This is a genomic window from Methylobacterium sp. CM6257 (assembly GCF_054611515.1).
In genome coordinates this window covers 6,645,001-6,702,474 of sequence record NZ_CM137735.1, presented here as the reverse complement: position 1 = coordinate 6,702,474, position 57,474 = coordinate 6,645,001, and the positions used below count along the sequence as shown (strand labels likewise).

The following is a 57,474-nucleotide window of genomic DNA, read 5'->3' as shown; positions in this document are numbered from 1 at the left end:
GCCCATTGGATCCTCGACGCCGCGTCCCTGGTGGCGCTGGGCCGTCGGCCGGAGGGGGCGGCGCGCGTGCTCGCCCTCGGCGCGCCGGGCGACGGGTCCGCCGAGCGGGCGCAGCGGGCCGGGCTCGCGGACGAGGTTCTGCGCTGGCCGGTGATCCAGGCGGATTGGCAGCCCGTCCTCGCCGCCCTCGCGGCGGGCCGGACCTTCGCGCCGCCCGCCGGGCGCGCGGATCCGGCCGAGCTGCTGCCGCGCTTCCCGCAAGCGCGCGTGCTCGTGGCGGACGACAGCGCGGTCAACCGCGAGGTCGCCCGCGAGGCCCTGGCGCGCTGCGGGGTCACGGAGGTCGTGGCGGTCGAGGACGGGGCCGCGGCGGTGGCGGAAGCGGCCGCGCAGCGTTTCGACCTGGTCCTGATGGACGGCAGCATGCCGGTCCTCGACGGCTTCGCCGCGGCCCGGGCCATCCGGGAGCGCGAGGCCGCCACCGGCCGCCCGCGGACCCCGATCATCGCCCTGACCGCCCATGTCCTCGGCGAGGCCGCGGAGACCGCGGAAGCGGCCGGCATGGACGGGATGCTCCTGAAGCCCTTCACGCTGAAGCAGCTTGCCGCCCTCTTGGAGCGTCACACCCCCGCGCACCGGGAGGCGGCCCCGGCGCCGGTCGAACCGGCGGGGCAGGACCGGCCCGAGGTGGAGGCGCCAGACCACGGCGCTCTGCTCGATGGGGAGGTGCTGGACGGGCTGCTCGGTCTCGGAGACGGCGCCTTCCTGGACCGCATCCTCGACCTCTACCGCCGACAGGCTCCTCTGGCGCTGTCCGCCCTGCGGTCGGCCCTGGCGGCCTCGGATCAGCCGGGCATCGCCAAGGCCGCGCACAGCCTCAAATCTATGAGCGCCAATATCGGCGCGCGGGCGCTGGCCGAACGGCTGGGAACCATCGAGCAGGAGGCCCGGAACACGGCCTATGCCGGATCGCCGGCCGAATGCGACGCCCTGGAGACTCTGCTCGGTGCGACGATGCGGGGGCTCGAAGCGCGGACCCAGGTCCGGAGGACAGCGGCCTAGGGCCATTCCCGGTCCCCTTGGGGACCGACCGGACGGCAGCGGAGGCGCTGCCGCAGGCTGTGGCGCGGGTCCCCTCTCCCGGAGGGACACATTGAGGGCTGTGTCCTCTCCGGACAGTTCTCGGCCTGCTCCCGCACAGCGCTCTGACCCGGCGATGCATCAACCCGCAGCGCCGCAGGTCCGGCGCGCCGTCTCTGCACGGCGGCCTTTTGCACATGTGTACAAATCTGTCCTTGTGGGCTCGTACGATATCTACACCTCGGACGACCATGGTGGGCGGATAGACGCGCCGATCACCGCAACGGATTCGCAAGGTCTGGTCGTCTAGATCCTCCGGCAGCCACGCTGCACACGGACGAAGTGGACCGGCCTTGAAACCATGGGGGAGATGAGCCGCGCAATGCTTGCGGGACCATCCGGCAGCGCCCCCCTTCGGAGGCTCTGCGGACCGCGAGCCTTTTCCTGCAGCCGCAGCGGCGCCGCAGCGGTCGAATTCGCCCTGGTGGCGATGCCTTTCCTGGCCCTCGTCGGCGCCACCCTTGAGGCCGGCGTCACCTATTTCGCGCAAGAGATCCTTCAGCAGGCGGTGACGGATGCGGGCCGCCAGATCTACACGGGCCAGTTCCAGGCGGCCAATGCCAGCGTCACCGACACCGCGACGCTGCTCAACAATTTCCGCACCGCCATGTGCTACCCCGGTGGCAAGGCGCGTATCACGGTCTTCCCCTGCGCCAGCGTCCGGGTCAGCATCACGAAGGCGGCGAGCTTCGGCTCCGCCACACCGGTGCAGGCGACAGCGACGAACCCGAAGACCGGGGTCTCGGACTGGAACGCGGGCTTTGGATCGTACGCGTGCGCGCGCGCGAGCGACGTGATGGTCGTTCAAGCCGCGGTCGATCTGCCGGTCTATTTCCCCCTGCTCGGTGCCGCCTACGCCACGCTGCCCAATCGACGGCGCGTCATCCAGGCGGCCACCGTCTTCCAGGTCGAGCCGTTCAACTCGACCGCCGTTTGCCCGTCCGGCTCGTGAGCGGGTCCGCCGTGCCATACCCCGCCGGGCTCTGGGCGCGCTTCCGGAGCGACGCGCACGGGCTAGCAGCCATCGAGTTCGCGATGGTCCTGCCCCTGCTGATCGCGCTCTATTTCGGGCTGACGGAGCTCGTGCGCGCCGTCGACACCAGCCGCAAGACGACAATCTATGCGCGCACGATCGCCGACCTCTCGGGACGCGCCACCAATGGCAGCCCGACGGCGGACGACATGGCCGCCATCCTCAGCGCGGCCGGCGCGATCCTGCGGCCGTACCCGACGACGAACCTCCAGGTCGCCGTGCATGCCATGGGCATCGAGAGCGTCTCCGGGTCCCTCGTCGGCGGCGTCTGTTCCAGTTATCCGCAGAACGCCCGCCCTGTCCTGACCCTCAACGGCAACAGCGGCCTCCCGCCGACACCCGCGACCTTCCAGTACGACGGCGCCCGCTACATCCTGGTCGAGGTCTCGCTCTCCTACGCGCCGATCATCGGCCCGGCGCTCTTCCAATCCATCTTCGGCACGAGGGGGCTGGTGTTCAGCCGGCAGGTGTCCTGGGCGCAGCGCCTCGACAAGGGCGAGGTGGTCATGCCGGGAGGCTCGAAGTGCCCGACGTTCTGATCCGCCTGCGAACTTGGCTCGGCACGGGCGCGCGGCCGGAGGCAACCGGTCCCCTCGCCCGCTTCGCGCGCGCGCGGCGCGGCCAGGTGGCGATCCTCTTCGCGCTCCTGGCCGTCCCGATGCTGTTCGCCGCCGGGGCGGCCATCGATTACGGTCGGCGCAACGCCGCCAAGGCGCAGCTCGATGTGGCGGTCGACGCCGCGCTCCTGGGCGTGATCACCCAGAAGACCAACACGATCACCGACGACATGCTCGCCCGCGCGGATGCGCAGTTCAGGGCGGACGCGGCGAAGGTTCCGGGGGTCACGATCACCTCGTTCAAACTGATCCCGGCGCCGGGCGTCACGCAGGTCGGCCTCACCGCCAGCTACACCGCCACCGTGCAGACGACGCTGAGCGGCATGATGAACGTCGTGACGATGAACATCGCCGGCCAGTCGGGCAGCGTCCGCAACGTCGCGCAGTACATCGACTTCTACCTGCTCCTGGACAACTCGCCGTCGATGGGGCTCGCCGCCACCGCCGCCGACATCTCCAACATGCAGCGCGTCACATCGCCGGCCTGCGCCTTCGCCTGCCATCTCCTGAACAGCAACGGCACCGAGAACATCAACGACAACTACAACATCGCCAAGCGCAACAACATCAAGCTCCGGATCCAGGTCCTGCGCGACGCCGTAACGAACCTGGTCTCATCCGCCAAGGCGAGCATGAGCCTGACGCAGCAGTTCCGAATGGAGATGTGGACGTTCAGCGACATACAAACGAGGCTGATACAGTTGACGCCGTCGCTCGATCAGGTCAGTTCCGCGGCGAGCAAGATCGACCTAGCGTATTCCTATCAGGATCAGCGCGACAACCAGACCGCCTACGAGCGGGCCATGGCGAAGATGACCAGCACGATCCCGGCCAGCGGCAACGGCGTGACCGCCACCGCCCCGATCCGATTCCTGTTCTTCGTCACCGACGGCGTCCAAGACACGCCCATCGACGGCAAGATGAGCAATCAGAGCTCCGGCTTCAAGATCAACAGCAACCGGTTCATCAGCCCCATCAGCCCCTCGACCTGCCAGGCGATGAAGGACAACAATATCAGGATCGGCATCATCTACACGCAATATCTGCCATTGTATAGCAACAGTTTCTATAACTCCTATGTAAAACCTTTCGAAAACAACATCGGCCCGCTGCTGAAGAGCTGCGCGACGGACGGCCTCTACTTCCCCGTGTCGACCGATGGCGACATCAATCAAGCGATGCAGCAGTTGTTCAGCGCGGCGCTCGCCTCGGTGCGCATCACCAATTGATGCGCGCGAGAGAGGCGGCCCGCTTCCCGGTGCGCGCTTCGCCGATCATCCGCCGACGGCCGACAGGTTCCGCAGAGCGCCGCCCTTCGCCGGCGGGCCGCCTTACGGCTCTAGCCTCCGGGCGCCGGAAGGCGGCCCGCCGATCAGGAGGCCCGGACCAGGTGCAGCGCGCCCTTCTGCACCAGCGCCGGCCCGGTCTGCGGGTTGGCGCTGCGGGTCTGATTGCGGCCGCCGTTCTTGGCCGCGTAGAGGGCGTCGTCGGCCAGGCGATACAGGTCCGGCTGAGGGCCGGCCCGCCGCCCGCCCGGCACCGCGCAGGCGAGCCCGATGCTCACCGTGACGGCGCCCGCCTCGATCCCCGCCGATCCGGTCGCCAGCATCGAGACCTCGGCGTGGACCCGCTCGGCGATGCGCAGGGCGCCGGCTTCGTCGGTATCGGGGAGGAGGATGGCGAATTCCTCGCTGCCGATGCGGCTGACGAGATCCTCGGGACGGTGCACGCTCGCGCAGAGGCGGCGCGCCAGCCCCTTCAGGACCTCGTCGCCCACGAGGTTCCCGTAGCGGTCGTTGTAGCGCTTGAAATGGTCCGCATCGACGATGAGGAGCGCCGGCGGATGGGCCTTGCGCCGCCTCCAGGGCAACCCCGAACCTGTCCTCGAAGCAGCGCCGGTTCGGCAGGCCGGTCAGGACGTCCGTCCGCGACAGCGCGGCGGGTTCGGCCTGCACCGCCTCGCGGCGGCGCAGTTCCCGTCGAACAGCAGCGACAGCGCGATCGTGAGACCGTAGAGCACCAGCACGACGGCGCCGATGACGCGGGCCTTGGCGCGCCACTCCCGTTCCACCTCCGTGGTGGACAGGGCCACGTTCAGGATCAGCGGCAGGGATCCGATGCGTGTGAAGGTGTAGTATCGCTCGACTCCGCCGCTTGCGCGCCGACCCGGTGGAGTCGGAACCGTTCGCTGGCAGACGGGCAGCCGGCGTGGTCAGCCGAGGATCTCGGTCAGGGCGAGCACCAGTTCCCGCGCCACGAACGGCTCACATGAGGAGTCGATGTGCAAGGGATCTCATCCGGTCATGAGTGATCTCCTGGCGTGTTCCAGATCGCAGGTCCGAGCCCGATGGGTGAAGCGGCCGCAGCGGACGCGCTCAAGCTCACATGCGGTCGCCGATCGATCTCGGCTGCACCATGATCCCGCATCCGGCGGGCCGAGCTCAGGAGGACGAGACCATTCTTAACTGCGGCGGCTGAGGCCATACCGTTCGTCGGTTCGTCCACCTGGATCCGCCAAGGCTTCTCGTGCCTCGGTGGATTGAGAGGGATTGCAGTCGCTCTCGGTCAGACGCTCTTCATCGCAGCGCCCTCGATGACCACACCTGCCGTCACATACTTCCAGAGCGCGACGAGAAGCTTGCGGGCGAGAGCCACGATGGCGATCTTTTTCATGCGCCCGCCGGTGCGCTTGACCCGGTCGTGGTACCAGCGCGACAGGGCCGAACCTGGCTGATGGCGGAGCCAGAGCCAGGCCAGTTCGACAAGTGTCGCGCGCAGGCGTGGATTGCCGGCCTTCGACACGCCTTGCTCGTGATCAATCGAGCCACTCTGCCAAGGCGTTGGCGCCAAGCCCGCGTAGGCGGCAAGCTGGCGACGATTCTCAAAGCGCCGGAACAACCCTTCAGACCAGAGCACACCGGCAAAGCCGGGACCGACACCTTTCAAGTCGAGAAGCATGGCCGCTGCCGCACGCTGTGGTGTGGCCGCACGCTCGGCCGCCACGAGTGCGTCGCGCGCGGCGCGCACGTCATCGATCTGCTCGATCAGCAGCTCGATAAGACCGAGTTCGCGTTCGATCATCGCCTTGAGGTACCGCGGGAGCGGCCGGCCATCGCCGGTCCGCAACGCCTCAAGCCGTTCGCGCCTGTCCGACCGACGGGGATCGTAGTCGGTGATACCCTGCGCAAACAGCACGCCTCGGAGCCGGTTGACGTGCCGGACACGCTCGCTGATGAGCGTTCGAAGTTCGCGGCACAGCCGGCGGCGATCCTCCTCCTCAGGCGTGGGCGCCCGGACCATCGCGCACACGCGCGGCTCTCCGCGCTTGTAGGCCAGCAGCGTACGGACCAGGGCTTCGCCATCGATCCGGTCGGTCTTGGCCCGTCGCCTGCGCCTTGAGGTGGCGACGGAGGCGGCGTCAACAACGTGGCTCTCGATGCCCTTGCCCTCGAGCACGCGGTGCAGCCAGAAGCCGTCGAGCCCGGCCTCCTGGATCACCACGACGGGGAACAGCTTGCCGGTGCGCGCCCGAGCTCGCGCCCGTAGGTCAGCCAGTCGGCTGAGCAGGCCCGCGGCATCACCACCGCGCACCACGTGCCGGGACATCTTCTGGCCGGCTCCAGGAGAGAGCGACGTCACCAACCACGTTGCGCGGCTGAGTTCGAGCGAGACGAAGATCGCCGCGAGATCGACCCGGATAGGCTCGGGCGCACCGCCAACATCAGGAGAAAGGCTCACGTTCACCTCCATGAAGAGCGTCAGGCCGTCCATCCTGCTGAAGCGCCGCCTGATCGCCACCTCCTCATGGGATCTTCTCCAGCCGCGGCCGGTTCCGGTAGATCGAGGTGTCGGCGAGCTTCACGTCGCCCGTGGCGAACAGGTACGGCACGCCCAGCACGCCGAGCTTGTCGGCTACCGGGTAGGCGTCATCGCCCTCGCCCAGATTGACGTCGAGCACCGCCGCGTCGGGGCGGAGCGCCTCGATCAGGTCGAGGGCCTGATCAGCGCTCGGCACCGGGCCGAGCACCTCGGAGCCGGCCGCCAGCAGCCAGCGCTTCACCTCGCTGGCGATCAGGTACTCGTCCTCGACAACCAGGATCCGGCGGCCGGTGAGAGGAGCATCAGCGCGGGACATCGGCCCTCCGGACGTCATCGACCAGGATACGGCATGTTAACCGGGCCACGCGGCTCCGCGTTCAACCAGGTCAGGAGACCGGCATCTCGATCCGGCAGCGCACGCCGTCCTCGCCCAGCGTGTACTCGACCTCGGCCCGCAGCGCGTAGGCCAGGGCTTCCTGGATCAGCTCGGTGCCGTAGCCGCGCCGCGGCGTCTCGGCGACGCGCAGGTCGACGCCGCTCTCGATCCAGTCCAGGGCGAGCCGGCGGTGCCCGCGCCGGTCGAGCAGCACCTCCCAGGTGATGGCCAGCCGGCCGGAATCGCCGTTGAGCGCCCCGTACTTCACCGCGTTGGTGGTCAGCTCGTGCAGGGCCAGCGCGAAGTTCTGCACCTGCCGCGCCCTGAGATCCGTTGCCGGCCCCGCGATCGTAATGCGGGACGTCGTGTCGTCCGCGTAGGCGGCGAGTTCGGCCCGCACCAGGGTCCCGACCTCGACGGTGTCGTTGTTGCCCTGGCTGAGCAGCCCCTGCGCCCGGCTGAGCGCCTGCAACCGCTCCTCGAAAGCCTCGACCGATCCGCCCCGCTTCACCGTCCGGTCCGCCACCGCGGAGACGACGCCGAGCAGGTTGCGCGCCCGGTGCTGCAACTCGTTGACCAGAACCTCCTGCCGGGCCTGGAGCTGGCGGATCGCGTCGATGTCGGTGGAGGTGCCGAGCCACTCCACGGTCCGGCCCGAAGCATCCCGCACCGGCAGCGACCGGCTGTGATGCCAGAGCCAAGCCCCGTCCGAGGCGCGCCGCACCCGGTACTCGACGTTGAGGATGCCATCGAGCCCCGCCCGCTCCCAGGCTTGCGTCGCCGCCTCGCGATCCTCCGGGTGGACAGCGTCGAGCCAGCCCAGTCCGGTGCACTCCTGCTGGGTCTGGCCGGTGTAGGACAGCCATTGCGGGCTTCCCCACGCCCATCGCCCCCCGTCGGCCGAACGCCAGACGAGCTGCGGGATGCCCTCGATCAGCGCCCTCTGGCGCGTCTCGCTCACCCGCAGGGCCTCGTCGGCCCTCCGTCGGTTCGTTGTGTTCTGGCCGATCTTCAGGAACCCGCGCAGGGACCCGTCGGCGTGGTGCAGGGCCCGGGTGGTGCCCTCGATGAACACCCGCGAGCCGTCCTTGCGCATATGCCAGCGCACGTTCGGCGCCGAGCCGCTTCGGCGGGCCTCCTCCAGCTCCTTCTCGTCCTCGCGGCTCCTCTGGTCCTCCGGCGTGTACAGGATGCTGCCCGGCTGCCCGATCACCTCGTCGGCGGTCCAGCCGAACACGGCCTCCGCGCTGGGATACCAATCGGTGATCCGGTTCTCGGGATCGAGGGTGAAGATCGCGTGGTCCCGGGCGTTCTCGACGACGAGCCGGAACCGCTCCTGGCTCTCCCGCAGGTCCGTCTCGGTCCGCTTGCGCGCGGTGATGTCGACGAAGGTGATGACCACTCCGGCGATGAAGTTGTCGACGCTGCGGTAGGGCAGGACCCGCACGAGGTAGTGCGCGTCGGCGGCGCTCTCGATCTCCCGCTCGGCGGCCGCCAGGGTCCGCAGCACCCGCCGGGCATCGGCCTGAAGATCCTCGTAGGCGATGCGCGACTTGATGTGGCCGATCGGCCGGCCGACATCGGTCTCGACGAGATGGAAGATCTCGGTGACCGCCGGGGTGAAGTTCGTCACCCGCAGCTCGTTGTCGAGGAAGACCGTGGCGATCTGCGTGCTCTCGAGGAAGTTCTTCAGGTCGCTGTTGGTCCGCCCGAGTTCCTGCACCCGCAGGCTGAGCTCGCCGTTGACGGTGGTCAGCTCCTCGTTGAGCGACTGCAGCTCCTCCTTGGAGGTCTGAAGCTCCTCGTTGGCGGATTGCAGCTCCTCATTGAGGGACTGGTACTCCTCGTTGGAGGCCTTCAGCTCCTCGCCGGTGGCCTCCGCCTCCTCGGCGGTCGCCTGGAGCCGCTCCCGGGTGTCGCGCAGCTCCGCCTCGATCTGCTGGATGTAGGCCTGCTGGTCGGAGGATATGGTCCTGGCGGCGATCTGCCCCCGTTCCGGCGCCGCGCGGCCATCCTTGAACAGAACGACGTAGTTCCGGACGGTCCCGGACGCCGTCCCGACGGGTTCGACGACGAGGTCGACGACGAGGTTCTGTCCGTCCTGCCCGATGCGCCTGTCGTCGAGCTCGACGGTCTCGCCGCTCTCGTCCGCGCGCGTCAGGGCCTCGCGCACGTCGAGGCGCAGGTCGGGATGGATGAGCTGCAGCAGGTTCAGCGTCGCCGCCCCGCCCACCGGATCGAGGTAGCGGCCCGTCCGGGCGGAGAAATGCAGGACGTTGTACCCGTCGTCGACGATGACGTAGGCCGGCGCGTAGCGCTCCGCGAAGCGCTCGGCGCGCTGAGCCAGGGACGGCTCGATCGTGCCGATCTGCGGCGCGCTGGGAACCGGCGGCTTCTCGACCGGGGAGGCCACCGTGAACGGGAAGTTGGGCAGTGCCCGGCCGGGTGAATCCAGGCGGCGGAACACCCGCGAGCGGGCTTCAACCGGCGCGAACAGGTTCGTGTGGCGGGAGACGTTCTCGGAATTGCCCAGAAACAGCACGCCGCCCGGCCTCAGAGAGAAGTGGAACAGCGGGATCACCTGGTTCTGCAGCTCGGCGTCGAGATAGATCAGCAGGTTGCGGCAGGAGACGAGGTCGAGGCGCGAGAACGGGGCGTCCTTGATGATGCTGTGCTGCGAGAAGATGCACATCTCCCGCAACTCCTTGACCACGCAATAGGTGTTGCCCTCCTTCACGAACCAGCGCGCCAGCCGCTCGGGCGCCATGTCGCCCGCGATGGTGGCGGCGTAGCGTGCGGCGCGCGCGGACGCGAGCGCCCGGCCGTCGAGGTCGGTGGCGAAGATCTGCACCATCGGCACCTCGTCGAGGGTGGCCATGTGCTCGCGCATCAGAATGCCCAGTGAGTAGGCTTCCTCGCCGGTGGAGCAGCCGATCACCCAGACGCGGATCCGGTCATTCCGGCTCCGGCCCGCGAACAGCTCGGGGATCACCTCGCGGGCGAGCAGCTCGAACTCGCGCGGGTCGCGGAAGAACTGGGTGACGCCGATCAGGAGGTCGTTGAAGAGGTCCTGCGCCTCCTCGGGCCGCTCGCGCAGCAGGTCCAGGTAGGCGGCCATGGTGTTCGCCTGGACGACCTGCATGCGCCGCTGGATCCGGCGCAGGAACGTGCCGGGCTTGTAGCCGTGGAAGTCGTGGCCGGTCCGCTTGCGCAGCACCGCCGCGATGCTCGCCAGTGTCGCCGCGGTGTCGGCGGCATCGGGACGGGGCGGGCCGGCGGACAGGATCTGGCGGACCCCGTCCCGGATCCGCTCCGCGAGCCGGTCGATGGGCAGCACGGCGTCGGCCAGCGCGGCGGGATGGTTGCCGTATGAGAGCTCGCCGGAGCCGGTCTCCTCGGTCTCCTCCGCGAAGGCGAGCCCGCCCGCCTCCTTCACCGCCTTGACGCCCAGGGTCCCGTCGGCGCCCGTCCCCCCAGGATCACCGCGATGCTGTGGCCGTCCTCGTCACCGGCCAGCGCCACGAGGAAGCTGTCGATGGTGCCGCGGGCGCCGGGCCGCTGCTCCGCGGGCTGGATCCGGAACCGCCCGTGCTCCAGGCTCACGATCACGTCGGGATCGGGCAGGTAGATCTTCCCAGCCGTCAGCGGAGCGTCATGCGCGACGGCGCCCGGCTCGTGTCCGGCTTCGCGCAGGGCCCGCAGGAACGCCTCCGTGTCCAGCGCCTCGCGGTGCTGCAGCACGATGACCAGCGCCGTGTCGGGTTGCGGCGTGATCTGCCGCAGAAGGTTCAGGAGCGCCTGCGGGCTCGCGGCCGACGCGCAGAGGGCGACCACGGCGGCCCTGCCGTCGTGTGATGCCGCATCGGTCGAGGACCTCACCATCTCTGCGTCTTTCCCGGGCTCATGAACGCGGCCGGCTCCCATGCCGGAAGAGCGGGGCGGTCCTTACGTCACGCCTCCTGCGCACCCTCATTACCCGAGAGCTCCGACGGGGGCAGGGAGAGAAGGACGGCTTTCCGGATCGTTTCGGCATGTGCGCGGTACTCGGCCGCACGCATCTCGTACATATCCGCCAGGGCGGGCCGCCCGGCCTTGCGCCCGTCCTCGGCCATGCGCCGGACGAGCTCGGCCCGCTCCTCGACGATGCGGAGCGCGACCCGCAGGGCCTCGTCCACTGCGTTCTCCTGCTCCTTGGCCACCACCTCGGCCGTGAAGGCGTGGCCGACCTGGCAGCGGAAGCGGAGCGAGCTGGTGCCCTGCATCGTCGAGAGGACGCCGCCGCATTGCGGGCAGGACAGTGCAACGGGAGTGCCGATGCGGCGGATCACGTCGCTGCCGACCCGCGCCCCCGCCGCAATGTCGACCTCCAGGCGGATCTCCGGCGGCACCGGCCTCGGCGGCCCCGCGGGATCGCGCACGAGGTCCGAGAGCACGTCCCCGATGCGGGTGGCCGACAGGGTGAGGTCCACCTCCAGCGCCGAGAGCGCGCTGCGCGGCATCTCGTCGGCGATCGCGTCCACCGGGTCCTGCACGAGGGCGAGGCCGCCGCAGCGCTTGATCGCCTCTAGGCCGGCGGTCCCGTCGTTGAGGAGGCCGCTCAGGAGCACGCCGATCACCCGGGGACCGTAGGCCACGGCCGCCGAGCGGAACAGCGGGTCGATGGAGGGCCGGGCCATGTTCTCGCGGGGACCATGACCGAGCTTGATCCGCCCGTCCGCCAGGATGAGATGCGAATCCGGCACGCCCAGGTAGATGTTGCCCGGGCTGACCGTCATGCCGTCCGCCGCCGGGTGGACCGGCAGGTGGGCTGCCGCGGACGTCACGGTCGCGAGCAGGCCCAGGCTGCGGGCCGGGATGTGGACCACGACGAACACCGCCGCGGGCAGATCCTTCGGCAGGGCGTTCAGGATCGTCTTGAGGGGCGCTGTTGAGCCGGAGGATCCGCCGATGACGATGATGTCGCGATTGGTCATGCTGCGTCGCTCTCCGCCCCCAGGTGGAACGCCGCAACAGGCACCTTGGATCTCGGAACCGGGCTTAGCGGGTCTCGGATTTGCCGGACGGCCGCGTCTGCGCCGCTGGAGCGCGGACCAGGGGCTTGGTCTGTTCCAACAGCTCGCGCGAGCGCTGGAGAGCCTCCCGGGACGTCTCGATGAGCCATCGATCGTAGCCGGCCGGCGGCCGGCTTCTGGAGGAAAGATCTGTCACGGCGGCACTCCTCGCACGGCAGGCGGGAGCACGCGTCTCTCTCAGCTACCAACGCCCAGACATGCAACGGCCGGTAGTATCGACAGCATGCGCCTCGCTGACAGGAAAGTCCAATGCCGATGCGGAAGCCGCTTCGGCGGGCGTCCTAGGCCGATTTCAGCCGGCGGATGGCGCGCAGGATCTCCTGACGGTGCGCATGCCACTGCGCGAGCGTCGCCTGCAGGGTGGCGAGGAGGTCCTCGGCGCGGCGCGTGTCGCGGCCCTTGAGCCGCATCGCGTGGATCCGCAGCTCCTGCGCGCTGACCCGCTGCTGGCCGGCGGCGATGTCCTGCTCGGCCTTGACGAGGAGCGCCTGTTCTTGGTCGAGCGTGAGCATGGGACGGCAAGCCCCGCGGAACCGACACTCTACCCGCGTTGGCGCGCTGCAACAATCCGCGGGCCTCCGGGTGCAAGCACAGATTTCGGCGGAGAGCGTTCTAGGCGGCGACCGGGGCCGCGTCCTGCTTAGGCTCGGGCAAGCGCATGTGGCGGTAGGCGTGGCGGGTGAGGACGCGGCCGCGGGGGGTGCGCTGCACGAAGCCGCGCTGGATGAGATAGGGCTCGATGATGTCCTCGATCGCATCCCGCGGCTCCGACAAGGCCGCCCCGATCGTCTCGATCCCCACCGGTCCGCCCCCGAACGCGGTCGCGATCAGGCTCAGGTACTTGCGGTCCATCACGTCCAGACCCGCCCCGTCCACGTCGAGCAGCTGCAGCGCCCGGTCGGCGATCGCCCGCGTCACCGTCTCGGCCTCGGCCACCACGGCAAAGTCCCGCACCCGCCGCAGCAGACGCCCGGCGATCCGCGGCGTGCCGCGCGCGCGCCGGGCGATCTCGTTGGCGCCCTCCGCCGACATGCCCAGGCCCAGCACCCGCGCCCCGCGCGCCACGATCTGCTCCAGCTCGTCGATCTCGTAGAATTCCAGCCGGATCGGAATGCCGAACCGGTCGCGCAACGGCGTGGTCAGCAGCCCCGCCCGGGTGGTGGCGCCCACCAGCGTGAACTTGGGCAGCTCGATCTTGACCGAGCGCGCCGCCGGCCCTTCGCCGATGATCAGGTCGAGCTGGTAATCCTCCATGGCCGGGTAGAGGATCTCCTCGACCGCCGGGTTGAGCCGGTGGATCTCGTCGATGAACAGCACGTCGCGCTCTTCCAGGTTGGTGAGCTGCGCGGCCAGATCCCCGGCCTTGGCAATCACCGGCCCGGAGGTCGAGCGGAAGTTCACCCCAAGCTCGCGCGCCACAATCTGGGCGAGCGTGGTCTTGCCCAGACCCGGCGGGCCGACAAACAGCACGTGGTCCAGCGCCTGCCCGGTCTTCTTCGCCGCCTCGATGAAGATCTGCATGTTGGCCCGCGCCGCACGCTGCCCGATAAACTCGGACAGGCTCAGCGGACGGATCGTCTGATCCACGTCCTCGGCGCCCGCGTCGGCCTTCGACGGAGCTAAGGGCAGCTGCCGGAGCGACTTCATCTGCGCCTCCCTCAGGCCGCCGCCTTCACCCGGTCCATCGCCGGCTCGAAGGGCTGCACGAGGACGCGCCGCCCGGTCAGGTCGTGCACGCTGACGCGCCACTCGGACCAGTCGGACCGGTTCGCCAGCGAGAGCCGCACGTCGGCCGCAACCTGACGCGCCCGCGCGATCAGGCGCGACGTCGCGCGAACCTCCGTGCCGCGCGCGTCGAACACGCATTCGAGACCGTTGGTGCAGTGGAACCGGTAGCGTGCCATCCGCCATTCCTCCTTTCGCCGCTCGGTGCGGCGCTCACCTCTGTTCACTATATGTTCTGTTTTTCGGGGGATCCAGCCCCGGCGAAGCGTCGCAGCCCGTGCCGCCGTCACGCCGCCTCCTCGATGAGGGCGGCCGCGCTCCCGGAAACCCCGGACGGGGCTTCCGGATTGATTGCCGCGTGTCGCGGCGGGTGCCGTGCGACGCGCTGAGGATGAGAGACGGACGATGGAACGCTCGCTTGGTTTCGGTGTCGCCCTCCTGACAGCCGGCGCGCTCGCGGGGGCCGCTCCCGCGGCTCGGGCCGAGGGTGCCCTCGTCGTGGCCCAGACCCAGCTCCACAATCCGCCGGATTCGCACGAGCCGCAGAGAGCCCAGGTGGAGTTGCGGAACACCGGGCCGGCTCCGGCGGCGAACGTGACCGTCCACTGCACCTTCACGGGCGCCGGCGGTTCGGTCCTCGACACGCAGACGGTCACGGTGGCGACCATCGCGGGCGGAGCCGACGCCCACGCCGAGGCGATCTATTACGGCTGGCCCAGAGCGACCGGCGCGGCCTGCCGGCTCGCCGAATCACATTAGCCGTTCCTGCCGCGGAGATCGTCCATCCAAAGCCCGCGCGCGTGTCGGGGCAACCGGCACCGGAGCCGCATCGAAAGCGCCATTTTTGCCGCACGCCCCAGAAATCGCGAGCTGACAACAAGTATCCACGCCGTAAGCACTCCTCCGGCCGGCCGCGGGCATTGACCAGCCGGCGCCGCTCTCGAACGATGGTGGTGACCCCGTGTGGCCTGTGCTGGCGTTGCCGAGGTGGGGATTGCCCGTGATTCGTTCGCTCCTCGTCACGCTCGCCCTCCTCGCCGCGACGGCCGCCCAGGCCCAGGTCGGCGCCGGCAATGGGATCGGTAATTCCGGAGCCGGCAACGGCAACGGCAACGGCAACGGTAGCAACAACACGCTCGCCGCCGCCGCCGCGGCCGGCTCGTCGAGTTCGGTGAGCATCGGGGGCAGCGGCAGCGGCCGGAACACGCCGGGCGTGTGGGCGCCGGGGCTCGCGGCGGCGGGCATCGAGAGCTGCCTCGGCAGCGCGAGCGTCGGCGGGGCCGGTCCGGGCATCGGCGTCACCATCGGCGGCACCCTGACCGACAAGGGCTGCAACCTGCGCCTCTATGCCCGGACCCTGTACAGCCTCGGCCACAGGGTCGCGGCCACGCAGATCCTGTGCAACGATCCCGACGTCGCCCTGGCGCTCGCCGTCGAGGGGGTGCGCTGCCTCGCTGGTCCTGGGGCCGAGACGCAGCGGGCCGTGGGGTTTTCCCCGACCGAGGGCTACGCGACGGCGGCGGAGAGCGAACCTGACCTCCGGTCCGAGCCCGTCGATCTCCTGCCCCGCGCCGTTCCAGCGAAGCGGCGCCGGCGCCCCCATGCGGAGAGCGGCCGCCGGCCGGCTCCGGCCGCTACCGCGCGGGCCGGGACGTCAGGGCGCGCGGGGGCCGTGCAGGGACCGGCGTCGCCAGGCGGGGCGTGAGCAGCATCGCGATCTGGGTCCTGTTGTGGAGCCCGAACTTGCGCATGATGTTGCCGATATGCGTCTTCACCGTATTGGTCGAGATGCCCATCTCGTAGGCGATGCTGTCGTTCTGCGCGCCCTGCGCGATGTGCAGGATGATCTCCTGCTCCCGCGCGGTCAGGGTGACGCGGGTGTCGGCGAGAGCAAGTCGCGCGCACGTCTGGACCATCGTTACCTCCTTCTGCGCCGGAGCATGCCCGACGGGACCAATCATTCCATCTTGAGGGCTTCGACCGGATCGAGCCGGGAGGCTCTGTGGGCCGGGTAGTAACCGAAGAACAGGCCGACGAGCGCCGAGAACCCCACTGACAGGAAGATCGCCTGCGCGTCGATGATCGTCGCCCAGCCCGCCGACCGGGCGACGGTCAGCGAGACGGCGGTGCCGACGAGGACGCCGATGAGGCCGCCCAGCAGGCAGAGCACCAGGGCTTCGGCCAGGAACTGCAGGCGGATGTCCCGGCCTCGCGCGCCGACCGCGCGCCGGATGCCGATCTCGCGGGTTCGCTCGGTGACGGTGACGGTCATGATGTTCATGATGCTGATGCCGCCCACCAGCAGTGAGACGCCGGCCACCGAGGTGAGCAGCAGCGCGATGGTGCGGGTGGCGCCGCGCTGGGCATCCATGGCGGCGGCGGGATCGGAGACCTTGAAGTCGTCCTCCTGGCCCTCGGCGATGCGGTGGCGCTGGCGCAGGAGCCCTTCGATCTCCGTGCGCGCCCGGCCCATCGCCTCGTCGGAGACGGCTTTGGCGATGATGTAGGCGACGGCGTCGCGGTTGACCCCGCTGGCGCTGCCCAGGAAGCGCAGCTTGGCCGTCTCCAGCGGCACGAACACGACGTCGTCCTGGTCCGGCCCCTTGGGATCGAGCACGCCCACCACCTCGAAGGGCACGCTCATGATCCGCACCTCCGCCCCGACCGGGTTGTCGCGCCCGAACAGCTCCTTGGCCACGACGCTGCCGAGGATGGCGACCTTGGCGGCGGTGGTCTGCTCGGTGCCGTTGAAGCTGCGGCCGCGCGCCAGCAGCCAGTCGCGCACGAGGAAGTGCCCGTTGGTGGTGCCGTTGACGGTGGTGTTCCAGTTCCGGTTCTCGCGCACGATCTGGGCCGTGCCCGACAGCGATCCGGCCGCGGCGCGCACCTGCGGCACCTGCGCGAGGATGGCCTCGACATCGCCCTCGGTGAGCGTCAGCCGGGTCCCCGCCTTGAGCCGGACGCCGTCCTTCCGGGCGGTGCCGGGATTGATCATCAGGACGTTGGCGCCGACCGCGCGGATCTGGTCGGCGACCCGCCCCTGCGCGCCGCTGCCGATGGCCAGGACCGTCACCACCGAGGCCACGCCGATGACAATGCCCAGCATCGTCAGAAAGCTGCGCATCGGGTTCAGACGCAGGGAACGCAGGGCGACGAGGAGGGACTGGGACAGGTTCATGCGGCCTCCGCCCGCCCGAAGCCCTGGCGCACGTCGTCGATGACCCGGCCGTCGCGCAGGTGGATCGTGCGCGCGCACCGGGCCGCAACGGCGGCGTCGTGGGTGATCATCACGACGGTCTGACCGTGCCGGTTGAGCTGGCGGAACAGATCGAGGATCTCAGCACCGGTCCGGCTGTCGAGCGCTCCGGTCGGCTCGTCCGCGAGAAGAACCGCCGGATCGCCCACCAGGGCGCGGGCGATCGCCACCCGCTGCTGCTCGCCGCCGGAGAGCTGCGAGGGGAAATGCCGCTCCCGGACCGACATGCCCACCGCTTCCAGGGCGGCGCGGGCGCGCAGCCGCCGCAGGCGCGGCACCACGCCGGCATAGATGAGCGGCAGCTCGACATTCTCCACCGCGGTGCTGCGCGGGAGCAAGTTGTAGGACTGGAACACGAAGCCGATCCAGTCCCGGCGCATCCGGGCCCGGGCGTCGTCGGATAGGCGCGCCGTATCCTCGCCGTCGAGGCGGATCGAGCCGGAGGTGGGGCGGTCGAGGAGCCCGACCATGTTCATCAGGGTGCTCTTGCCCGATCCCGACGGGCCCATGATGGCGACGCACTCCCCTGCCTCGACGCCAAGCGAGACGTCGCGGACCACCGGAACCGACATGGTCCCGACCCGGAACGTCCGGTGGACGGATTCGAGCGCGAGGAGCGGCATTGTCAGAACCCCAGCCGCACGCCGAACAGGCGGCGGCCCGTCGGCGCCTCGGCCTGGCCGACCACCACCTCGCTGCCCTCGGCGAGGCTCCCCGCCGCCCGGAGCGCGACCAGGTCGGCACTCATCGCGCCGGTCTCCACCCGGACCGCCTCCAGGCTGCCGTCGGCCGCCCGCACCCAGACCGCGGGCGCGGCCGGATCGCGCGGCGCGCTGCCCTCCGGGCGGAACCGCAGGGCCGCCAGCGGCACCTTGAGGACGTTCTCCTCCTTGTGGATCGTCAGCTTCACCAGCGCGGTCATCCCGGGCAGCAGCAGGCCGTCGCGGTTGTCGGTCTTCAACACCACCGTGTAGGTGACCACGTTCTGCGTCACGAGCGGCGCCTTGCGGACCTGCCGGACCACCGCCTGGAAGCGGCGGCCCGGATAGGCGTCCACCCCGAAGGTGGCGCGCTGCCCGGCCGCGATCCGGCCGATGTCGGTCTCGTCCACGCGGGCATGGACCTCCATCTCGGCGAGGTTCTTGGCGATGGTGAAGGCGGTCCGGACCTCCAGGCCCGCCGCGAGCGTCTGCCCCTGGTTGACGAGGCGGCCGACCACGACGCCGTCGGTGGGCGAGCGGATCACCGTCCGGTCGAGGTCGATCTCGGCGCCGCGCAGGCTCGCCTGCCGCTGGGGCACGGCGGCGCGGGCCTGGGCCAGCTCCGCCTCCAGGCGGCGGACCTCCGCGACGGCGGCGTCCACCGCGAAGCCGTTGAGCTCGAGCACCGCACTCGCCTCGCGGGTCAGGGCCTTGCGGGAGGCGAGGTCGGTCTGCGCCTCCTCGAGGGCGGCGGGCGAGGCGACCTCGCGGGTGCGCAGGGCGACCTTGCGCTCGAGGGTGCGCTCGGCGGCGAGCTGCTGGGCCTGCGCGCTCTCGAGCTTGGCCTGGAGCACCGCCTTGGTGCCGCGGGCGTTGTCGAGGTCGGTCCGGGCCCGGTCGAGCCGGGCCTGCTGGACCTTGACGTTGGCCACCGCCATGTCGAGGGCGGCGCGGTTCTCCTCGACCTTGGCGATGAAGCTGCGCGGATCGAGTTCGGCGAGCGGGTCGCCGAGATGGACCCGGTCGTTGAAGTCGACGTGCAGCTTGGCGATCTGTCCCGCCAGCTGCGAGCCGACCTCGACCGTGTCGACCGGCTGCACGGTGCCGGTGGCGGTGATGAGCTGCTCCAGCGAGCCGCGCTGGATCGGAGCCGTGATGAAGTGGCCCGCCTCGGGCGCCGGAACAGCCAGCTCCTTGACCACCGCCGCGGCGGCGGCCGGCGACCCGCGCTGCGCGGCACCGAAGCCGCCGAGATCGGGATTCGCGTAAGCGAGCAGGGCGAAGGCGGCGGCGGCCGCGACGCCGAGCGTCATCAGGTTGTCGGGCAACCATCGCGCCACGTGCGAGACCTCCCGCCTGTCCGCGCCGCGGCCCCGATGAAATCCGGGCCCCGAAGCGGCGGCCACGGGTTCCGACCCGGGCCTTTCTCCATTTGGTTACAGAGATTGCCGCGATTGGGAATTCACGGCGAACCCGTAAGGATTACCACGTATGGCGCTGCTCAGAGCATGGCCGTCCGGGCGGCCCTGCGCACCAGGGTCTGCACGCACTCGCAGCCGGTCTTGGTCATCACCTTGGCGCGGTGGATCTCCACGGTGCGGTGACTGATCTCGAGCGCCTGCCCGATCTCCTTGTTGGTGTGCCCGAGCAGGACGAGGTGCAGCACATCCCGCTCGCGCCCGGTCAGGCTGTTCACCCGCTGGGCGAAGGCCACATCGTCGTCGTTGGCCGGCGGCCCGCCACCCCCGACCGCGAGGGCCGCGCGGACCGCGTCGAGCAGGAGCGGCGCCGTGAAGGGCTTCTCCAGGAAGTCGCAGGCCCCAAGCTTCATGGCCCGCACCGCGGTGGGGATGTCCCCGTGGCCGGTCATCATCACCACCGGCACCATCGAGCCGGCGGTCCGGAGGCGGGTCAGCATCGTCAGCCCGTCGATGTGCGGCATGCGCAGATCGGCCACGACGCAGCCCTTCAGGCGACCCGGCTCTTCGAGCACCGTCGCCGCGCCGGCATGCTCCACCACGCGATGTCCGAACACGCCGAGGAGGAGCGTCAGCGAGTGGCGCATCGCCGCGTCGTCGTCCACGACATGGATCGTCGAAATGGGGCCCGTCCTCATGTCAGTCCTCGGCCGTGGGCAGGGTGAAATGGAAGGTGGCGCCGCCCGTGGCGGTACTGTCCACCCAGAAGGTGCCACCGTGGGCGTTCACGATCGATCGGCTCACCGACAATCCGACGCCCATCCCGGTGGGCTTCGTGGTGACGAAGGGCTGGAAGAGCGTCCCGGCGACCGCCTCGGCGACGCCCGGACCGGTATCCGAGACGCTGATGCGGACGTGGCCGCTGCGCGGAGCCGCCACGGTGATCGCCAAGTCCCGGCGGGCGCTGTCGCGCATCGCCTCGCAGGCATTCCGGATCAGGTTGACCAGGACCTGCTGGATCTGCACCCGGTCGACGAGGACGTGGAGGCCAAGCGGGCCGGGATCGATCCGCGTCTCGATACCCAGCTCGCGGGTTCCGACGAGGGCGAGGTCGCAGGCGTCGCCGATGAGATCCGCGACGCGCTCCATCCGCCGATCCGTCTCGCCCCGGGTCACGAAGTCCCTCAGGCGCCGGATGATCGCCCCCGCCCGCTGGGCCTGCCCGGCCGCGGCAGCGAGCGCGCTCCGGGCTGCCTCGATCTGGACATGCCCCGGCTCCGCGAGCAGCTGGTCGCAGGCGGCCGCGTAGTTGCTGACCGCTCCGAGCGGCTGGTTGAGCTCGTGGGCCAGCGCCGAGGCCATCTCGCCCATGGCGGAGAGCCGCGAGACGTGGATCAGGTCGGCCTGGAGCCGCTGCAGGCGGGCCTCCGCCTGACGGTGCTCATCGATGCAGTAGATGACCCCGCGGAATCGGATCGGGCGGGCGCCGCGCCCGAGTTCGGCCCGTCCGTGGGAGCGCACCCAGCGGATCTCGCCGTCGGCTTGCCGGACGCGGTACTCGATGCTGTAGCGGCCACCCCGCTCCAGCGCCCCCCGGACCGCCGCCGCTCGGGCGGCGCGGTCTTCGGGATGCACCACGGCCTGGAAGGCGTCGTGGTCGGACAGCCGCCGCGCCGAGACCCCGAGGACGTGGCGGCAGTTTTCGGAAACGGTGACGCGGCCGGTCGCGGGATCGAGCGACCACGTGCAAATGCCGACCTCGTCGAGCGTCTCGCGCAGATCGCGCGCCGAAAGCTCCTGGTGCAATCCAGGTCCCCGGCCGGATAGCGTGCGTTCCAATCTCTGCACCGCCGCGCCTCCCCTCTGTCGCTGCGGACCGCATCAGATTAGCGGAACAGGTCCGCGGTTTAATCAACATACCTCATCGAACGCCACTCATAGCACCGTATTCACCCAGCCAATTTCAACACACCTCTCGTGTATCAGGATTTTAAATCTGAGGAACAAACCTATATGCGCCAATGCCTTACAGATGCATTGCATTGCACCAACAATCGTGGAATGGTCTTCCTATACTTCCGAGCTTACATCATCCAAAAGGCGTAGCCAACACAGGCTAGCTCGGATTTACGGCTGTTCATAGCCAGTCCAGCGCAGCAACCTGACTGCGCTGCTCAATATCGAGCAACGGATCGCATAGCCCAACCTGCGGACAGGACCGGGCATGCATCGCACAGGAGGAATGCGCGATGAAGACCATCCTGCTCTCGGCTGTCGCTGCCCTTGCCCTCGCTGGCGCGCCCTCGCTGGCGCTGGCCGGCGGCAACGGCAACGGCAACGGCAACGGCAACATCGGCTCGGGCAACGGCAACGGCAACGGCAACGCCAACGACGGTTCGCTGAACGGCAACGGCAACGGCAACTTCAACGTCGGCTTCCTGAACGGCAACGCCAACGGCAATGGCAACACAGGATCCGGCAACGGCAACCTGAACGGCAACCACAACATCTTCGGCATCGGCAACGGCAATGCCAACGGCAATCTCAACACCGGCAATGCCAACGGCAATCTAAACGGCAACCGCAACATCTTCGGCGTCGCTAACGGCAACCTGAACGGCAACGCCAACTTCGGGAGCTTCAACGGCAACCTCAACGGCAACCGGAATACCCCCTGAGCCGGCGCGCCCGGGCGTCCGGTCCGAGGACAGGACGCCCCGAGACCAAGGTAAGGTGACGGCCGTCGCGACGGACGGCCGTCGGTGGAGGCGCGGCAGGATCCTTCCGGCGCGGAGCAGGGAGCAACGTGATGAGGTCTCTACTTCTCCCCCTGGCCCTCTTCGGGCTGGCAGGAACGACCGTTCTACCGGCGCAGGCTCAGATCTTTGCCATCGGCAACGGGGTCGGCAACGGCAACGGCAACATCGGATCCCTGAACGGCAACAACAACGGCAACTGGAACTCCGGGTCCGGCAACGGCACCGGCAACGGTAACGGCACCGGAACGCCCATGGTGAATGGCAATATGGGGGCCTTCAACAGCGGCTCGAACAACGTCGGTGCCTTCAATGGCGGGACGGGCAATGTGGGCGCATTCAACGGGGTCGGAAATACCGGCGCGAACAACGGCAACGGGAATATCGGGGCCTATAACGGCAACTACAATTCCGGCTCGTCCAACGGTAACGGCAACGTCGGCGCCGGGAACGGCAACCTCAACGGCGGCAGCAGCAACGGCAACGGCAACATCGGGGCCGGGAACGGAAACCTCAACGGGAACGCGACCCTACCGTCCTTCTTCCGCCGCTAGCGTGCTCGCCGCACGAAGCCCCGCGGGCAGCGCGTCCGATTGAGCATCCGATGAAGCAGCCCCTCCCCCGAATCCTCGCGCTCCTCGCGCCCAGCCTGCTCGGCCCCACCGCGGCCCGTGCCGCTCCCGAGGCCGCGGCCGCCATCGTCCGGCCCGAGGGAACCGGCCTGCCGATCCAGTCGGTCGGCGCCGGCAACGGCAACGGCAACGGCAACGTCGGGTCAAACAACGGCAACGGCAACCGGACGAACGGCAACGGGAATTTCGGCACCGGAAACGGGCACGGCAACGGCGGACGACGCGCGCCACGGGCCTAGGATCTCTCCAGGATGCCCCTCGCGCACCGGGCGCGTGCGGAGGTCGTCGGCGCGCACAGGGAGCGGCCGCAGGGCGGCGAGGCGAGCGCGGATCCGAGCCGCGGCCTCGTCCGGTCAGATCAATATCCGGACCGTAACCGCCTTCAAGATGACCGTTCTTGCCGCCATTTTTTGAGCATGAACGACCAATGATCATCTGTGTTCATTGACGCCGATGAATCATTACTGTATTCGATGCGAGATTTTAGCGGGAATGCGTCCGGCATGGAGTGCATCCGATGGACAGGCCTTGCCGCACAGGATCGGGACGCGCCGCGACGGGGCTAACGCTGGCTCTGATATTCTCGCTGTCCCCGCCCGTCTCGGCGCAGATCGCCGACACTAGCCTTCTCCCCGAACCAGCCGCGGCCAGCAACAGAAGCGATACGGAGTCTGCGCGGAGCAGAACATCGGATTTGGTGATCGCGACCCACGACGTCACCGGAAAGCCCGGCGCGCCCCTCCCGCTGGAGATCAAGCTTATCCGCGTGCGGAACGTCTACATCGAGGCGGTCAAGTTGCTCGGACTTCCCCGGGGCGTGACGATCAGCGACTCCAACAACATGTTCTCGTCGTCGAGCGACAACAACGACGTCGACGTCAGCGGGTGGGATCTCTCGAAGATCCGGATCACGCAGAGCGATGAGCGCGAGAGCAGCTTCTCGCTCGCCGTCGCGGCCATCTGGACTCCGGAATCCGGCGGCCACATCGATGTCACATCGAGCCGCCTCAACGTCCATTTCTTACCGGACGGCCGTGGTCGCGACAGGGCCGCGAGCGGCGACGGACGCGACCGCCCCGAACGGAACGCCGATCAGATCCGCGAGGCGGCTGCGCCACCTCAGGCCGTGGCCACCATCGCCAGCCTCGATGCGCTGGCCTCCGACATCCGCGTGCCCGAGGCGCCCCCTATCGCCCCCCGCGACACCATCACGGCGACTGATCCGCCGGCCCCTCCGGCTCTCCCCGACGGGAAGGCCGGCGCCGAGATGGCGCGTCTGCCCGACCCGGCGCCGGCCACGCCCTCGCCGGCTTCCGACCCGCTCGTGGAGCGGGCCAAGGGCCTGATCCGCCTCGGCGACATCAGCGGCGCCCGGCTCCTGCTGGAGCGCGCCCAGGCGCGCAACGCGCCGAATGCGACTTTCCTGCTGGCGCAGACCTGGGACCCCGCGATGCTGCGGGCCTGGAAGGTGCGCGGCCTGCGCGCGGATCCGGACCTCGCCCGGAGCCTCTACGCGAAGGCGGCGGCCCAGGACCGGCCGGATGGCCGGCAACGCGCCGAGACGGATCACTGAGGACAGCCGGACGACCATCGAGGGACGTGTACATGCCGAGGCTAGCCCGTTTCGCCGCCCTTCTCGGGCTCGCCGCCCTGGTGGCCAGCCCGGCCGCGAGAGCCGCGGATTCGGCCTCCGCCCATGCCGAGTCCATGACGGAGGCCGCCCTCGGCGAGCGCATGAACGCCAACACCGTCACGGTGGTGACGGGTACTCCCGGCGGGACATATTTCCGCGTCGGCGCCGACCTCGCCTTCGTGCTGGATGACGGCGACAAGCTGCGGATCCTGCCGATCCTGGGCAAGGGCGCGGGCGAGAATGCCTACGACATCCGCTTCCTGAAGGGCGTCGATCTGGGCTTCGTCCGCACCGACACGCTGGAACAGCTGCGGCAGGACAAGCGCCTGAAGAACATCGAGCGACACATCCAGTACATCGCCAAGCTGTTCAACGACGAGATGCACATCCTCGCGCCGAACGCGATCAAGACGATCAGCGACCTGTCCGGCAAGCGGGTCAGCTTCGACGTCAAGGGCAGCGGCACCGACTACAGCGGACGCGCGATGTTCCGCGAACTCGGCGTCACCGTCGAGGCGATCAATGTCGACCAGCCCACCGCCCTCGAGATGCTGCGCAAGGGCGAGATCGAGGCGGTCGTCTCCGTGGCGGCCAAGCCCGTGGCCGTCATCGCGGGCTTCGATCCGGAGGATCGCTTCCACTTCGTGAAGGCCCCCTATCCGGACACGATCAACCCGGCCTACGTCCCCGCCACCCTCACGCAGGCCGACTACCCGAAGCTTGTGGGCGGGGAGGCGGTCGAGACCGTCGCGGTCGGGACGATCCTCGGGGTCTACAACAGTCCGAAGGGATCGCCGCGCTACGAGAAGCTCGTCCGCTTCGTCGACGCGTTCTTCGGCCAGTTCGACAAGTTCCTGGCCCCACAGCGCCATCCGAAATGGCGCGAGGTCAATCTTGCGGCCGCCGTGAGCGGCTGGACCCGCTTCCGCCCCGCCCAGGACTGGCTCGACCGCCACCGCGAGCAGGAGGTCGCCGCCCCGGCGGATCTCGACCGCTTCTTCCAGTCCCAGCCCGACCGGCTGGCCGGAAAGGAGGAGGTCTACCAAGCGTATCTGAGATGGCGGCAGACCCGGTAGGCTGGGCGGAGCCGGACCGCGCGTCGCCACGCCCGTCGCTGCACCGCGTGGCGTCGGCTCCGGGATCGGAGATCCCGGGACAGGGCCGGGTGGGCGACCTCGACCGCTGCATCAACGCCGCCTGCGGGCCTTCTCGCGCCGCCAGACGCTCGACCCCAAGCCGACGAATGTGAACCGCCTCGTCGGGGGGCATGGCACCGCCCGGACCTGCGGGTGCTGTTCATCACCGGCTACGCCGAGAACGCCGCGCTCAATCACGGCCGTCTCGGGCCCGGCATGCAGGTGATGACCAAGCCCTTCACCCTGGAGACGCTGGCCGCCCGCATCCGCGGCATCATCGCGGGCGAGGCCTGACGCGCGGGTCCGAGGCTCGGCGGCAGGCCGTCGCATCCCGGCCGGCCTGGATCGGGTCGGGCCGGGCAGGTCCCGCTCCGGAGCGGCGCCGTTCGGCGCCGGCGCGGGACGGCAGATCGGACCGCTTGGGTCATTGCCATACAGAGCCGATGCCCCCATGAGGGCGGCGTCGCCCCGGTGCCGGCCCCGGAACCGATGCCGACGGCGCGTGTCGTGGTGGCGGACCAGCGCAGAGGCTGCGTCCCCGGACGCGGCGCGGACGCGCGATGTCGGACCGAGTGGAGGCGACAGAGGACCTGCCGTGCACACGCAGACCATCCCGACCGAGCTCAAAGCCTATTTCGAGAGCTCGCATATCGCCCTCGCCCTGGCCGCCGCCGGCGACGACAATCCCTTACTGCTGGTCAATGGGCCGTTCCACCAGCTGACCGGGTACGAGAGCGCCGAGGTCGTCGGTCGCAACTGCCGCCTCCTGCAGCGCGACGCCGAGAATCGGGCGGCGCGGGCCAAGATTCACACCTTCCTGGAAAACGACCGGGTAGACTCCGTGCGCACGCCGATCCTGAATTTCCGCAAGGACGGCAGGCCGTTCGTCAATCTGCTGTACATGTCCAAACTGAAGGCCCTGTCGGGCGAGGTGCGCTTTCTTTTCGCATCTCAATTCGACGTCAGCCGCTCGCAACCCGAGTTGCTTTCCGCCTACGATGGGGAGCTGGGCCGGACCTTGTCCCGGCTGAGTCCGACGCTTGCCGAGAGTGGCATGGTCATCGAGGGATCCCTGATGACGATCGCCAACACCGTCGCCACCGTCGCGCAGGCCAAGCTCACCCTCGCGGATCTCGATGCACCAGGATTTCCTTAGCCAGCCCGGAGGCGCCACCTCCGAGGTCCTGGACGGCACCGGGCAGACCGTGCCCCCGCCCTTCGCCGGACCGGTGGTGGGAATCGGCGCCTCGGCGGGAGGCCTCGAAGCCCTGCGCGAGATGCTGGCACGCGCCCATCCGCCCACCGGCATGGCCTTCGTCATCGTCCAGCACCTCGATCCCAACCACGAGAGCATGCTGGCGCAGCTCCTGGACCGGCACACCGCGCTGCAGGTGCTCCAGTGCGAAGGCGGTGAGCGGATCGCGGGCGACACGGTCTACATCATCCCGCCGGGCCGGGGGCTCGCCATCCAGAACGGCGTTCTCGAACTCACGCAGTTCGTGCAGCCGCGGGGGCTGCGGCGGCCCATCGACGATTTCTTCCTGTCGCTGGCCGTCGACCAGCAGGCCAACGCCGCCTGCGTGATCCTGTCGGGCACGGGCGCGGACGGCACGACGGGCCTGCGGGCCGTCAAGGAACATGGCGGCGTCTGCGTGGTGCAGCAGCCGGACACGGCCCGTTACGACGGCATGCCGCTCTCCGCTGTGGGCACCGGCCTCGTCGACTTCGTGCAGCCGCCGGGCGAGATCGTGGACTGCCTCACAGCCTTCTACCAACGCCGCGGCAGCGACGCCGGCGGCGGCGAGGCGGAGCTGGTCGCCGACCACGTGGACGACCTCTGCCGGGTGATCCGCACCGCGGTGGGCCACGACTTCGCCGGCTACAAGCGGACCACCCTGATACGCCGCGTCGAGCGGCGCATGCACGTCCTCGGCCTGGAATCCGGCCGGGCCTACCTCGCCCGCGTCCGCGCCGACAAGGCCGAGTGCGAGGCGCTGTTCCGCGACCTCCTCATCAACGTCACCCGCTTCTTCCGCGACGCCGAGCTGTTCGAGATCCTCCGCGAGCGGGCGATCGAGCCCCTGCTGCGCGCCCGCGACCCGGACGAGGACATCCGGGTCTGGATCCCGGGCTGCTCCAGCGGCGAGGAAGCCTACAGCATCGCCATGCTGTTCGCGGAGGCGGCCCGGCGCCTCAACATGCCGGCGGCCGTCCAGATCTTCGCCACCGACATCGACGAGCGCATGCTGCAGATCGCCCGGGAGGCCACCTATCCGGCGGCGGCCCTGGCCGACATCCCGGCGCAACTGCGCGAGCGCTACGTCGTGCCCCACGCCGAGCGCTTCACCATCGCGGCCGAGATCCGCGACCTGATCCGCTTCTCCAGCCACAGCCTGGTCAAGGACCCGCCCTTTTCCCGGGTCGATCTCCTCTCCTGCCGCAACCTGCTCATCTATTTCGACGAGCGCCTGCAGCAATCGGTGGTGCCGCTGTTCCATTACGCGGTACGGCCGGGCGGCTACCTGTTCCTCGGCCCGTCCGAGAGCGTGAGCCGCTTCGAGCCGCTCTTCCCGGCCATCGACCAGCATGCCCGCCTGTTCGAGCGGTCACCGGGCGCGCCGAAATACCCGATCGACCTGCCGGGGAGCGCCCGGCGCGGCGAGGTCCGGCGCGGCGGGCGCGAGGAGCGCCGCGGCGACCCGGCGATCGCCGACGAGACCGTGGCGGTGCGGCGCGTGGTGGAGCGCTACGCCCCGCCCAGCATGGTGCTGAACGAGGATGGCGGCATCATCGCCGCCTACGGGCGCCTGAGCCGCTACTTCGACTTCCCGGTCACGCGAGCGGGCGGCACGAGCGCGATCACCCTGGCGCGGCCGGGCCTGCGCGACGTGATCGGCCCCCTGCTGCGCCAGACCCGGGATGCGCGCAAGCGCGTGGTCGTCCGGGACGTGCATGTCCGCTCCGAATACGGGGTGCAGACGGTCGAGCTGGTCTGCGATCCGCTCCCGGACGGCGCGATGCTTCTCGTCCTGCGCGACACCGGTGCCTTCCAGCCGTCGAGCGACCTCGACCTCGTCGAGCTGGACGCCGGCGGTGACCATGTCGAGGCACTGGAGGAGGAGCTGCTGCGCACGCGCTACAAACTCCGCTCGGCCGTGGAGGAGCTGGAGACGACGAACGAGGAGCTGAAGAGTTCCAACGAAGAAATGATGTCGATGAACGAGGAGCTCCAATCGACGAACGAGGAGCTCTCGACGGTCAACGACGAGCTGAAGACGAAGGTCGAGCAGCTCACCATCGCGAATGCCGACCTGCGCAATTTCTTCGAATCGACCGATCTCGCCGTCGTCGTGCTGGACCGCGAGCTGAAGGTGCGCAGCTTCACCACCTCGGCCACGGCGATCTTCCCGCTCCAGCCGGGCGATCGCGGCCGGCCGCTGGCCGACGTCGCGAGCCGACTGGCGGGCCAGGAATACCTGCACGACGCCCAGGAGGTCTGCGCCGGCGGCTCCGTGGTCCAGCGGCGCATCGGCACCCGGGACGGGCGCCGGACCCTCTCCCTGCGGGTGCTGCCCTACCGCCTGCAGAACGGCAGCATCGACGGCGCCACCCTGGTGCTGACCGACATCACCGAGGCCCTGTCGCTGGAGCGCCAGCTCGCGGCGGAGCGGGAGCGGCTGGAGCTGGCCGTCAAGGCCGGCGGGATCGGCGTCTGGGAGTACAGCCCCGATGCCGCGACCATCGTGGTCGACAGCACCGCCGGCACGATGTTCGGCCTCGCCCCCGACACGCCGCACGACACGTCGGTCCTGATCGCCTGCGTGGTGCCGGAGGACCGTCCCGGCCTGGAGGCCTCGCTCGCCGAGGCCGCGCACGGGCTGGACGAGTTCGAGGCCCGCATCCGCGTCCGCGCGGCGGGCCACGGGCTCCGGTACATCCGGAGCTACGGCCGTCTGCCGCGGGGAGGTGACCGGAAGCGGATCGTCGGGGTCTGCATCGACGTCTCCCCCGAATACGCGCTCGCCGAAACCCGCGACCTGATGCTGCGGGAGATGAACCACCGGGTGAAGAACCTGTTCGCGATCATCGGCGGCATGATCTCGGCGGGCGCTCGCACGCACCGGGAGATCGGCGTCTTCGCCACCGACATGCGCGACCGCATCTCGGCCCTCGGGCGGGCGCATTCCCTGGCTGATCCCACGGACGGCCAGGGCATGAGCGATCTCGCGGGCCTCATCGGCGCGACTTTGCGGCCCTACCGCGACCATGTCCCGACCGTGATTGAGGGACCGCTGGTGGCGATCAACTGGCGGCACGTGTCGTCACTGGCGATGATCCTGCACGAATGGGCGACGAACTCGGTGAAGTACGGGGCGCTCGGATCCGACGCGGGATCGCTGTCGGTGACGTGGAACCGGAGGCCGGATGGCCTCGCCCTGGAGTGGAGCGAGCGCATGGCCCGGGTTGCCGAGCCCCGGCCCGGCCGGGGTTTCGGCACGCTGCTCGTCGAGATGTCCCTGCGCCAGCTCGAAGCGACCGTGACGCGCAGCCACGACGCGTCAGTCTACCGGATCACGCTGCACCTGCCGGAATCGGTGCTCACCCGAGGCTGAGGGCTCTGTCGGGCAGCCGCGGCCGGGAAGCGAGAACACGACGGCCCGCCGCGGCGTGAGCCGGGCGGGCCGTCGCGGTGGTGGGGCGCCGGAGGTCCGGCGCCCGGTGCCTCAGTCGACGACCTCGACGATGCGGTGACTGCGGTCCACCAGCACCGGCTGGTCGTTCACGATGGTGTAGCGGTAGCCCGGACGCACCCGGTACTCGGTGGGCACATCGTAATAGGTCACGCTGTCCTCCGGCAGGACGGTGCCGACCCGGACCGGTCCGCCCCAGCTGTACGAGCGCACGCCACGCTCGCGGACGTAGCTGCGGAAGCGGGGACGGTCGTCGACGCCCAGGATGCCGCCCACCGTGCCGGTGGCCGCCCCGACCGCGCCGCCGACGATGCCGCCAACCGGACCCGCCGCATCGGCGCCGACCGCCGCGCCCTCGGCCGCGCCGCGCAGGGTGCCCTGCGCCTGGGCGGCCATCGGGAGGGCCAGCACGCCGGCGGTGGCCAGCGCGAGAAGGAACTTGTTGGTCATGATGGTGTCTCCTGGAGCGTCAGAGGATGGGCGGCGCCTCAGTTGCAGCCTTCCTTGTGGACGGTCTTGGAGTTGCCCATGCCGTCCTCCTTGTGGACGGTCTTCGACCCGCAATCGACGCTGCCGGTGGTCACGTCGCGATGCTCGACCACGCCCTCACGGTGCTCCACCGCCACGCTCGGTCCGCTGTCCCGATGAACGACCGTGGTCTCCTCGGCGCTCGCCGGCATCGCAGCACCACACAGAGCCGCGAACAGGGCACCCGAGAGAATAACGTTGCGCATTGTTAGCCTCCTGACTTCAATCGAAGGCAGTAACGGCATGCCCGAAGAAGAGTTCCGTGAAATCTCACCCGTACAATGCGGAAGGCGATGCGGATGAGGGTCGGTACTGATTGCGTACAATTGAACGGGGCATCGCCACACAGCTGAAGGGGACGCACCGATCGCTTCAGCAGGCCAGGGGCGGTACGCGGCACCACCATGCGTGGGCCCGCTCATACTGATGGGCCATGCGCAGCATCACGGCCTCGGCGAAGGGTCGGGCCGCGATCTGGAGGCTGACCGGCAGCCCGCGCCGGTCGAAGCCGCAGGGCAGCGCGAGCGCGGGCAGGCCCGTGAGATTGAACGGGTGGGTCAGGCGCCAGGAGGCCGCCAGCACGCTCTCCGCCCGGCCTCCGAGCACCACGCCGGTCTCGTCCGTCCGCCAGGCCGTGAGCGGGGTGGCCGGGCCGAGGATCACGTCCGCCTCGGACAGGATCGCGGCCATCTCGGCCATGATCAGCGCCCGCACCTGCTCGGCCCGCAGGTAGTCCGGCCCCGTCACCAGCCGGCCCATCTCCACGAGATCGCGGACGTCGTCGGCGAAGCCCGCCACGTGGCCCTGCGCGATGCTGCGGTCGTGATAGGCCGTCGAGGAGGCGAGCTCGATGGCGTAGATGGCGCCGAGCCCGTAGCGGAGGGACGGCACCGTGACGTCCCGGACCGTGCAGCCCTGTTCGGCGAAGAACCGGATCGCGCCCTCGACGGCACCGGCGACCTCGTCGTCGACCGCATCGAAGAAGTGGTTGCGGATCACCGCAACCCGCAGACCCCGGATCGGCTGATCCAGCCCGGCCGCGTAATCGGGGACGGGCGCTGCGCGCGCCGCCGGGTCGGCGGCGTCGGGACCGGCGAGAATCTGAAGCATCAGGGCCGCATCGGCCACCGTCAGGGTCAGCGGCCCGGCATGGTCGAGGGACCAGGAATGCGGCACGATCCCCGACCGGCCGATCCGCCCGAAGGTCGGCTTGAGGCCGACCACGCCGCACAGGGCGGCCGGAATACGGATGGAACCGCCCGTATCCGAGCCGAGGGCGGCGGGACAGAGCCGGGCGGCCACCGCAGCCCCCGAGCCGCCGCTGGAGCCGCCGGGCACCCGCCCAGGATCCCAGGGGTTGCGGGACCGCGGCGTGACGGTGCCCCAGGCGAATTCGTGCATGCTGAGCTTGCCGAGGATCACCGCGCCGGCCGCGCGCAGCCTCGCCACGCAGTGGCTGTCCTCCATCGGGAAGGTCAGGGCCTCCACGGCGGTGCCGGCCCGGGTCGGCAGGTCGGCCGTCGTGTAGTTGTCCTTGATGGCGACCGGGATCCCGTGCAGCGGGCCGCGCGGACCCGTCCGGGCGATCTCGGAATCCGCCGCACGCGCCGCATCGAGGGCCATGGGTGACAGGTGCACGAAGCTGTTCAGATCGCCGTCCAGCCGCGCGATCCGGTCCAGATAGGCGCCGACGAGTTCCGTGCTCGACAGCTGCCGCGCCGCGATCCGCCGCGCCAACTCCGTGATCGGCGATTGCCAGATGGCGTCAGTCATGGGGTACCGGGGGATAGGGCAGGCTCGGGTCGAAGACGAGAGGCGGATGGATGTGCGCGAGATCGAGGGTGCGCAGCGTCTCGATCTCGGCGAGCACCGGCGCGAACTGCGCCAGAAGGTGCACGATCCGCCCGGCCTCCTGCCGCAGGCCGATGACATCCCGGATCGGGTCGGGGGTGCCCGCCGAGTCCGCGCCCGGCCGCTTCCCCGGCGGTTCGAGCAGCATCGCGACCACCTCGTCCGGCAGCGCGCCGGCCGGACCGGTCTTGCGCGGCATGCCGGCCACGAAGGGCACGAGCTGCCGGCGGGCCACGCCGAGCACGCGGCGCAGCTCCGCCACCGGTGCCGCATGCTCGTCGACGCGCAGGTCGAGCAGCGGATAATCCTCCCCGGCGACGATCCGGAGCGCCGCCGACTGCTTGCCGCGTTTGTCGCCACCCGCCGCATCGCCGGCTTCCAGGGCCCGCATCAGGCGCTCGTCGAGATCGCATCCGGCGCTGTCCTCGAAGGCCAGCGCCATGGCGTCGATCACGCCGGACGAGGCCAGCATGTTGCCCTGTACGGTGTAGCCCGCCCCGGTGCGGTGACCGGCCTCCGCCGTGCAGCCTGCCCCGGTCCAGGCCGCGCCGGTCCCGTGCGCGTCGACGAGGCCGAGCTGGCGCAGGTCCGGCCGGTCGTCGGTGGCGAGTGCCGCCGCGAGGGCTGCGTCGGGGACTTGTCCCCCGGCGAGCCCGTCGAGGATGCGGGCGGCGAGGTAGGGATTCACCCAGGACTGGGTGGTGACGGCTCCGATCCCGGCCTTGAGGTAGGGGCAGAGGCCGCCCACCGCCGGAACGGCGCTCGCGACCGCGACGCCGAGCTGCCCGGTGCGGGGGCAGCGGGCAGCGATCGAGAAGGTGTTGAGTTCCGCCATGGTTCACACCGCCGATCTCAAACCGCCAAGTGGTCGATGACGCGACCCTGCGCGTCCGGCGCCTTGGCGGAGCCGCTGTCGACGATCTCGCCGAGCTTGAGCACCGCGTAGCGATCGGCCAGCCCCAGCGCGAAGGCGACGTGCTGCTCCACCACCAGCATGGACAGGCCCGATTCCCGTTCGGCGAGGAGCACGCTGCGCAGGCGCTCGACCATCGAGGGCTGCACGCCTTCGGAGATCTCATCGATCAGGAGGAGGCGCGGGCGCAGCATCAGGGCGCGCCCGAGGATCAGCATCTTCTGCTCGCCCCCCGAGAGCGTGCCGGCGCGCTGCGCGAGCCGGTCCTTCAGGAACGGGAAGTGGCCGAACAGCCGCTCCAGCGCCTCAGGCAGGTGCCGGTCCGACGGCAGCGCGAGGCGCAGGTTGTCGCGGATCGACAGGTCTTGGAACAGGGGCTGCTCCTGAGGGGCGTAGCCGACGCCCAGCGCCACGAGCTTGGCGGGCGAGAGGCCCGCGAGCGCCTGGCCGCCGATCGTGATCCTGCCGCCCCGCAGGGCCACCATCCCCAGGATGGTCTTGAGCAGGGTGGTCTTGCCCATGCCGTTCTTGCCCAGCAGGGCGACGATCTCGCCCGGCCGCACCGACAGGGACACGTCCTTCACGATCGAGACCGCCCCGTAGCCGCTCGACACCCGGTCGAGGGCAAGGGCGCCCCCCGCAGGCTCGCTCCGCCGCGCTGCCTCAGCCATGGGCGCCTCCCGAATAGATGGTCCGGACCAGCTCGGAGCCGACGACGTCCTCGACCGTGCCGTCCAGGACCAGGCGGCCCTGGTGCAGCACCACGATGCGCGAGGAGATCTCCCGCACGAAATCGAGGTCGTGCTCGACCAGCACGGCGGCGATCCCGCGTTCGGCGGTGAGCGCCTTGAGCACGGTCCCGATGGTGGTGCGCTCGCCCTTGGTCAGGCCCGCGGTGGGCTCGTCGAGCAGGATCAGCCGCGGCTCCAGCGCCACCACCATGGCGAGTTCCAGCGCCTGCTTCTGGCCGTGGGACAAGAGGCGCGTCGGCTGAGTCAGCAGGCGGTCGAGGCCGGTCATCCGCAGCACGTCGAGGGCGGCCTGCGGCAGGCCCAGCGTCGGGGCCTCGCCGACCGGGTTCAGCCCGTCATGCGGCGCCCGGGCGAGACGGAGGCAATCGGCCACCGACAGGCTCTCGAACACGCTCGCCACCTGGAACTTGCGCCCGACCCCGAGGCCGACGATCCGGTTCGGCGTCAGCCCGGTGATCGGGGTGCCGCCGATGGCGATCGCCCCCGTGAAGGGCTCGGTGCCGTCGCTGAGGCAGCGCATCAGCGTGGTCTTGCCGGCGCCGTTAGGCCCGACCAGGCTGACGAGTTCGCCTGCCCGGATCTCCAAGTCGATGTTCTCCAGCACCGTGAGGCTGCCATAGGCCTTGGCGAGGCCCTCGACCTTGAGGATGGGCGCGTCCGTCGCCGCCGCGGCGGGGCCGGCCTCCCGCGCCACCAGGGCGGGGGCGACGCGCCCCGACCGGCCGACCGGCAGCGCCCGCCACAGGCGGCCGACCAAGTCGGCCAATCCGCCCGGCAGAAGGATGATGATGACCACGAAGGCCGTACCCAGCAGGAGCTGCCAGAGGAACGGCAGATCGCCCGAGAGGTTCGCCGCGAGGTAGTCGATGGCGATCGTGCCCAGCACCGGGCCGAGCAGCGTGCCGCGGCCGCCCAGCGCCACCCAGATCACCAGCTCGGTCCCGAACAGGAAGCCGGCATTCTCCGGGGCGACGACGCCCGACGCGTTGGCGAACAGGAAGCCCGCGAGCCCGGCGACCGCGGCGAGCGCCGTGGTCAGCAGGATCTGCAGGCGGCGGGGATTGAGGCCGAGATAGGCGCAGCGCGCCTCGTTGTCCCGCAGCGCGACCAGGGCGCGTCCGGCATCCGACCGCACCAGGATCCAGGCCGCCAGCGTGACGACGATCAGGAACAGGGCCGCGAGGCGGAAATAGCCCTCGATCTCGAAGGGCAGCACGTCGAAGCCGACGAGACCGCTGCTGGAGCCGGTCCACTCGCCGCCGGAATAGATCAGCTGCGTCACCACGATCGGGACGACCAGCGAGATCACCGAGGCGTAGAGCGGTGTCGAGCGGTGATAGAAGGACAGCCACCCCACCGCGAGGCCGAGCAGGGCAGGCGCGGCCAGCGCCGCCGCGACGGCGGCCGCGATCCCGAGCGGGGTGGCCCCATAGGCGCCCAGAATCATCGCGGTGGCGTAGGCGCCGACGCCGAAGAAGGCGGCCTGCCCGAAGGTGAGGATGCCGGCGAAGCCCCAGAGCAGATCCACCGTGACGGCCAGCACCGCGTAGACCATCGAGCGGGTCAGGACGTTGACCGCGAAGGTGTCGAGGAAGAGCGGCGCGATCCAGAGCGCCACGGCCGCGAGTCCGGCGACCACGAAGGGCGCCGTGCGGGCAAGGCGGGGGCGGCGCCGAGGGGCGGCGGCGACGCGCTCGGCGGCGGAGAGGGTCTCAAGCACGGGAGAAACCTTTCGGGCTGATCCGCAGCACGAGGGCGGCGAGCACCGCGATGGCGATGCTGCCCAGGATCGGGCTCACGAAGGTGCTGATCAGGACCTGCGCGGCCCCGAAGACGAGGCAAGCCGCGGCGAGCGCCAGGAAAGACGCGTCGGCGACCATCACCAGCATGAAGGCGCCGATCAGCCAGGAGACGCCCATGTTCGGATCGACGCTGGTGAGCGGCGTCAGGAGGACGCCCGCCAGAGCCGCCAGGCCGGCGCCGATCATGAAGACCACGAGGCGCACGCGGCCCGTGTCGATGCCGAGGCTGCGCGCCAGCGTCTCGTTCATGATCACCGCCCTGGCCGAGAGGCCGAGCCGCGTCCGCTCAATGGTCAGCGCGAACAGCGTGCCGATGACGAGGGCGATGCCCAGCGCCAGGAGCCGGTAGGCGGAGTAGTCGACCCCGAGGATTTCGACGGTGCCCGAGAACAGGTTCGGGGTGAGCTGGACGTCGCGACCGAAGGCCAGGGTGATGAGCTGCCCGACCACGATGCCGAGCCCCCAGGTGGCGAGGATCGCGTCCAGCGGCCTGCGGTAGAGCGGGCGGATGATGAAGTGCTCCGCGAGACCGCCCAGAACCGCGCCGACGACGAAGGCGAGCGGCAGCGCGGCCCAAGGATTGAGCCCGAGTTTCGCGGTCACCACGGCGCAGTAGGCACCGACCGTCAGCCACGCCCCATGGGCGAAGTTGATGATCTTCAGCACGCCGAAGATCGCCAGCAGGCCGATCGAGACGATGAACAGGATCGCCGCCGTGGTCAGGATGTCGAGGGTGAGCAGCATCGGGGAGTTCCGGGTGCGCGGGAACGGGAAGGCACGGCGGTCGCCGCTTCGCCCCCTCCCCCCTCTGCGAGGGAGGGTGGCCCCTGCGTCAGCAGGGGTCGGGAGAGGGGAGCAACGTTTCCGGAAGAGACGCGACTTGCTTGGCGGGCAGAGCCCCATCCTGCACCGTCGCTTCCCTCTCCCAGCCCCCTTCGGGGGCCACCCTCCCCCGCAGAGGGAGGAGGGCGATGCGCGGCTCCCTCAGCCCCCTTCCTTCACTGCAGCTTCGGACATTGCTCGCCGGGATCGACGTCCTTGAAGGTCCCGGCGACCTTCACCGAGCCGTCCGCCTGGATCTGGCCGAGATACATGGTCAGCGGCGCGTGGTGCTGCTTGCTCATGCGGATCGTGCCGCGCGGCCCGGTCACGCTCACGGTCGGCAGCGCCTCCAAGACCTTGGCGGTCTCCGTGCCGCCCGCCTTCTCGACGGCGGCCTTGTACAGGTAGATCGCCTCATATTCCGGCACCGAGAGGTCGTTCGGCGTGCGCAGTTCCGCGCCGAACTTCTTCTGCATGGCGGCCAGGAAGGTCTTGTTCTCCGGGCTGTCGATCCCGGTGACGTAGGAGGCCGAGAGGTAGACGCCCTCGGCGTCGGCGCCCATGCTCTTCGCCGTCCCCTCGTCGAGGGCGAGGTTCGCGAAGGGCAGCGACACGCCCGCGCCGCGCAATTGCTTCGTCAGCGTGACGTTCGGCGCGCCGCCAGCCGTGGAGGTGATCAGCGCGTCGGGCTTGGCCTCCTTCATCTTGGAGATGATCGCGGTCCAGTCGCTGCCGTCCATCGGCAGGTATTCCTCGCCGACCACCTTGCCGCCGGTCTTCTCGACGTAGCTCCTGGCGAAACCCAGCATGCCGCGGCCGAAGGCGTAGTCGCTGCCGATGAGGAAGTAGGTCTTGGCGCCCTTGGCCTTGAAGGCGTCCACCACCGGCGGCACCTGCTGCTCCGGCACCCAGGCATCCACGAACAGGTTCTTGTTGCAGGAATGCCCCTCGTAGAACGAGGTGTAGATGTACGGCACCCGGCCCTTGGTGATGGCGGGCAGGCCGGCGTTGCGGGCCGCACTGGTCTCCATGGAGATCAGGACATCGACCTTCTTCTGATAGATCAGGCTGTCGAAGGCCTTCTGGGCACCGGCGGCCCCGGAGGCGTCGTCGGCCACTTCCAGGGCGAGCTTGCGGCCGAGCACGCCGCCCTTGGCGTTGATCTCCTCCACCGCGAGTTCCGCCGACTGCACCACCGAGGGGGCCACGACGCTGTTGGCCCCCGACAGGCCGATCGGGATGCCGATGACGATCGGCTTGCCGTCGGCGGCCTGCGCGGCCGAGGCGGCGAGTGCCAGCATGGCGGCGGTGCCGATGAGAGACCATTTCACCATGAACGAACTCCTTGGGACGGGCAGGGGCGGTTACGGATCTCGACTCAGCCGTAGATGTCGGTGCGGCGGTCGCGCAGGAGGGAATTGAACGCGTTCAGGTCCTTGCGGCCAGCCTCGTCGAGATCGACGAGCGCCGAAAGGGTCTCGGTCCGGTCGCGGCTCGCCGGACCGGCGAGCGGCCAGCCCTTGGGCCCGATGATCAGGCTCTGCCCCTCGAAGGGCTGGCCGCGCTCGACGCCGACCCGGTCGGCGCAGGCGATGAAGATCCCATTCGAGTGGGCGGCGGCCCGGTGCAGGGTATTGGCCATGGCGGCCTCGCCCGCGGGCTGGTCGGGCATCGGCACCCAGTTGGTAGGGATGCAGACGATCTCGGCGCCGCCGAGGGCGAGCCGCCGGAAGGTCTCGGGGAACCAGCCGTCGTAGCAGATCGCGACGCCGACCTTGCCGAGCGCGGTGTCGAAGACCGGGAAGCCGAGATCGCCCTTGGCGAAAAACACGTTCTCCTGGTCCCAGAGATGCGCCTTGCGGTAGGTGCCGATGTAGCCCTCCGGCCCGACGATGACGGCGGCGTTGTAGAGGACGTCACCGGCGGATTCGGCGATCCCCGCCACGATGTGCACGCCCAGCTCCGCGGCGAGCGCCGCCCAGGCCCGGGTCGTCGGGCCGTCCGGCACCGGCTCGGCGAGGGAGGCGGCCTCCGCGGCGGATTCGAACACGTAGCCGGTGCTGGCGAGCTCCGGCAGCACGATCAGCCGGCTGCCCTCGGCGGCGGCGGTACGGACGAGGTCCGACGCGCGAGCAATATTCGCCGCGACCGCGCCGATTTGCGGCTCGAACTGGATGCAGGAGACCCGTATTGGCGGGCGCGCAGGATCGTTCGCTTGGATCATAAGAGCTCCAAAACGCAAAAAGCCCCTGGGCACGGACGTGTCATCCGCGGGCCAGAGGCTCCAAAGCCGAGATGTAATGCAGCAATCCTGCTGCGGGGCAACCTTGCCCGATAAGACTACGATACGCGCTGAGATACGGACCGCAAGACCATAAATGCAGCAGCTGCTGCGATCAGGTCTTTTCCGCCAACGCGATGCGCAACCCGAGACCGCTCATCGCCTCGTGGGCCGACACCACGCTCTCGGCGACGCTCGCCATCGGCACGCGGGACGCGGTGGCGCGATCCCGGAGCATCTTGTAGGCGGCGTCCTCGTCGATCCGGTTCAGGTCTACGAGCAGCCGAACCGCCTTCTCCACGGTGCGGCGGCCCTTCATGGTCTCCTCCAGCCGGTTGATCTTGCTGATCAGCCGGCCCTCGTAGCCGCGCCGGTACCGGGCCAGGGCGAACTGGGTGAGCACGCCCCGCGGGTGGAGCGGTTTGTTCAGCACGCCGTGAGCGTTGACGTCGGCGATCGCCTTCAGGGAGGTCGGGCTCTCGTAGGCCACGATGGCGATGACGGCGGGTTCGGTCGCCTCGATCGCGGGCAGGAGGTGCATCACCTGCGCGTCGTCGAGCTGGATGAACAGCGTGTCGATGTCGGGCGGCAGCGCGGCGGGCGGCGGCCAGGCGAGCGAGACCGCGCAGCCGAGGCGACGGAGCTGCTCCAGGAGCGCGGCGCCCTCCTCGTCCCGGGGATGGATGACGAGGGCGCGGGCGCGCCTCAGGTCGTCCAGGATCTTGCGGGCGGGGGCGGTCACGCGGCGAGACCCTCCTCCAGCCAGTTCGTCTCGAACCGGGACCACGCCAGATAGGGATCGGGCCGCACCGGCCGGCGCGCCCGCCAGACGATGTCGAACTGCCCGTCGGCCCGGGCCACGCCGATGCCGGGCGTGAGCCAGATATGCCGCGTCTCGCCGTCGAAGGCGAGGTCGCCCTCCGGCGCCACGATGCGCTGACGCAGGGCCGCCGCACCGAGGCGCTCGGCATCGAGGGTGCCGGCCTCCGTGAGCGCCCGGGCGAAGAGATGCACCTGCGCGTAGGCGGTCTCCGACCACATGCTGGTGGGGCGCGCAGCCCCGAACCGCGCCTGGAAGGCGGCGACGAAGCGCCGGTTCTCCTCGCTCGCCAGCGCCCCGAAATACGGGGCCGCCAGGACGTGGCCGGTGCAGTGCTCGGGGCCGATGGCGCGGATCTGCCCCTCCGCCAGGGTCAGGCTGGCGATCGGGCAGCGCGCCCGGTCGATGCCGGATTCCGCGTAGGCGCGGTAGAGCCGCTCGGCCCCGCGCCCGACCACCGTCGAGAATACAGCGTCCGGCGCGGCGTGCCGGATCTCGGTGATCATCGCCCTGTGGGCCGCATCGTCCGCGTCGAGGGGCGCATACTGCTCGCCGACGATCGTCCCGCCCTTCGCCTCGATCAGGTCGCGCATGACGCGGTTCGATTCGCGCGGGTAGATGTAGTCCGACCCGATCAGGAAGATCCGCGAGCCGTGCTCCTGCAGGAGGTAGTCGGCCAGCGCGAAGACGTTCTGGTTGAGAGTCGCGCCGGTGTAGATGATGTTCTCCGAGTACTCGAAGCCCTCGTAGATCGACGGGTACCAGAGCAGGCCGTTGTGCCGCTCCACCGTCGACAGAACCGACTTCCGGCTGGCCGAGAGGGAGCATCCGAACACCACCTCGACCCCGTCCTCGGAAAGCATCCGCCGGGCCAGGGTTCGGTAGGCGTCGTTGTTGCCGGCGGGATCGTAGCAGATCGGCTCGATCGGGCGCCCGAGCACGCCGCCGGCCTCGTTGATCTCCTCGATGGCGAGCGCGGTGCCGAGGAAGTGCTCGGTCTCGGTGACGCCGCTCACCCCGCTGCGGGAGAACAGGACGCCGACCCGCCACGTCGCTTCATCCTTGCCCGCCATAGCCCCTCCCCGCGCGTCGGAGCCCGGTCGGCCGGCGGCGCATGGTCCTCTCCTACCTGACGGACACCGCGTGGCGAAAGCCGATGTCCGCGCCGCCGGGATCGCCCGCACGCGCGTGACGACGCGCCGCGGCGGCATCCCCGGCCCGATGCCCGCGCCGCCGTTGCCGCAGCGCCTGCCAACACCGATCTTCAACCGGAGGGTGCGTCGTCTCGGGCGCAGCAGGTCCGGCCCGGGCATGAACCAGCGAGCGACGGCGAAAGAGTTCGAGCGCGGCCAGCCCGTCGAGGCGCTGGCCGGCACGATCGAGCGTGTCACCTTTCACAGCCCCGAGACCGGTTTCTGCGTGCTCAAGGTCCAGGCGCGGGGCAAGCGCGACCTCGTGCCGGTGATCGGCCATGCCCCCGCCATCGGGGCGGGCGAGTGGATCACCGCCACCGGCATCTGGCACACGGACCGCCAGCACGGCCTCCAGTTCAAGGCCGATACCCTGAAGGTCACCCCGCCCACAGGGGTCGAAGGCATCGAGAAGTACCTCGCCTCCGGACACATGCGCGGCATCGGCCCCGCCATGGCCAAGCGCATCGTGGCGGCCTTCGGCGAGGGCACCTTCGAGATCATCGAGGCCGAGCCCGGCCGCCTCACCGAGGTGGAGGGCATCGGCCCGAAGCGCGCCGCCCGCATCGTCGCCGGTTGGGCCGAGCAGAAGGCCGTGCGCGAGATCATGCTGTTCCTGCACGCACACGGCGTCGGCACGGCCCGGGCGGTGCGGATCTTCAAGACCTACGGCCACGGATCCATCGCGGTCATGACTGAGGATCCCTACCGGCTGGCCCGAGACATCTGCGGCATCGGCTTCAAGACCGCCGATGCCATCGCGATGAAGCTCGGACTGACCCAGGAGGCGCCTCAGCGCCTGCGGGCCGGGATCTCCTTCGCGTTGCAGACCGCCACCGACGAGGGGCACTGCGCCCTGCCGGTGGCGGAACTCGTGGCGCTCGCGGGCGAGCTCCTCGGCGTCGAAGTCCCGCTGATCCGCGCGGCCTTGCTCGACGTGCTCGAGACCGGCGAGGTGGTGCAGGACATCGTCGGCGACAAAGCCTGCATCTTCCTGGCCGGCCTGCACGCCGCCGAGCGCGCCATCGCCGAGCGGCTGCTGCGCCGCGCGAAGGACACGCCACCCTGGCCGGAGATCGACCTCACCCGGGCGCTGCCCTGGGTGACAGAGAAGACCGGCAAGACGCTCTCGCCCTCGCAAGGCGAGGCCGTGCGGCTCGTGCTCGGCGCCAAGCTCGCGGTGATCACCGGCGGACCGGGGGTGGGCAAGACCTCGACCCTCGACACGATCCTGCGCATCCTGCGGGCCAAGGGAGTTCAGGTGCTGCTCGCGGCCCCCACCGGCCGGGCCGCCAAGCGGATGAGTGAGCAGACCGGGTTGGAGGCCAAGACCCTCCATCGCCTGCTGGAGATCGACCCCAAGCACGGCGGCTTTTCCCGCAACGAGGAGAGCCCCCTCCCCTGCGACCTGCTCGTCGTCGACGAGACCTCGATGGTCGACGTGCCGCTGATGAATGCCCTGACCAAGGCGGTGCCCAACCACGCGGCCCTGCTCCTCGTCGGCGACGTCGACCAGCTGCCCTCGGTCGGGCCGGGGCAGGTGCTCGCCGACGTGATCGCCTCCGGTGCGGTGCCGGTGGCGCGGCTCACGGAGGTGTTCCGGCAGGCGGCGGAGAGCCGGATCGTGGTGAACGCCCACCGGATCAACGCGGGCCGGATGCCCGAGCCCGCGCCGCGCGGCGTCGGCAGCGACTTCCACTGGATCGAGATCGACGCGCCCGAACCCGCCGTCCAGACGCTGATCGAGGTGGTGACGCGGCGCATCCCGGCCCGGTTCGGCCTCGATCCGGTGCGCGACGTACAGGTGCTCACCCCGATGCAGCGCGGGGTTCTCGGCGCGCGCAACCTCAACCACGAACTCCAGGCGGTGCTGAACCCGAACCCCGCGGTCTCGGTGGAGCGGTTCGGCTGGCGCTTCTCACCCGGCGACCGGGTGATGGAGAGCCAGAACGATTATGACCGGGAGGTGTTCAACGGCGACCTCGGCACCGTGGCGCGCATCGATGAGGTCGAGGGCGCGGTGATCGTCGACTTCGAGGGCCGGGAGGTGGTCTATCCCTACGGCGAACTCGACACGCTGGTGCCGGCCTACGCCACCACCATCCACAAGTCGCAGGGTTCGGAGTATCCGGCGGTGGTGATCCCGCTCGCGATGCAGCACTGGACCATGCTGGCGCGCAACCTCCTCTACACGGGCGTGACCCGCGGCAAGCGGCTGGTGGTGCTGCTCGGGCAGCGCAAGGCGGTGGCCGTCGCGGTCCGCGGCGGCACCATGAAGCCCCGCTGGACGAAGCTTCGGGACTGGCTGGGACAGGCGCCGCGGTAACACCCGACCGCCCACCGCGACGCCCGACCGCGCGGGCACGAAGAACACCAGAATATTGAATTATAATCCAGGTTAACGCCGCGAACGTCCCGGGCTGCGCGGTCTCGACGCCGCGTGGTTGGTATTTTTCTTCCTCCTGCTGTACCCAAGACGCGGCAGCGATCGAAGCCCACCGCACAAAGAGGCTTCACGCCCGGCCGCGGAGGAAACATGACCGAGATCGTCAAGCCCGAGGCCTTCTCCGAAGTCTTTTTCGGCGCCTGTCCACACGACTGCCCCGACACCTGCTCGATGCTGTTCGAGGTGAAGGACGGCGAGCTGCTCAGCGTCCGCGGCAATCCCGACCACCCGATGACCCGCGGCGGTCTCTGCGTGAAGCTCAAGGACTACGAGAAGCGCCACTACCACCCCGACCGGCTTCTCTACCCGATGCGCCGCGTCGGACCGAAGGGCTCGAAGCAGTTCGAGCGGATCACCTGGGACGAGGCGCTCGACACGATCGTCACGCGCTGGAAGGCGATCATCGCGAGCCACGGCCCGCAGGCGATCATCCCCTACAGCTACCTCGGCAACCAGGGGCTGGTTCACGGGCTGAACGGGGGCGACGCCTTCTTCAACCGGCTCGGCGCCACGGTCTGCGAGCGCACCTTCTGCGGCGAGGGGTCCTGCACCGCCTGGCTCCTCACCGTCGGGCCGACCGCGGGCCTCGACCCCGAGAGCTACATTCACTCCAAGTACATCGTGATCTGGGCCTGCAACAGCGTCAGCACGAACCTGCACCACTGGGCCATCGTGAAGGACGCCCAGAAGAGCGGCGCCAAGGTCGTGGTCATCGACGCCTACGCGTCGCGCACCGCCAAGGGCGCCGACTGGCACATCCGCCCGAAGCCCGGCACGGATGGCGCGCTGGCCATGGCGCTGATCAACTCGATCATCGCGCAGGGCCTCGTCGACCAGGACTACGTCGACAAACACACGATCGGCTTCGAGGAGCTGAAGGAGCGGGCGGCGGCGCGCACGCCCGAATGGGCGGAGGCCATCACGGGCGTGCCGGCGGCCGACATCCGCACGCTGGCCTACGAGATGGCGACCGCCCAGCCGGTGGGCATCCGCATGGGCGTGGCGCTGGAGCGGCACTACGGCGGCGGCCAGACGATCCGGGCGGTGACCTGCATCCCGGCGCTCACCGGCGCGTGGCGCCATGTCGGCGGCGGCGTCACGCAGTTCCCCGTCTGGGAGCATCCCTACAAGTTCGACGTGATGTGCCGGCCGGACCTGATCCCGGAGGGCACCCGCGTCGTCTCGAACCTGCAGATCGGCCGCGCGCTCACCGGCGAGATGAGGCTCGACCCGCCGATCCTGTCGATGATGTGCTGGAACTCGAACCCGGTGACGCAGGCGCCCGAGACCGACAAGATCGTCGAGGGGCTGATGCGCGAGGACCTGTTCCTGGTCTCGGCCGAGCACTTCATCTCGGACACCGCCGCCTACGCCGACATCCTGCTGCCGGCCGCGATGGGCGCCGAGATGGAGGACATGATTTTGTCCTGGGGCCACCTCTACCTGACCTACAACACCAAATGCGCCGAGGCGCCCGGCGAGGCCATCCCCAACAACGAGATCTTCCGGCGCCTCGCCGCCCGGCTCGGCTTCGAGGAGGAGAACTTTAAATGGACCGACGCGGAGTGCCTGGAGCACTACGTCGACTGGAGCGCGCCGGCCTGCGAGGGCTATGACCTCCAGTATATGCGCGCGCACGGCTTCGCCCGGCTGAAGGTCGGCACGCCCGACGACCGCGCTCCGCACCGGGACGGCAACTTCCCCACCGACACGGGCAAGTGCATGCTCAAGATCGAGGGCGCCACCAACTTCGTGGCGCCGCCGTTCCGGCAGATGTACGAGGGCTTCCAGCCCGGCGAGCCGCTCGACCCGCTGCCCGACTATGTCGGCGCCCGCGAGTCCCACACGAACGACCCGGAGCTGGCCAAGCGCTACCCGCTCAACATCGTCTCGCCCAAGAGCCACTACTTCCTGAACTCCTGCTACGCCAACATGGAGGACAAGCAGAAGGGCCAGGGCGAGCAGTTCGTGATGATCAGTCCGCAGGATGCCGAGGCCCGCGGGATCCTCGACGGCGACCGCGTCCAGGTCGCCAACGGGCGGGGCGCCTTCAAGGGCGTGGCGCGGGTCACCGACGACGTGACCTCCGGCGTCGTGGTGGCGACGCTCGGCTACTGGCGGCAGCTCAACGAGGGCACGGTGAACAGCATCTCGTCATCCGCCTTCACCGATATGGGCCACGCGCCCTCGTTCTCCGACAATCTCGTCGAGGTCTCGCGGGCGAATTGAGGCCGCTCACGGGGCGGCCATCCCCGGGCCGCCCCGTCGCGCCGGCCGGCTGACGAACCGAGAGCTGGCGAGGAGGAAGCGCCAGGGCGTCTCGGCGCCGCGGGTGATCCCGATGCGCCGGTCGCTCACCACCTCGACCGGCCGAACGCGCGGTTGGAACCGGAACGGGGCGCCCGCGACCGGCAACCCGTCCAGTGCGCCGGTGACGCCAAGTGCCTGGCAGAGACGGCCGGGGCCGGCACAGAGCAGCCGCGGCGCGTCCGTACCCCGGCGCGCCGCCATGGCGGCGAGACCCTCCGTTGGCTCGAGCGCCCGGATCAGCACCGCGCTGCCGGGCTCGCAGACGAGGTTCAGGCACCAGTGCATGCCGTAGGAGCGGTAGACGTAGGCGTGGGCGGGCGGACCGAACATGCTGGCGTTGCGCCGCGTCGGACCGGCGAAGCTGTGGGAGGCCGGGTCGGTGCGGTCATAGGCCTCGGTCTCGACGATGATCCCGCCCGCTTCGCCGACGAACAGGCGGGCGCCGATCAGGTCGGCCGCCACCGCGGCGGCGCTCCGGGCGAAGAAAGGCTCCAGCATCGGGTCTCCGGGTTCGAGGGGCGCCGTCCGGCAGGGGCAACCCACGGCGGACCAACCGGTTGACCCATCACAGGGTTGGCGTCGAGCACGCTGAGGAGGCGTCGGAAGCCTGAGCATCTCCGGTGCGGTGGATGTCGCCATCGTCGGCGCGGGCGCTGCGGGCCTCGCCGCGGGCCGGCGCCTGTCCGAGCGGCGGCCGGATCTGCGGATCCAGGTTCTGGAGGCGCAGGACCGCACCGGCGGCCGGGCGCACACGATCGTGCCAGCCGCGATCGGCGCGCCCCTCGACCTCGGCTGCGGCTGGCTGCACGGCGCCGAGCGCAATCCGTGGCTCGCCATCGCCGAGGCGCTCGGCTTCCATGTCGACCGCACCCCCGCACCCTGGGACGTGCAGTACCGGGATCTTGGCTTCCCCCCGGAGGACCAGCTCGCCTACGCGGCGGCGGCCGAAGCCTTCCAGGCGCGGCAGGAGGCGGCGCAGCGGGATCCGGTGGACCGCCCCCTCGGCGCGCTCCTCGACCCGGACGATCCGTGGAACGGGCTTCTGAACGCGGTGAGCAGCTACGTGAGCGGCGCCGAGCTCGCGGACCTCTCGACCCACGACGCCGCGCGCTATCAGGTCCACGGATCCGATTGGCGCGTGGCGGAGGGCTACGGCCGCCTCGTCGTGCAGTTCGGCGACGGCCTGCCGGTGGCTCTGGGCATGCCGGTGACGCGGATCGACCATGGCGGGATCGGCCCGGTCCGCCTGGAAACCCCGCGCGGGACGCTGCAGGCCCGCGCCGTCGTCGTGACGGTCTCCACCGCCATCCTGGCCGAGGCGACAATCCGCTTCGTCCCACCCCTGCCCGACAAGGCCGCGGCCGCGCGGGACCTGCCGCTCGGGCTCGCCAACAAGGTCTTTCTCCGGCTCGCCACGCCGGAGGAGCTGCCGGCGGACGGGCACCTGATCGGCAACCCGCGCAGCGCCCGGACGGGCGCCTACCACCTGCGCCCCTTCGGCCGGCCGGTCATCGAGGGCTATCTCGGCGGGTCGCTCGCCCGGGATCTGGAGCGCGGCGGCGACGAAGCCGCCGCTGCCTTCGCGCTCGACGAGCTCGCGGGGCTGCTCGGCGCAGACTTCCGCCGGCGGGCCTCGCTGCTCACCGCGACGCGCTGGGGCCGGAATGCCTGCGTGCGCGGCTCCTATGCCTATGCCCGGCCAGGCGCCACGGACCGGCGCGCGCTTCTGGCGGCGCCCGTGGACGAGCGGCTGTACTTCGCCGGGGAGGCGACGTCCCCGGACGCCTTCACCACTGTGCGCGGCGCCTACGAATCCGGTCTCCGGGCTGCGGACGAGGTTCTGGCGGCCCTCGAACCGGCCCGCTAAGGACGACCCGAACGGCCCCGCCGATCGACGCGTTGACGAGCGTGAGCCGCCTCGTCCAACCCCGCCTCGTCAACGACCCGTTCTCGGATCCCGGCCTCTATCTCGACTTCCGACACGCGCGCCGGGCTCTGCTGTTCGACCTCGGCGACGTCGCCGCGCTCTCCGCCCGGGAGCTGATGCGGGTGAGCGACGTCTTCGTGTCGCACACCCACATGGACCACTTCGCTGGGTTCGACCGTCTGCTGCGGATCTGCCTGCACCGACCGCAGCCCCTGCGCCTCGTCGGCCCGGAAGGCTTCATCGCCCGAGTCGCCCACCGGCTGCACGCCTATACCTGGAACCTGCTCGGGACCCATTCGCCGGACTTCCGCATCCGGGTCGAGGAGTTCGCCGACGGGCGCCTCATGCGCGGGGCGGAGTTCCACGCGCAGGCGCAGTTCGCGGAATGGCCGATGCCGCCGTCGGATCCCGGACCTGGCCGGGTGCTCGCCGGGGAGGATTTCCGGATCGACGCGACGGTGCTCGACCACGGCTTGCCGGTCCTGGCCTTCGCGCTGGTGGAGCCGGTGCGGGTGAATGTCTGGCAGGGGGCGCTGGAACGGCTCGGCCTCGCGCCGGGCCCCTGGCTCGGCGAAGCCAAGCGCGCCGCGCGCCGGGGCCTGCCGCCCGAGACGCCCGTGCCGCTGGGAGAGGACCGCATCCTGTGCCTCGGCGACCTCGCCGAGGGCGTGTTCCGGATCGGCCCGGGCCAGAAGGTCGCCTATGTCACCGACACTGCCGACACGCCGGACAACGCCGCCCGCATTCTCGCACTGGCGGCCGGCGCGGACGACTTGTTCATCGAGGCGGTGTTCCTGGAGGCCGACCGCACGGCGGCGACCCGCACCCGCCATCTCACCGCCGCCCGCGCCGGGACGCTGGCCCGGGCAGCAGGGGTGCGGCGGGCCGTGCCGTTCCACCACTCGGCCCGCTACACGGACGATCCCGGCGCCCTGGCGGCGGAATTCCGGGCCGCCTTCGCGGGTGCGGCTCGGGGGACGGGCGAGGCGCACCCGCCCCTGCAGCCGTGACGGGTGCGACGCGGGGACGGGAGTCCGAGGCTTCCGATCGCCGCCGACCTGCTTCGCCTCTTCAGATCGGTATCGGGGCGCAATAAAGCGGACGTGGCGAAAGTCTTGCTGGTACGAGGGTCGGCGAAGTGCGGGCCCGCGGCCGACCGACCGGATCTCCCAGCATGATGCGCACAGCCCCGATCGCGCCGCTGCAACCCGCCGGAGGCGTGCAGACGCGGCCCGCCGCGCCAGCCTCTCCGGTGCGGCAGCTTCTGACCCTGCGCCGGCTCCGGCTGGCGAGCGGATTGGTGCTGTTCGGCTACGTGCTGACCCACCTGATCAACCACGCGCTGGGCAACGTCTCCCTCGCCGCCATGGAGGACGGCCTCGACGTCGCCTCTTCCCTCTGGCTCAACCCGCTCGGCCTGACGCTCCTCTACGGTGCGCTCGTGGTTCATCTCCTGCTCGGGCTCCAGGCCCTCTACGCGGCCCGCTTCTTCCGCTGGCGGCCGTCCGAGGCCGTGCAGCTCGTCTCCGGCCTCCTGATCCCGCCGCTGCTCGTCAGCCACATCGTCGGGACCCGGATCTCCTTCGTCACCGAAGGGCTCGAGAAGGGCTATGCGCAGGAACTCTACGCCTTCTGGATCGCATCCCCGGTTCTCGGCCTGATGCAGGCGGCGGTGCTGGTCGTCGCCTGGATCCACGGCTGCCTCGGCCTGCATTTCTGGCTCCGTCTGAAGCCCGCCTTCTGGCGCGCAGCGCCCTGGCTTCTGGCGCTGGCGGTCCTGATGCCGGTCCTGGCGCTCCTCGGCTTCGCGCAGGGCGGCCGGGCGATCCTGGCGCTGGCGCAGGATCCGGCCTGGCGCGCGGAGGCCCTCCAGCCCGTCCATGTCGGGCTCCCCGATCAGGCGGCGCGGCTCGCCCGCATCCGGGACGGGATGCTGTTGACCTACGCGGGACTGGTCGCCGCCGTCCTGACGGCGCGGGGGGCCCGGGCCCTGACGGAGATCAAGCGGGGTACGATCCGGCTCAGCTATCCGGACGGACGGGTGGTGCGGGTGCCGCGGGGCACGAGCGTGCTGGAGGCGAGCCGGCGCAACCGGATCCCACATGCCAGCGTGTGCGGCGGCCGCGGCCGCTGCTCGACCTGCCGGATCCGGGTGACGGACGGCAGCGACGGCACGCCGCCCCCCGGCCGGGCCGAACGGGCCGTCCTGGAGCGCATCGCCGCCGGCCCGGGGGTGCGCCTCGCCTGTCAGTTCCGGCCCGAGACCGACCTCGCCGTGGTGCCCCTGCTGCCGCCGCAGCCGCGCGTGCGCCAGGCGGACCTGGTCGACCGGGCGGAATCCGGCGAGGAGCGCTTCATCGTGGCGATGTTCGTCGACCTGCGCGGCTCGACCCGGCTGGCCGAGGAGCGCCTGCCTTACGACACGGTGTTCATCATCAACCGCTTCCTCAGCGCCGTCGGGGATGCCGTGCGGGAGTCGGGCGGATCCACGAACCAGTTCCTCGGCGACGGCCTGCTGGCCCTGTTCGGGCTGGAGTCGGAATCCGAGCAGGCCGCCCGTGACGCCCTGCGGGCGGTCGACGGCATCGCCGAGGCGGTCGCGACCCTGAACAGGCTTCTGGCGGCCGACCTGGAGCACATTCTCCGCTACGGAATCGGCGTGCATGCCGGTCCGGCGATCGTCGGCGAGATGGGCGACGCCACCGATGCCCGCTTCACCGCGCTCGGCGACACGGTCAACGTCGCCGCGCGCCTTCAGGGGCTGACCAAGAGCCTCGGCTGCGTTGCGGTGGTGTCGGAGGCCGTCTACCGGGCCGCCCGCGTCGCGCCGGCGGCGATCCGGGACGTCACGGTGGACGGGCGGTCCGAGACCGTCCGCGTCAGCACCCTTGGAGGCGCCTGACGCGGCATTCGGCTGGGGCGTCCGAACGCCGTCTTTGCTGGCGCAGCGAAGCAACCTAGCGACGCCACGCCGGCCCATGTCGCGTTGCCCTGGGTCGCTTCGCTTCGCTCGCGATGACGGGTGATCCGCGAGGAGACGGCACGGCGTGCGGCGTGCCTCAGGCCCGCTGCCGGTGCTCCGTCCCCAGCGACGGCGCCAGCACCAGCATGAGCGGCACGACGGCGAGTGCCGTCCCGGCCGCCGCCACCGCCGCCCAGTGCGGGCCGGCCGCATCGCCCAGCCGCCCGTAGAGCAGCGGCGCGGCGAGCGCGCTGCCGCCGAGCGTGAAGGTGTAGAACACCGCGAAGGCCCGCTCGACGCGGCCGCCCGGGGCCAGTTCCGGCACTGTCCCGTAGAGGACCGAGGAGGTGCCGTTCAGCATCACCCCGAGCAGCGGCAGGAGGGTCAGCCCCGGGGCGAGCGGCAGCACGGTCACCGCCAGGATCGCCAGGGCGGTCCCGGTCTCGGTGAGGATCACGGTCCGGGTCACCCCGAGATGCTCGCCGAGGCGCCCGCAGACGGCCTTGCCGAGCGCGCCGCCGACGAAGACCATCGAGAGCGCGAGGCCCACCGTGGTCAGCGCGGCGCCCTTCTCCTGCAGAAGGAACGGCAGGAAGAGCAGGAAGGCCGGCCGGGCGGCGTTGTCGAGCATGCCGATGGCGACGAGCAGCCGGAAGCCGGCGCCGCGGCCCGGCCCGCCGGCGGCGCGACGGGTCGTCCGGCCGGCCGCTTCCGGGCTGCAGCGTGACGCCGGCTCACGCGGCAGCAGGCGGGCGATCGCCAGGGCGACGACGAGGCCCGCGCCTGCGATCACCCAGAGCGCGTGCCGCCAGCCCGACAGGGTCAGCAGGAACCCGACCAGGGGCGGGACCGCCGCCTTCCCGAGGTCGCCGGTGAAGTTGTAGGTGCCGAGCGGCCCCCGAGCCCCGGGACCGTAGGTCCGGGCGATCACCGCGGAGGCCAGGGGATGCTGCGTGCTGCTGCCGGCGCCGCCGAGCAGGAGGCCGACGCCGAGTCCGACGAGGCCGCCCGAGGCGCCCGCGATCGCGTAGCCGGCCGCGCTGAGCAGCGTGCCGAGCACCAGCACGGCCCGGGCGCCCAGCGCCTGGGCGAGTCGGCTCGCCGGCATCTGCAGCGCCGCCAGCGCGCCGTTGTAGAGCGAGCGTAGAAACGCGAGGGCGACGTAGTCGAGACCGAACTCCGCCTGCCAGACCGGCAGCAGCACGTAGATCACGTCCGTGTAGCCGTCGTGCAGGGCGTGGTTGAGCCCGGTCGCCGCGAGAGTTCGGCGTGCTTCCGTTGGCGAAGCGGCCAAGGGAGCGGGATCGGAAGAGGCGGTCGGAACGGACGTGGCGGACATCCAGCCCTCTTTGGCGGTGTCGGCGCAGGATGGCGGCCTGGCCCGGAGCTGACAAACGACTTATGCTGACGCTCGCGTGAGAAAATCTGACCCGTGCATCGCCGCCTGCCGCCGCTGAATGCCGTGAAAGCCTTCGAGGCGGCGGCGCGGCTCGGGAGCTTCACCCGGGCCGCGGACGAGCTGCGGGTCACCCACGGCGCGGTCAGCCGGCACGTGCAGATGCTGGAGGGCTGGCTCGGGGTTCTGCTCTTCGAGCGCCACAACCGCCGCGTGGTCCTCACCGAGGCGGGTGGAGCCTATGCGATCGAGATCGGCGCCGCGCTGGACCGGATCGCCTTGGCCACCGCGCGCCAGGCCGAGCGGGGGCGGTCGCGCCTTCTGCACGTGAACGCGCTGGCGACCTTCACCCTGCGCTGGCTGATTCCGCGCCTATCCGGCTTCCAGCTGGCCAACCCGTCGATTGAGGTCCGGCTGACGACCTCGAACGTGCCCCTGGCACGCCTGGCGGAGCCGTTCGACGTGGCGATCCGGGGTGGGCCGGACAGCCGGCCGGGCCACCGCGCGGAGCCCTTCCTGTCCGAGCGGCGCATCCCGGTCTGCAGCCCGGCGCTGCTGCAGCGCCTGCCGCTCCGGGAGCCGGAGGATCTCCGGCAGCACACGCTGCTGCACGCGGCGACGCTCCCGCGGGTCTGGCCGGACTGGCTGCGCGCAGCGGGCGTGCCGGACCTAGAGCCGCAGGCCTCGGTGACGCTGGAGCACTTCTACCTGACGCTCCAGGCCGCTCTCGACGGGCTGGGCGTCGCCATGGGACCCGAGCGGCTGATCGCCGGCGACGTGGCGGCCGGCCGCCTGACCCTGCCCTTCGCCGGCCCATCCCTGCCGGCGCGGAGCTACTACACCTATGTCCCGGAGCCCCGGGTGGAGGACCCGGCGGTGCGGGCGTTCTGCGGCTGGCTGGCCGAGGCGGCGCGCCGGCCGTGAGGCGCTGTTCACCGGATCGGTCATCGCGGGCGCCGCGAAGCGACCCGGGGCTGCGCGACAGCGGGAAGCCCAGCACCGCTGGAGTGCTTCGCTGCGCTCGCCGAGACGGACGCAGGTCTTCGCCGCTCCAGCCGAAAGCCTTGCGCTGGTGCCGGCGTGGTGCGCAGGTGTGTCCCGGCGCATGGAAACCGTCCGGAACGTCCCAGACCGCATCGGGGTTGGCGTGAGGCGCTTCTGCCGAAGGTGACCGCATGGCGCGCAAGCGTCTCCGCCCGACAATCGAGAGCCTGATCGAATCCGTAGGCCGGCTCGGCCTGTCCCCGGACGCGGTCGATCTCGACCGGCTGCTCGCCCATCTCGACCTGCCCGAGTACGGCGCCGAGGTGGAGGACGACCGCGTCGCCCGCGCCTTGCGCGAGATGCAGGCGGTCCGGGCCTTCGCGGAGACCGGGATCCCGGCCGTCAAGAAGGCCGTGCCGGCCCTCAGGGCCGTGGTGACGAAGGACCACAGGGTCACTTGGCTCATCCGGACCGAGATCCCGCTCCTCGACGACGGCCGGTTGGACCTGCGGCTCGACATCGCGCCCGATCCTGACGCGGCCGAGATCCTCGCCCGCATGGCCGCCCGGAACGACCCGGCCCACCGCCTGGAGGCCCTGCGCGAGGCCGTGGCGCGCACCGCGCTCCAGGCCACCCGCGCCCTGCACAAGCCCGTCGACCGGCTGCGGGCGCAGCTCCTCGTCGACCTGCGCGAGGTCGGGGCGGACGCCGCCGCCTACATCGCCCATATGGATCGCTCCCTGCGCTCCCGGGTCTTCACCTTCGGCCCGAAGCTCGCTCGCGGGCTCAACGACGCGCTCACCCCGGTCCGCCGACACGCCAAGGCGGTGGCCCGCGAGGGCTCGCGCCTGCGTCGCCTGCGCGATCAAGTCGGGTTCGGCGCCTATATCGAGCGGTTCACCGCCGCCCGGCGCCTCAACCGGCGGATCCTGTTCCACATGGGGCCGACCAATTCCGGCAAGACCTACGCGGCGCTCCAGCACCTGACGGCAGCCGCCACCGGCGCCTACCTCGCCCCGCTCCGGCTCCTGGCGCTGGAGAACTACGAGACCCTGCGCGAGCGCGGGCTTCGCGCCGGCATGGTCACCGGCGAAGAGGTGCTGGGCGAGCCGGACCCGACCCACACCGCCCGCACCATCGAGACCGCCGACCTGACCCGGCCCATCGACGTCGCGGTCATCGACGAGATCCAGATGCTGTCGGATCCCGATCGCGGCTGGGCTTGGACCAACGCCCTGTTCGGCGTGCCGGCGCGGACCGTGATCGTGTGCGGCTCCGACGACGCCCTTTCGTATGTCCGCCGCGCCGCGGAAGCCGCCAACGAGTCGCTGGAGGTGATTCCCTTCACCCGCAAGTCGCCGCTCCTGCTGCTGGAAGAGCCGGTGCCCCTGGAGAAGGTCGAGGCCGGCGACGCGGTCGTCGCTTTCTCCCGCCGGGCCGTTCACGAGAACCGCGAGATCCTGGTGGCGAGGGGCCACCGGGTGGCCACCATCTACGGCGCCCTGTCGCCGGAGGTCCGCCGGGCCGAGGCCGCCCGCTTCCGCTCCGGCGAGGCCAACGTGCTGGTGACCACCGACGCGATCGGCATGGGCCTCAACCTCGGGCCGCTCAGGCGGATCGTGTTCTCGGCGGTGCGCAAGTGGGACGGGACCGCTGAGCGGGCGCTCACCCATTCCGAGATCCGGCAGATCGCCGGCCGGGCGGGCCGCTACGGGCACCAGGATGTCGGCTACGTGGCGGCGACCGACCCGTTCGCCATCGAGCCGATCCGGACCGCCCTCTCGGGCGCTCCGACGGCGCCCGCGGCCGACACGCGCTTCTACGTCCGCCCGGATCTCGGGGCGATCCGCTCGGTGGCGGAGGAGATGCGCACGCACAGCCTGTACGAGGTGCTGACCCACTTCGCCCGCGCGACCTTCTATGCGGGCTCCCCGTTCCAGCCCTCGGCCCTGGAGGAGGTACTGGAGGTCGCCCGAACCGTCGACCGGGCCCGGCTGCCGATCGAGGAGAAATTCGCCTTCTCGGTCTGCCCCATCGACCGGCGTGACGAGATCGCCATGGGCCTCCTGGAGCGCTGGTGCCAGGCCCGGGCCGCCGGCCTCACGGTACCGGCGCTCCGCGGCAACCTCGCGGGCGAGCTCGACTACCAGGAGCGGACCGTGAAGCTCGCGAGCGCCTATCTGTGGCTGTCCCGGCGCTTCCCCGACACCTTCGACGACGTGGAGGCGATCCGCCACATGCGCGGCCGCGCCAACGACGCCATCGAGCAGCACCTGCGTGAGACCGCGACGCGCAAGGCCGAGCGGCGGAGCCGGCGCACCATCGGGGCGCGGTGAGTCCGGAATCCCGGCAGTTGAACCTGAAAAGCCCGGTTCACAAGACGGATCAGTTTTAATCACAACATTCGGCCGCCAGAATGCGCGCTGTTCTGACATTCCGCGCATCCGCATAGCTGAATTTGCTTTTCGTCGCATTTCCCGAGACACGACAGACGTGTCGGCGAAGCGGGCTCAACGAGCGGCCGGCTTAGAATTCCGACGTCGACTGCCAGTGCACAAGGGCCCCGTGTCACGGCAAAGACTTTGCCCCGGCTTGTCCGTTCTGAAGCCGAAGATGTCCGACACCATGACCTCAGACAGAGGGAGGATCGTTATCCTAGCGCGGCTTCTATGATCGCGGTTGATCGTCGTCAGGCTTCTCACCCCCACGCGTGATCCCGCCGTCGGCTTCTGGAGGTCGCGTGGACAAGCTTATCATTACAGCTGCCACTCTGCTTCATTTCGCCGAGAGCATTCCGAGGGACAGCGCTTGGTCCGCCTTGGCAATAGGACGATCCCAGCTTCCGATTAACCTGCACACCCTGCTTCTCGGCGGCCATGTCAGGACGGGCCTGGAGGACAATGTCTACTACGCACGCGGGGAGCTGGCGGCGAGCAACGAACAACTTGTCGAGCGTGTGGTAAACATCTCCAGGATCGTAGGGCGCGACATTGCGAGCCCGGCCGAGGCCCGCGCGATTCTCCGTCTGTGAAAGATCGACGCGCAGGGATCTCGGAATGGAAGGTCCTCTTCCAGCCGCTCCTAGCGCGGAGAGAACCGAACCATGGACCTCAAGAGCACCGACCCGCGAGACTATGAAGCATCGCCGCACGGTATCGCGGCGATGCCGAAGGAGTTTCCAGCCGGCTCCCGCGTCCCTTCGCATGTCCATGGACGCGCGCAGCTGATCTACGCGATCTCCGGCGTCATGGCGGTCACGACGGCGGACGGCCTCTGGCTGCTCCCACCGCAGCGGGCCCTCTGGATGCCGGCCGGTATCGCCCACGCGATGGTCGCGCGCTGCCACGTCTCCCTGAGGACTCTCTACGTCGCTCCGGACGCGTGTCACCCCGCATTTCCGAATGCACCGCGCCCGGTCCGGGTCTCGGCCCTGCTGCGCGAACTCATCCTCCGGGTCGCCCGGATGCCGCTGGACCGGGAGCCGACCGAGCACGAGAGGCGCATCGTCGCTCTTCTTCCCTACGAGATCGCCTGGGAGCCCGGCGGGCTCCTCCACCTCCCCATCCCGAAGGACAGGCGCCTGGCCCGGATCTGCCGCAGCCTGATCGATGATCCCGGGGACGGGCGCGACCTGGAAGCATGGGCGGCGGAAGTCGGCGCCTCGTCGCGGACGCTCGCGCGCCTGTTCAGGCGCGAATTCGGGAGCACCTTCCTGATCTGGCGGAAGCAGGTGCGCGCCCTGTCGGCCGTGCCCCGTCTGGCGGCCGGCGAGCCGGTCGGCATCGTCTCGGCGGATCTGGGCTACGAGACACCCGGCGCCTTCGCGGCGATGTTCCGGCAGATGATGGGCGCGCGGCCGAGCCGCTACGGTGATCGAGACCGTTCCGGATCGACCGGCGACGCGGGTCTGACCTTGTCCGATCCGGCCTAGCAAGTGGCTGGAACCGCGACGCAGGCCGGTGCGGTTCCACCTAGTCTGCGTTCATGCCGCGCGACAAGCCGCCGAATACCTTCCTGTGCCTGGTGCTGCTGTCGACCTTCCTTCAGGGATCGTCCTTCGTGGCCACGAAGGCCGTTCTTCGTGACGTTCAGCCGCTGTAGCTGGCGACGCTCCGCTTCTTCGTCGCTGCGCTCTCGCTGGTGCCGGTCCTGCTCCCCCGCCTCCTGCGCCGGGACCGTCGGTCGGGATCGCGCATGCCTTGGCCGCACCTTGCCCTGATCGGCCTGCTCCAGACGACGGGCGTCATGGCGTTTCTCAATATCGGACTCACCTCCAGCACGGCGCCGATGGCGGCCATCCTGATGGCCAGCAATCCGCTGCTGGTCGCGCTCCTGGCGGGCGTCCTGCTCGATGAGCCCGTGCGCCGGCAGGGGTGGGCGGGTCTCGCACTGTCCTTAGCGGGGGTCGTCCTCTGCATCAGCGTGGAGACGGTGTTCACCGGCGCCATCGGCCGGGGTGAAGTCCTCGTGATGCTCGGCTCGACG

Annotated in this window: 51 protein-coding genes and 1 pseudogene (2 of these 52 cut by a window edge); 24 read left to right on the top strand and 28 right to left on the bottom strand. The window is 70.2% G+C overall.

Annotation, left to right across the window (positions count from 1 at the left end):
* The 4 genes from ACYCO6_RS32690 to ACYCO6_RS32675 all read left to right on the top strand — a co-directional run.
* On the top strand, nt 1-1,062 hold the final stretch of the coding sequence (locus ACYCO6_RS32690) for an ATP-binding protein (RefSeq protein ID WP_459767211.1). Its footprint begins 1,644 nt before the window's first position; the window shows 1,062 of its 2,706 coding nt (coding positions 1,645-2,706); its start codon lies off the left edge, out of view; its stop codon occupies nt 1,060-1,062.
* Nucleotides 1,063-1,462: 400 nt separating this feature from the next.
* Nucleotides 1,463-2,092: a TadE/TadG family type IV pilus assembly protein gene (locus ACYCO6_RS32685; RefSeq protein ID WP_459767209.1), complete on the top strand. Its 630-nt coding sequence runs from the start codon at nt 1,463-1,465 to the stop codon at nt 2,090-2,092.
* An 11-nt stretch (nt 2,093-2,103) separates the two neighbouring features.
* Nucleotides 2,104-2,712 carry a TadE/TadG family type IV pilus assembly protein gene (locus tag ACYCO6_RS32680; RefSeq protein ID WP_459767207.1) on the top strand — a complete coding sequence of 203 codons (609 nt, stop codon included), beginning with the start codon at nt 2,104-2,106 and terminating at the stop codon, nt 2,710-2,712.
* Between the two features lie 5 nt (nt 2,713-2,717).
* Nucleotides 2,718-4,019, top strand: coding sequence for a TadE/TadG family type IV pilus assembly protein (locus ACYCO6_RS32675; RefSeq protein WP_459773827.1), 1,302 nt, complete (start codon nt 2,718-2,720; stop codon nt 4,017-4,019).
* Between the two features lie 143 nt (nt 4,020-4,162).
* Here ACYCO6_RS32675 and ACYCO6_RS32670 read toward each other — a convergent pair.
* The 9 genes and pseudogenes from ACYCO6_RS32670 to ACYCO6_RS32630 all read right to left on the bottom strand — a co-directional run.
* A pseudogene (locus tag ACYCO6_RS32670) lies at nt 4,163-4,939 on the bottom strand (diguanylate cyclase); the annotation flags it as partial.
* A gap of 416 nt (nt 4,940-5,355) precedes the next feature.
* The gene (locus ACYCO6_RS32665; RefSeq protein WP_459773400.1) at nt 5,356-6,540 is read right to left on the bottom strand and encodes an IS110 family RNA-guided transposase; all 1,185 of its coding nucleotides are present in this window, start codon (nt 6,538-6,540) and stop codon (nt 5,356-5,358) included.
* 52 nt (nt 6,541-6,592) lie between these two features.
* Entirely contained in the window at nt 6,593-6,925 is a 333-nt protein-coding gene (locus ACYCO6_RS32660; RefSeq protein ID WP_459767205.1) for a response regulator, read from the bottom strand.
* 70 nt (nt 6,926-6,995) lie between these two features.
* Nucleotides 6,996-10,421 (bottom strand): CheR family methyltransferase, encoded by a 3,426-nt coding sequence (locus ACYCO6_RS32655; RefSeq protein WP_459767203.1) that lies wholly within the window; start codon nt 10,419-10,421, stop codon nt 6,996-6,998.
* Nucleotides 10,418-10,867, bottom strand: coding sequence for a chemotaxis protein CheB (locus tag ACYCO6_RS32650; RefSeq protein ID WP_459767200.1), 450 nt, complete (start codon nt 10,865-10,867; stop codon nt 10,418-10,420). Before ACYCO6_RS32650 ends, ACYCO6_RS32655 begins: the two co-directional genes overlap by 4 nt.
* Before the next feature lie 68 nt (nt 10,868-10,935).
* Nucleotides 10,936-11,958 (bottom strand): chemotaxis protein CheB, encoded by a 1,023-nt coding sequence (locus tag ACYCO6_RS32645; RefSeq protein WP_459767198.1) that lies wholly within the window; start codon nt 11,956-11,958, stop codon nt 10,936-10,938.
* Nucleotides 11,959-12,338: 380 nt separating this feature from the next.
* Entirely contained in the window at nt 12,339-12,569 is a 231-nt protein-coding gene (locus ACYCO6_RS32640) for a hypothetical protein (RefSeq protein ID WP_459767196.1), read from the bottom strand.
* Between the two features lie 100 nt (nt 12,570-12,669).
* Entirely contained in the window at nt 12,670-13,704 is a 1,035-nt protein-coding gene (gene ruvB, locus ACYCO6_RS32635) for a Holliday junction branch migration DNA helicase RuvB (protein WP_459767194.1), read from the bottom strand.
* 11 nt (nt 13,705-13,715) lie between these two features.
* Nucleotides 13,716-13,961: a DUF6894 family protein gene (locus ACYCO6_RS32630; protein WP_459767192.1), complete on the bottom strand. Its 246-nt coding sequence runs from the start codon at nt 13,959-13,961 to the stop codon at nt 13,716-13,718.
* Between the two features lie 226 nt (nt 13,962-14,187).
* Here ACYCO6_RS32630 and ACYCO6_RS32625 point away from each other — a divergent pair, with 226 nt between their 5' ends.
* Nucleotides 14,188-14,541 carry a hypothetical protein gene (locus ACYCO6_RS32625; RefSeq protein WP_459767190.1) on the top strand — a complete coding sequence of 118 codons (354 nt, stop codon included), beginning with the start codon at nt 14,188-14,190 and terminating at the stop codon, nt 14,539-14,541.
* A gap of 241 nt (nt 14,542-14,782) precedes the next feature.
* Complete coding sequence (locus ACYCO6_RS32620) at nt 14,783-15,487, top strand: hypothetical protein (protein WP_459767188.1); 705 nt, start codon at nt 14,783-14,785, stop codon at nt 15,485-15,487.
* On the opposite strand, the gene ACYCO6_RS32615 is transcribed toward ACYCO6_RS32620, so the two are convergent.
* The 6 genes from ACYCO6_RS32615 to ACYCO6_RS32590 form a co-directional block, all read right to left on the bottom strand.
* Nucleotides 15,417-15,698, bottom strand: a complete 282-nt coding sequence (locus ACYCO6_RS32615; RefSeq protein WP_459767185.1) for a response regulator transcription factor — start codon at nt 15,696-15,698, stop codon at nt 15,417-15,419. The genes ACYCO6_RS32620 and ACYCO6_RS32615 overlap by 71 nt on opposite strands.
* A 41-nt stretch (nt 15,699-15,739) precedes the next feature.
* A complete protein-coding gene (locus ACYCO6_RS32610; RefSeq protein ID WP_459767183.1) occupies nt 15,740-16,960 on the bottom strand; it encodes an ABC transporter permease in 1,221 nt (406 codons plus the stop codon).
* On the bottom strand, nt 16,957-17,661 hold the full coding sequence (locus ACYCO6_RS32605; protein WP_459767181.1) for an ABC transporter ATP-binding protein: 705 nt from the start codon (nt 17,659-17,661) through the stop codon (nt 16,957-16,959). Before ACYCO6_RS32605 ends, ACYCO6_RS32610 begins: the two co-directional genes overlap by 4 nt.
* Nucleotides 17,662-17,663: 2 nt before the next feature.
* Entirely contained in the window at nt 17,664-19,079 is a 1,416-nt protein-coding gene (locus ACYCO6_RS32600; protein WP_459767179.1) for an efflux RND transporter periplasmic adaptor subunit, read from the bottom strand.
* 161 nt (nt 19,080-19,240) lie between these two features.
* A complete protein-coding gene (locus tag ACYCO6_RS32595) occupies nt 19,241-19,855 on the bottom strand; it encodes a response regulator transcription factor (RefSeq protein ID WP_459767176.1) in 615 nt (204 codons plus the stop codon).
* A 1-nt stretch (nt 19,856) separates the two neighbouring features.
* Nucleotides 19,857-20,963: a sensor histidine kinase gene (locus ACYCO6_RS32590; RefSeq protein ID WP_459767174.1), complete on the bottom strand. Its 1,107-nt coding sequence runs from the start codon at nt 20,961-20,963 to the stop codon at nt 19,857-19,859.
* A 443-nt stretch (nt 20,964-21,406) separates the two neighbouring features.
* On the opposite strand from ACYCO6_RS32590, the gene ACYCO6_RS32585 reads away from it, so the two are divergent.
* The 8 genes from ACYCO6_RS32585 (at nt 21,407) to ACYCO6_RS32550 (ending at nt 29,927) form a co-directional block, all read left to right on the top strand.
* A complete protein-coding gene (locus tag ACYCO6_RS32585) occupies nt 21,407-21,835 on the top strand; it encodes a hypothetical protein (protein ID WP_459767171.1) in 429 nt (142 codons plus the stop codon).
* Between the two features lie 131 nt (nt 21,836-21,966).
* Nucleotides 21,967-22,467, top strand: coding sequence for a hypothetical protein (locus tag ACYCO6_RS32580; protein ID WP_459767169.1), 501 nt, complete (start codon nt 21,967-21,969; stop codon nt 22,465-22,467).
* A gap of 50 nt (nt 22,468-22,517) precedes the next feature.
* Nucleotides 22,518-22,784, top strand: coding sequence for a hypothetical protein (locus tag ACYCO6_RS32575; RefSeq protein WP_459767167.1), 267 nt, complete (start codon nt 22,518-22,520; stop codon nt 22,782-22,784).
* A 458-nt stretch (nt 22,785-23,242) separates the two neighbouring features.
* Nucleotides 23,243-24,118 (top strand): hypothetical protein, encoded by an 876-nt coding sequence (locus ACYCO6_RS32570; protein WP_459767165.1) that lies wholly within the window; start codon nt 23,243-23,245, stop codon nt 24,116-24,118.
* A gap of 32 nt (nt 24,119-24,150) precedes the next feature.
* A complete protein-coding gene (locus ACYCO6_RS32565) occupies nt 24,151-25,254 on the top strand; it encodes a TAXI family TRAP transporter solute-binding subunit (RefSeq protein ID WP_459767162.1) in 1,104 nt (367 codons plus the stop codon).
* A 213-nt stretch (nt 25,255-25,467) separates the two neighbouring features.
* A complete protein-coding gene (locus ACYCO6_RS32560) occupies nt 25,468-25,608 on the top strand; it encodes a hypothetical protein (protein WP_459767160.1) in 141 nt (46 codons plus the stop codon).
* Between the two features lie 301 nt (nt 25,609-25,909).
* Nucleotides 25,910-26,470, top strand: coding sequence for a PAS domain-containing protein (locus ACYCO6_RS32555; RefSeq protein WP_459767158.1), 561 nt, complete (start codon nt 25,910-25,912; stop codon nt 26,468-26,470).
* Nucleotides 26,451-29,927, top strand: coding sequence for a chemotaxis protein CheB (locus ACYCO6_RS32550; protein WP_459767156.1), 3,477 nt, complete (start codon nt 26,451-26,453; stop codon nt 29,925-29,927). The genes ACYCO6_RS32555 and ACYCO6_RS32550 overlap by 20 nt, the downstream gene beginning before the upstream one ends.
* Before the next feature lie 111 nt (nt 29,928-30,038).
* Here ACYCO6_RS32550 and ACYCO6_RS32545 read toward each other — a convergent pair whose 3' ends face one another.
* From ACYCO6_RS32545 to ACYCO6_RS32495, 11 genes are all read right to left on the bottom strand, one after another.
* Nucleotides 30,039-30,455: a DUF1236 domain-containing protein gene (locus ACYCO6_RS32545; RefSeq protein ID WP_459767154.1), complete on the bottom strand. Its 417-nt coding sequence runs from the start codon at nt 30,453-30,455 to the stop codon at nt 30,039-30,041.
* A gap of 38 nt (nt 30,456-30,493) precedes the next feature.
* Nucleotides 30,494-30,739 (bottom strand): hypothetical protein, encoded by a 246-nt coding sequence (locus ACYCO6_RS32540; RefSeq protein WP_459767151.1) that lies wholly within the window; start codon nt 30,737-30,739, stop codon nt 30,494-30,496.
* A gap of 166 nt (nt 30,740-30,905) precedes the next feature.
* Nucleotides 30,906-32,306 carry an amidase gene (locus ACYCO6_RS32535; protein WP_459767149.1) on the bottom strand — a complete coding sequence of 467 codons (1,401 nt, stop codon included), beginning with the start codon at nt 32,304-32,306 and terminating at the stop codon, nt 30,906-30,908.
* Nucleotides 32,299-33,219, bottom strand: coding sequence for a DUF1028 domain-containing protein (locus ACYCO6_RS32530; RefSeq protein ID WP_459767147.1), 921 nt, complete (start codon nt 33,217-33,219; stop codon nt 32,299-32,301). Before ACYCO6_RS32530 ends, ACYCO6_RS32535 begins: the two co-directional genes overlap by 8 nt.
* A gap of 17 nt (nt 33,220-33,236) precedes the next feature.
* The gene (locus ACYCO6_RS32525; RefSeq protein ID WP_459767145.1) at nt 33,237-33,968 is read right to left on the bottom strand and encodes an ABC transporter ATP-binding protein; all 732 of its coding nucleotides are present in this window, start codon (nt 33,966-33,968) and stop codon (nt 33,237-33,239) included.
* A complete protein-coding gene (locus ACYCO6_RS32520) occupies nt 33,961-35,769 on the bottom strand; it encodes a branched-chain amino acid ABC transporter ATP-binding protein/permease (RefSeq protein WP_459767143.1) in 1,809 nt (602 codons plus the stop codon). The genes ACYCO6_RS32525 and ACYCO6_RS32520 overlap by 8 nt, the downstream gene beginning before the upstream one ends.
* Nucleotides 35,762-36,595, bottom strand: a complete 834-nt coding sequence (locus tag ACYCO6_RS32515; protein ID WP_459767141.1) for a branched-chain amino acid ABC transporter permease — start codon at nt 36,593-36,595, stop codon at nt 35,762-35,764. The genes ACYCO6_RS32520 and ACYCO6_RS32515 overlap by 8 nt, the downstream gene beginning before the upstream one ends.
* A gap of 254 nt (nt 36,596-36,849) precedes the next feature.
* Nucleotides 36,850-38,007, bottom strand: coding sequence for a substrate-binding protein (locus ACYCO6_RS32510; protein WP_459767138.1), 1,158 nt, complete (start codon nt 38,005-38,007; stop codon nt 36,850-36,852).
* Between the two features lie 44 nt (nt 38,008-38,051).
* Complete coding sequence (locus ACYCO6_RS32505) at nt 38,052-38,897, bottom strand: nitrilase family protein (protein WP_459767136.1); 846 nt, start codon at nt 38,895-38,897, stop codon at nt 38,052-38,054.
* Nucleotides 38,898-39,069: 172 nt separating this feature from the next.
* Nucleotides 39,070-39,696: an ANTAR domain-containing response regulator gene (locus ACYCO6_RS32500; protein WP_459767134.1), complete on the bottom strand. Its 627-nt coding sequence runs from the start codon at nt 39,694-39,696 to the stop codon at nt 39,070-39,072.
* Complete coding sequence (locus ACYCO6_RS32495) at nt 39,693-40,847, bottom strand: transporter substrate-binding domain-containing protein (RefSeq protein ID WP_459767132.1); 1,155 nt, start codon at nt 40,845-40,847, stop codon at nt 39,693-39,695. The genes ACYCO6_RS32500 and ACYCO6_RS32495 overlap by 4 nt, the downstream gene beginning before the upstream one ends.
* Nucleotides 40,848-41,085: 238 nt before the next feature.
* Here ACYCO6_RS32495 and recD2 point away from each other — a divergent pair, with 238 nt between their 5' ends.
* Nucleotides 41,086-43,290 (top strand): SF1B family DNA helicase RecD2, encoded by a 2,205-nt coding sequence (gene recD2, locus ACYCO6_RS32490; protein ID WP_459773825.1) that lies wholly within the window; start codon nt 41,086-41,088, stop codon nt 43,288-43,290.
* Between the two features lie 210 nt (nt 43,291-43,500).
* On the top strand, nt 43,501-45,639 hold the full coding sequence (locus tag ACYCO6_RS32485; RefSeq protein ID WP_459767129.1) for a molybdopterin-containing oxidoreductase family protein: 2,139 nt from the start codon (nt 43,501-43,503) through the stop codon (nt 45,637-45,639).
* Nucleotides 45,640-45,645: 6 nt separating this feature from the next.
* Here the strand turns inward: ACYCO6_RS32485 and ACYCO6_RS32480 are convergent, their stop codons facing one another.
* Nucleotides 45,646-46,218, bottom strand: a complete 573-nt coding sequence (locus ACYCO6_RS32480; protein WP_459767126.1) for a DNA-3-methyladenine glycosylase — start codon at nt 46,216-46,218, stop codon at nt 45,646-45,648.
* Nucleotides 46,219-46,345: 127 nt separating this feature from the next.
* On the opposite strand from ACYCO6_RS32480, the gene ACYCO6_RS32475 reads away from it, so the two are divergent.
* From ACYCO6_RS32475 to ACYCO6_RS32465, 3 genes are all read left to right on the top strand, one after another.
* A complete protein-coding gene (locus ACYCO6_RS32475; protein WP_459767124.1) occupies nt 46,346-47,587 on the top strand; it encodes a flavin monoamine oxidase family protein in 1,242 nt (413 codons plus the stop codon).
* 41 nt (nt 47,588-47,628) lie between these two features.
* On the top strand, nt 47,629-48,657 hold the full coding sequence (locus ACYCO6_RS32470; protein WP_459773823.1) for a ribonuclease Z: 1,029 nt from the start codon (nt 47,629-47,631) through the stop codon (nt 48,655-48,657).
* 164 nt (nt 48,658-48,821) lie between these two features.
* A complete protein-coding gene (locus tag ACYCO6_RS32465) occupies nt 48,822-50,549 on the top strand; it encodes an adenylate/guanylate cyclase domain-containing protein (protein ID WP_459767122.1) in 1,728 nt (575 codons plus the stop codon).
* A 157-nt stretch (nt 50,550-50,706) separates the two neighbouring features.
* Here ACYCO6_RS32465 and ACYCO6_RS32460 read toward each other — a convergent pair whose 3' ends face one another.
* Nucleotides 50,707-51,948, bottom strand: coding sequence for an MFS transporter (locus ACYCO6_RS32460; RefSeq protein ID WP_459767120.1), 1,242 nt, complete (start codon nt 51,946-51,948; stop codon nt 50,707-50,709).
* Nucleotides 51,949-52,041: 93 nt separating this feature from the next.
* Between ACYCO6_RS32460 and gcvA the strand changes: the two genes are divergently transcribed.
* The 5 genes from gcvA to ACYCO6_RS32435 all read left to right on the top strand — a co-directional run.
* Nucleotides 52,042-52,929: a transcriptional regulator GcvA gene (gcvA, locus tag ACYCO6_RS32455; RefSeq protein ID WP_459767118.1), complete on the top strand. Its 888-nt coding sequence runs from the start codon at nt 52,042-52,044 to the stop codon at nt 52,927-52,929.
* A gap of 251 nt (nt 52,930-53,180) precedes the next feature.
* Nucleotides 53,181-55,325: a helicase-related protein gene (locus tag ACYCO6_RS32450; protein ID WP_459767116.1), complete on the top strand. Its 2,145-nt coding sequence runs from the start codon at nt 53,181-53,183 to the stop codon at nt 55,323-55,325.
* A gap of 404 nt (nt 55,326-55,729) precedes the next feature.
* Complete coding sequence (locus ACYCO6_RS32445) at nt 55,730-56,020, top strand: 3-keto-5-aminohexanoate cleavage protein (protein WP_459767113.1); 291 nt, start codon at nt 55,730-55,732, stop codon at nt 56,018-56,020.
* Nucleotides 56,021-56,092: 72 nt separating this feature from the next.
* On the top strand, nt 56,093-56,920 hold the full coding sequence (locus tag ACYCO6_RS32440; RefSeq protein WP_459767110.1) for an AraC family transcriptional regulator: 828 nt from the start codon (nt 56,093-56,095) through the stop codon (nt 56,918-56,920).
* A gap of 170 nt (nt 56,921-57,090) precedes the next feature.
* Nucleotides 57,091-57,474, top strand: partial view of a DMT family transporter gene (locus tag ACYCO6_RS32435; protein ID WP_459773821.1) — the start only. The gene runs 441 nt beyond the window's last position; the window shows 384 of its 825 coding nt (coding positions 1-384); its start codon is at nt 57,091-57,093; the stop codon falls past the right edge of the window.

Bases quoted from the DNA above. Each gene is read 5' to 3' on its own strand.
- ACYCO6_RS32685 (WP_459767209.1), top strand. From the start codon at position 1,463: ATGCTTGCGGGACCATCCGGCAGCGCCCCCCTTCGGAGGCTCTGCGGA.
- ACYCO6_RS32665 (WP_459773400.1), bottom strand. From the start codon at position 6,540: ATGGAGGTGAACGTGAGCCTTTCTCCTGATGTTGGCGGTGCGCCCGAG.
- ACYCO6_RS32660 (WP_459767205.1), bottom strand. From the start codon at position 6,925: ATGTCCCGCGCTGATGCTCCTCTCACCGGCCGCCGGATCCTGGTTGTC.
- ACYCO6_RS32650 (WP_459767200.1), bottom strand. From the start codon at position 10,867: ATGGTGAGGTCCTCGACCGATGCGGCATCACACGACGGCAGGGCCGCC.
- ACYCO6_RS32645 (WP_459767198.1), bottom strand. From the start codon at position 11,958: ATGACCAATCGCGACATCATCGTCATCGGCGGATCCTCCGGCTCAACA.
- ACYCO6_RS32640 (WP_459767196.1), bottom strand. From the start codon at position 12,569: ATGCTCACGCTCGACCAAGAACAGGCGCTCCTCGTCAAGGCCGAGCAG.
- ruvB (WP_459767194.1), bottom strand. From the start codon at position 13,704: ATGAAGTCGCTCCGGCAGCTGCCCTTAGCTCCGTCGAAGGCCGACGCG.
- ACYCO6_RS32630 (WP_459767192.1), bottom strand. From the start codon at position 13,961: ATGGCACGCTACCGGTTCCACTGCACCAACGGTCTCGAATGCGTGTTC.
- ACYCO6_RS32625 (WP_459767190.1), top strand. From the start codon at position 14,188: ATGGAACGCTCGCTTGGTTTCGGTGTCGCCCTCCTGACAGCCGGCGCG.
- ACYCO6_RS32615 (WP_459767185.1), bottom strand. From the start codon at position 15,698: ATGGTCCAGACGTGCGCGCGACTTGCTCTCGCCGACACCCGCGTCACC.
- ACYCO6_RS32610 (WP_459767183.1), bottom strand. From the start codon at position 16,960: ATGAACCTGTCCCAGTCCCTCCTCGTCGCCCTGCGTTCCCTGCGTCTG.
- ACYCO6_RS32605 (WP_459767181.1), bottom strand. From the start codon at position 17,661: ATGCCGCTCCTCGCGCTCGAATCCGTCCACCGGACGTTCCGGGTCGGG.
- ACYCO6_RS32595 (WP_459767176.1), bottom strand. From the start codon at position 19,855: ATGAGGACGGGCCCCATTTCGACGATCCATGTCGTGGACGACGACGCG.
- ACYCO6_RS32585 (WP_459767171.1), top strand. From the start codon at position 21,407: ATGAAGACCATCCTGCTCTCGGCTGTCGCTGCCCTTGCCCTCGCTGGC.
- ACYCO6_RS32580 (WP_459767169.1), top strand. From the start codon at position 21,967: ATGAGGTCTCTACTTCTCCCCCTGGCCCTCTTCGGGCTGGCAGGAACG.
- ACYCO6_RS32575 (WP_459767167.1), top strand. From the start codon at position 22,518: ATGAAGCAGCCCCTCCCCCGAATCCTCGCGCTCCTCGCGCCCAGCCTG.
- ACYCO6_RS32565 (WP_459767162.1), top strand. From the start codon at position 24,151: ATGCCGAGGCTAGCCCGTTTCGCCGCCCTTCTCGGGCTCGCCGCCCTG.
- ACYCO6_RS32550 (WP_459767156.1), top strand. From the start codon at position 26,451: ATGCACCAGGATTTCCTTAGCCAGCCCGGAGGCGCCACCTCCGAGGTC.
- ACYCO6_RS32545 (WP_459767154.1), bottom strand. From the start codon at position 30,455: ATGACCAACAAGTTCCTTCTCGCGCTGGCCACCGCCGGCGTGCTGGCC.
- ACYCO6_RS32540 (WP_459767151.1), bottom strand. From the start codon at position 30,739: ATGCGCAACGTTATTCTCTCGGGTGCCCTGTTCGCGGCTCTGTGTGGT.
- ACYCO6_RS32535 (WP_459767149.1), bottom strand. From the start codon at position 32,306: ATGACTGACGCCATCTGGCAATCGCCGATCACGGAGTTGGCGCGGCGG.
- ACYCO6_RS32530 (WP_459767147.1), bottom strand. From the start codon at position 33,219: ATGGCGGAACTCAACACCTTCTCGATCGCTGCCCGCTGCCCCCGCACC.
- ACYCO6_RS32525 (WP_459767145.1), bottom strand. From the start codon at position 33,968: ATGGCTGAGGCAGCGCGGCGGAGCGAGCCTGCGGGGGGCGCCCTTGCC.
- ACYCO6_RS32515 (WP_459767141.1), bottom strand. From the start codon at position 36,595: ATGCTGCTCACCCTCGACATCCTGACCACGGCGGCGATCCTGTTCATC.
- ACYCO6_RS32510 (WP_459767138.1), bottom strand. From the start codon at position 38,007: ATGGTGAAATGGTCTCTCATCGGCACCGCCGCCATGCTGGCACTCGCC.
- ACYCO6_RS32505 (WP_459767136.1), bottom strand. From the start codon at position 38,897: ATGATCCAAGCGAACGATCCTGCGCGCCCGCCAATACGGGTCTCCTGC.
- ACYCO6_RS32495 (WP_459767132.1), bottom strand. From the start codon at position 40,847: ATGGCGGGCAAGGATGAAGCGACGTGGCGGGTCGGCGTCCTGTTCTCC.
- recD2 (WP_459773825.1), top strand. From the start codon at position 41,086: ATGAACCAGCGAGCGACGGCGAAAGAGTTCGAGCGCGGCCAGCCCGTC.
- ACYCO6_RS32485 (WP_459767129.1), top strand. From the start codon at position 43,501: ATGACCGAGATCGTCAAGCCCGAGGCCTTCTCCGAAGTCTTTTTCGGC.
- ACYCO6_RS32480 (WP_459767126.1), bottom strand. From the start codon at position 46,218: ATGCTGGAGCCTTTCTTCGCCCGGAGCGCCGCCGCGGTGGCGGCCGAC.
- ACYCO6_RS32465 (WP_459767122.1), top strand. From the start codon at position 48,822: ATGATGCGCACAGCCCCGATCGCGCCGCTGCAACCCGCCGGAGGCGTG.
- ACYCO6_RS32460 (WP_459767120.1), bottom strand. From the start codon at position 51,948: ATGTCCGCCACGTCCGTTCCGACCGCCTCTTCCGATCCCGCTCCCTTG.
- ACYCO6_RS32450 (WP_459767116.1), top strand. From the start codon at position 53,181: ATGGCGCGCAAGCGTCTCCGCCCGACAATCGAGAGCCTGATCGAATCC.
- ACYCO6_RS32440 (WP_459767110.1), top strand. From the start codon at position 56,093: ATGGACCTCAAGAGCACCGACCCGCGAGACTATGAAGCATCGCCGCAC.